General features: G+C 60.6%; 59 protein-coding genes and 1 pseudogene (2 of these 60 running past the window's edge). 22 read left to right on the forward strand and 38 right to left on the reverse strand.

The features are described from left to right. Window positions 1-92 carry the 3' end of an NmrA/HSCARG family protein gene (locus WGT02_RS02785; RefSeq protein ID WP_024317727.1) on the forward strand. 901 nt of this gene lie to the left of the window's left edge, so 92 of the gene's 993 nt are visible here — the last part of the coding sequence; the start codon falls outside the window, past its left edge; the stop codon is at window positions 90-92. A 152-nt stretch (window positions 93-244) separates the two neighbouring features. Here WGT02_RS02785 and WGT02_RS02790 read toward each other — a convergent pair whose 3' ends face one another. The 8 genes from WGT02_RS02790 to WGT02_RS02825 form a co-directional block, all read right to left on the reverse strand. Further along, the gene (locus WGT02_RS02790; protein ID WP_197901943.1) at window positions 245-415 is read right to left on the reverse strand and encodes a hypothetical protein; all 171 of its coding nucleotides are present in this window, start codon (window positions 413-415) and stop codon (window positions 245-247) included. A gap of 489 nt (window positions 416-904) precedes the next feature. Next, complete coding sequence (locus tag WGT02_RS02795; RefSeq protein ID WP_024317728.1) at window positions 905-1198, reverse strand: hypothetical protein; 294 nt, start codon at window positions 1196-1198, stop codon at window positions 905-907. Between the two features lie 647 nt (window positions 1199-1845). After that, the gene (locus WGT02_RS02800) at window positions 1846-2217 is read right to left on the reverse strand and encodes a hypothetical protein (RefSeq protein WP_208249199.1); all 372 of its coding nucleotides are present in this window, start codon (window positions 2215-2217) and stop codon (window positions 1846-1848) included. Next, complete coding sequence (locus WGT02_RS02805) at window positions 2207-3160, reverse strand: phosphotransferase family protein (protein ID WP_208249197.1); 954 nt, start codon at window positions 3158-3160, stop codon at window positions 2207-2209. The genes WGT02_RS02800 and WGT02_RS02805 overlap by 11 nt, the downstream gene beginning before the upstream one ends. Next, the gene (locus WGT02_RS02810) at window positions 3129-3395 is read right to left on the reverse strand and encodes a hypothetical protein (protein ID WP_157997326.1); all 267 of its coding nucleotides are present in this window, start codon (window positions 3393-3395) and stop codon (window positions 3129-3131) included. Before WGT02_RS02810 ends, WGT02_RS02805 begins: the two co-directional genes overlap by 32 nt. 748 nt (window positions 3396-4143) lie before the next feature. Further along, on the reverse strand, window positions 4144-5706 hold the full coding sequence (guaA, locus tag WGT02_RS02815; RefSeq protein WP_024317732.1) for a glutamine-hydrolyzing GMP synthase: 1563 nt from the start codon (window positions 5704-5706) through the stop codon (window positions 4144-4146). Window positions 5707-5799: 93 nt separating this feature from the next. Continuing rightward, complete coding sequence (locus tag WGT02_RS02820; protein ID WP_024317733.1) at window positions 5800-6438, reverse strand: 5'-methylthioadenosine/S-adenosylhomocysteine nucleosidase; 639 nt, start codon at window positions 6436-6438, stop codon at window positions 5800-5802. Next, complete coding sequence (locus WGT02_RS02825; protein ID WP_208249194.1) at window positions 6435-6884, reverse strand: PaaI family thioesterase; 450 nt, start codon at window positions 6882-6884, stop codon at window positions 6435-6437. The genes WGT02_RS02820 and WGT02_RS02825 overlap by 4 nt, the downstream gene beginning before the upstream one ends. Before the next feature lie 248 nt (window positions 6885-7132). On the opposite strand from WGT02_RS02825, the gene WGT02_RS02830 reads away from it, so the two are divergent. Together WGT02_RS02830 and WGT02_RS02835 are read left to right on the forward strand one after the other, a co-directional pair. Then, window positions 7133-8176, forward strand: coding sequence for a GH25 family lysozyme (locus WGT02_RS02830; protein ID WP_024317735.1), 1044 nt, complete (start codon window positions 7133-7135; stop codon window positions 8174-8176). A gap of 49 nt (window positions 8177-8225) precedes the next feature. Next, window positions 8226-8801, forward strand: a complete 576-nt coding sequence (locus tag WGT02_RS02835) for a dienelactone hydrolase family protein (RefSeq protein ID WP_208249192.1) — start codon at window positions 8226-8228, stop codon at window positions 8799-8801. Between the two features lie 34 nt (window positions 8802-8835). On the opposite strand, the gene WGT02_RS02840 is transcribed toward WGT02_RS02835, so the two are convergent. From WGT02_RS02840 to WGT02_RS02870, 7 genes are all read right to left on the reverse strand, one after another. Continuing rightward, complete coding sequence (locus WGT02_RS02840) at window positions 8836-9288, reverse strand: TspO/MBR family protein (protein ID WP_024317737.1); 453 nt, start codon at window positions 9286-9288, stop codon at window positions 8836-8838. Window positions 9289-9349: 61 nt separating this feature from the next. Continuing rightward, a complete protein-coding gene (locus tag WGT02_RS02845; protein ID WP_208249190.1) occupies window positions 9350-10438 on the reverse strand; it encodes a DUF1513 domain-containing protein in 1089 nt (362 codons plus the stop codon). A gap of 4 nt (window positions 10439-10442) precedes the next feature. Then, window positions 10443-11537 (reverse strand): imelysin family protein, encoded by a 1095-nt coding sequence (locus tag WGT02_RS02850; RefSeq protein ID WP_208249188.1) that lies wholly within the window; start codon window positions 11535-11537, stop codon window positions 10443-10445. Next, the gene (locus WGT02_RS02855) at window positions 11537-13075 is read right to left on the reverse strand and encodes a di-heme oxidoredictase family protein (protein WP_024317740.1); all 1539 of its coding nucleotides are present in this window, start codon (window positions 13073-13075) and stop codon (window positions 11537-11539) included. Before WGT02_RS02855 ends, WGT02_RS02850 begins: the two co-directional genes overlap by 1 nt. Window positions 13076-13123: 48 nt before the next feature. Next, window positions 13124-14404 (reverse strand): imelysin family protein, encoded by a 1281-nt coding sequence (locus WGT02_RS02860; protein WP_024317741.1) that lies wholly within the window; start codon window positions 14402-14404, stop codon window positions 13124-13126. A 138-nt stretch (window positions 14405-14542) separates the two neighbouring features. Further along, the gene (locus WGT02_RS02865; RefSeq protein WP_024317742.1) at window positions 14543-15832 is read right to left on the reverse strand and encodes an RsmB/NOP family class I SAM-dependent RNA methyltransferase; all 1290 of its coding nucleotides are present in this window, start codon (window positions 15830-15832) and stop codon (window positions 14543-14545) included. A 156-nt stretch (window positions 15833-15988) separates the two neighbouring features. Further along, a complete protein-coding gene (locus WGT02_RS02870; RefSeq protein WP_024317743.1) occupies window positions 15989-16351 on the reverse strand; it encodes a septal ring lytic transglycosylase RlpA family protein in 363 nt (120 codons plus the stop codon). Window positions 16352-16956: 605 nt separating this feature from the next. On the opposite strand from WGT02_RS02870, the gene WGT02_RS02875 reads away from it, so the two are divergent. Next, the gene (locus WGT02_RS02875) at window positions 16957-18171 is read left to right on the forward strand and encodes an MFS transporter (RefSeq protein WP_208249187.1); all 1215 of its coding nucleotides are present in this window, start codon (window positions 16957-16959) and stop codon (window positions 18169-18171) included. Between the two features lie 8 nt (window positions 18172-18179). On the opposite strand, the gene WGT02_RS02880 is transcribed toward WGT02_RS02875, so the two are convergent. Genes WGT02_RS02880 through WGT02_RS02890 form a run of 3 tightly spaced genes read right to left on the reverse strand, consistent with a single transcriptional unit; the run spans window position 18180 to window position 20905 of the window. Then, window positions 18180-19052 carry an SDR family oxidoreductase gene (locus WGT02_RS02880; RefSeq protein WP_208249185.1) on the reverse strand — a complete coding sequence of 291 codons (873 nt, stop codon included), beginning with the start codon at window positions 19050-19052 and terminating at the stop codon, window positions 18180-18182. Next, on the reverse strand, window positions 19052-20200 hold the full coding sequence (gene queG / locus WGT02_RS02885) for a tRNA epoxyqueuosine(34) reductase QueG (RefSeq protein WP_208249184.1): 1149 nt from the start codon (window positions 20198-20200) through the stop codon (window positions 19052-19054). The genes WGT02_RS02880 and queG overlap by 1 nt, the downstream gene beginning before the upstream one ends. 12 nt (window positions 20201-20212) lie before the next feature. Continuing rightward, window positions 20213-20905: a glutathione S-transferase family protein gene (locus tag WGT02_RS02890; RefSeq protein WP_024317747.1), complete on the reverse strand. Its 693-nt coding sequence runs from the start codon at window positions 20903-20905 to the stop codon at window positions 20213-20215. 248 nt (window positions 20906-21153) lie between these two features. On the opposite strand from WGT02_RS02890, the gene WGT02_RS02895 reads away from it, so the two are divergent. Then, the gene (locus WGT02_RS02895) at window positions 21154-21951 is read left to right on the forward strand and encodes an undecaprenyl-diphosphate phosphatase (protein WP_024317748.1); all 798 of its coding nucleotides are present in this window, start codon (window positions 21154-21156) and stop codon (window positions 21949-21951) included. 152 nt (window positions 21952-22103) lie between these two features. Here WGT02_RS02895 and WGT02_RS02900 read toward each other — a convergent pair whose 3' ends face one another. The 7 genes from WGT02_RS02900 to dnaN all read right to left on the reverse strand — a co-directional run bounded on the left by WGT02_RS02900 (window position 22104) and on the right by dnaN (window position 27059). Beyond that, window positions 22104-22256, reverse strand: a complete 153-nt coding sequence (locus WGT02_RS02900; protein WP_007799501.1) for a hypothetical protein — start codon at window positions 22254-22256, stop codon at window positions 22104-22106. A gap of 282 nt (window positions 22257-22538) precedes the next feature. Then, window positions 22539-23519, reverse strand: coding sequence for a complex I NDUFA9 subunit family protein (locus tag WGT02_RS02905; protein WP_024317749.1), 981 nt, complete (start codon window positions 23517-23519; stop codon window positions 22539-22541). Window positions 23520-23630: 111 nt separating this feature from the next. Further along, entirely contained in the window at window positions 23631-23900 is a 270-nt protein-coding gene (locus WGT02_RS02910) for a DUF1330 domain-containing protein (RefSeq protein WP_208250518.1), read from the reverse strand. Between the two features lie 41 nt (window positions 23901-23941). Beyond that, window positions 23942-24637 carry an orotidine-5'-phosphate decarboxylase gene (gene pyrF / locus WGT02_RS02915; protein WP_208249183.1) on the reverse strand — a complete coding sequence of 232 codons (696 nt, stop codon included), beginning with the start codon at window positions 24635-24637 and terminating at the stop codon, window positions 23942-23944. Window position 24638: 1 nt separating this feature from the next. Beyond that, window positions 24639-25226, reverse strand: a complete 588-nt coding sequence (locus WGT02_RS02920; RefSeq protein ID WP_208249182.1) for a histidine phosphatase family protein — start codon at window positions 25224-25226, stop codon at window positions 24639-24641. 5 nt (window positions 25227-25231) lie between these two features. Further along, entirely contained in the window at window positions 25232-25825 is a 594-nt protein-coding gene (pmtA, locus tag WGT02_RS02925) for a phospholipid N-methyltransferase PmtA (protein WP_024317753.1), read from the reverse strand. 115 nt (window positions 25826-25940) lie between these two features. Then, a complete protein-coding gene (gene dnaN, locus WGT02_RS02930; RefSeq protein WP_024317754.1) occupies window positions 25941-27059 on the reverse strand; it encodes a DNA polymerase III subunit beta in 1119 nt (372 codons plus the stop codon). 270 nt (window positions 27060-27329) lie between these two features. On the opposite strand from dnaN, the gene rsmI reads away from it, so the two are divergent. The 11 genes and pseudogenes from rsmI to WGT02_RS02985 all read left to right on the forward strand — a co-directional run bounded on the left by rsmI (window position 27330) and on the right by WGT02_RS02985 (window position 37079). Then, window positions 27330-28232 carry a 16S rRNA (cytidine(1402)-2'-O)-methyltransferase gene (gene rsmI / locus WGT02_RS02935; protein WP_029710339.1) on the forward strand — a complete coding sequence of 301 codons (903 nt, stop codon included), beginning with the start codon at window positions 27330-27332 and terminating at the stop codon, window positions 28230-28232. Next, window positions 28222-28590 carry a YraN family protein gene (locus WGT02_RS02940; protein ID WP_024317756.1) on the forward strand — a complete coding sequence of 123 codons (369 nt, stop codon included), beginning with the start codon at window positions 28222-28224 and terminating at the stop codon, window positions 28588-28590. Before rsmI ends, WGT02_RS02940 begins: the two co-directional genes overlap by 11 nt. Window positions 28591-28715: 125 nt before the next feature. Further along, a complete protein-coding gene (locus tag WGT02_RS02945) occupies window positions 28716-30014 on the forward strand; it encodes an extracellular solute-binding protein (protein WP_208249181.1) in 1299 nt (432 codons plus the stop codon). A 73-nt stretch (window positions 30015-30087) separates the two neighbouring features. Next, a complete protein-coding gene (locus tag WGT02_RS02950) occupies window positions 30088-30957 on the forward strand; it encodes an ABC transporter permease subunit (RefSeq protein ID WP_208249180.1) in 870 nt (289 codons plus the stop codon). 11 nt (window positions 30958-30968) lie between these two features. After that, window positions 30969-31811 carry a sn-glycerol-3-phosphate ABC transporter permease UgpE gene (gene ugpE, locus WGT02_RS02955; protein WP_024317759.1) on the forward strand — a complete coding sequence of 281 codons (843 nt, stop codon included), beginning with the start codon at window positions 30969-30971 and terminating at the stop codon, window positions 31809-31811. An 11-nt stretch (window positions 31812-31822) separates the two neighbouring features. Further along, window positions 31823-32920, forward strand: a complete 1098-nt coding sequence (locus WGT02_RS02960; protein ID WP_024317760.1) for an ABC transporter ATP-binding protein — start codon at window positions 31823-31825, stop codon at window positions 32918-32920. Between the two features lie 102 nt (window positions 32921-33022). Then, a complete protein-coding gene (locus WGT02_RS02965) occupies window positions 33023-33532 on the forward strand; it encodes a cupin domain-containing protein (RefSeq protein ID WP_208249177.1) in 510 nt (169 codons plus the stop codon). Between the two features lie 84 nt (window positions 33533-33616). Continuing rightward, complete coding sequence (gene gshB / locus WGT02_RS02970; RefSeq protein ID WP_024314453.1) at window positions 33617-34561, forward strand: glutathione synthase; 945 nt, start codon at window positions 33617-33619, stop codon at window positions 34559-34561. A gap of 259 nt (window positions 34562-34820) precedes the next feature. Continuing rightward, window positions 34821-34983, forward strand: a pseudogene (locus WGT02_RS02975) (ATP-binding protein); the annotation flags it as partial. A 253-nt stretch (window positions 34984-35236) separates the two neighbouring features. Continuing rightward, on the forward strand, window positions 35237-36901 hold the full coding sequence (locus WGT02_RS02980) for a recombinase family protein (RefSeq protein WP_225039788.1): 1665 nt from the start codon (window positions 35237-35239) through the stop codon (window positions 36899-36901). 7 nt (window positions 36902-36908) lie between these two features. Then, the gene (locus tag WGT02_RS02985) at window positions 36909-37079 is read left to right on the forward strand and encodes a helix-turn-helix domain-containing protein (protein WP_208249169.1); all 171 of its coding nucleotides are present in this window, start codon (window positions 36909-36911) and stop codon (window positions 37077-37079) included. A 169-nt stretch (window positions 37080-37248) separates the two neighbouring features. Here WGT02_RS02985 and cysK read toward each other — a convergent pair whose 3' ends face one another. Both cysK and WGT02_RS02995 read right to left on the reverse strand, forming a co-directional pair. Next, window positions 37249-38211 carry a cysteine synthase A gene (cysK, locus tag WGT02_RS02990; RefSeq protein WP_024314454.1) on the reverse strand — a complete coding sequence of 321 codons (963 nt, stop codon included), beginning with the start codon at window positions 38209-38211 and terminating at the stop codon, window positions 37249-37251. Window positions 38212-38343: 132 nt separating this feature from the next. After that, window positions 38344-38961 carry a LysE family translocator gene (locus WGT02_RS02995; protein WP_208249167.1) on the reverse strand — a complete coding sequence of 206 codons (618 nt, stop codon included), beginning with the start codon at window positions 38959-38961 and terminating at the stop codon, window positions 38344-38346. A 242-nt stretch (window positions 38962-39203) separates the two neighbouring features. Between WGT02_RS02995 and WGT02_RS03000 the strand changes: the two genes are divergently transcribed. Further along, window positions 39204-39722 carry a Dps family protein gene (locus tag WGT02_RS03000; protein ID WP_024314456.1) on the forward strand — a complete coding sequence of 173 codons (519 nt, stop codon included), beginning with the start codon at window positions 39204-39206 and terminating at the stop codon, window positions 39720-39722. Between the two features lie 21 nt (window positions 39723-39743). On the opposite strand, the gene WGT02_RS03005 is transcribed toward WGT02_RS03000, so the two are convergent. Beyond that, window positions 39744-40568: a DMT family transporter gene (locus tag WGT02_RS03005; protein WP_208249165.1), complete on the reverse strand. Its 825-nt coding sequence runs from the start codon at window positions 40566-40568 to the stop codon at window positions 39744-39746. Between the two features lie 103 nt (window positions 40569-40671). Here WGT02_RS03005 and WGT02_RS03010 point away from each other — a divergent pair, with 103 nt between their 5' ends. Further along, window positions 40672-41142, forward strand: a complete 471-nt coding sequence (locus WGT02_RS03010) for an Lrp/AsnC family transcriptional regulator (protein WP_208249163.1) — start codon at window positions 40672-40674, stop codon at window positions 41140-41142. Between the two features lies 1 nt (window position 41143). On the opposite strand, the gene WGT02_RS03015 is transcribed toward WGT02_RS03010, so the two are convergent. Both WGT02_RS03015 and dut read right to left on the reverse strand, forming a co-directional pair. After that, the gene (locus tag WGT02_RS03015; RefSeq protein ID WP_208249162.1) at window positions 41144-42043 is read right to left on the reverse strand and encodes a GNAT family N-acetyltransferase; all 900 of its coding nucleotides are present in this window, start codon (window positions 42041-42043) and stop codon (window positions 41144-41146) included. Next, a complete protein-coding gene (gene dut / locus WGT02_RS03020; protein WP_024314459.1) occupies window positions 42043-42513 on the reverse strand; it encodes a dUTP diphosphatase in 471 nt (156 codons plus the stop codon). Before dut ends, WGT02_RS03015 begins: the two co-directional genes overlap by 1 nt. A gap of 90 nt (window positions 42514-42603) precedes the next feature. On the opposite strand from dut, the gene WGT02_RS03025 reads away from it, so the two are divergent. Together WGT02_RS03025 and tsaA are read left to right on the forward strand one after the other, a co-directional pair. After that, window positions 42604-44187, forward strand: a complete 1584-nt coding sequence (locus tag WGT02_RS03025; protein WP_024314460.1) for a peptide chain release factor 3 — start codon at window positions 42604-42606, stop codon at window positions 44185-44187. 53 nt (window positions 44188-44240) lie between these two features. Then, window positions 44241-44765, forward strand: coding sequence for a tRNA (N6-threonylcarbamoyladenosine(37)-N6)-methyltransferase TrmO (tsaA, locus tag WGT02_RS03030; RefSeq protein ID WP_208249161.1), 525 nt, complete (start codon window positions 44241-44243; stop codon window positions 44763-44765). On the opposite strand, the gene WGT02_RS03035 is transcribed toward tsaA, so the two are convergent. Together WGT02_RS03035 and betC are read right to left on the reverse strand one after the other, a co-directional pair. Next, window positions 44766-45011, reverse strand: a complete 246-nt coding sequence (locus WGT02_RS03035; RefSeq protein WP_051166649.1) for a molybdopterin-binding protein — start codon at window positions 45009-45011, stop codon at window positions 44766-44768. 14 nt (window positions 45012-45025) lie between these two features. Continuing rightward, a complete protein-coding gene (gene betC, locus WGT02_RS03040; RefSeq protein ID WP_024314463.1) occupies window positions 45026-46540 on the reverse strand; it encodes a choline-sulfatase in 1515 nt (504 codons plus the stop codon). 195 nt (window positions 46541-46735) lie between these two features. Here betC and WGT02_RS03045 point away from each other — a divergent pair, with 195 nt between their 5' ends. Next, window positions 46736-47653, forward strand: a complete 918-nt coding sequence (locus WGT02_RS03045) for a choline sulfate utilization transcriptional regulator (protein ID WP_024314464.1) — start codon at window positions 46736-46738, stop codon at window positions 47651-47653. On the opposite strand, the gene otsA is transcribed toward WGT02_RS03045, so the two are convergent. The 6 genes from otsA to WGT02_RS03075 all read right to left on the reverse strand — a co-directional run bounded on the left by otsA (window position 47634) and on the right by WGT02_RS03075 (window position 54882). Next, window positions 47634-49010: an alpha,alpha-trehalose-phosphate synthase (UDP-forming) gene (otsA, locus tag WGT02_RS03050; protein WP_024314465.1), complete on the reverse strand. Its 1377-nt coding sequence runs from the start codon at window positions 49008-49010 to the stop codon at window positions 47634-47636. The two genes, WGT02_RS03045 and otsA, sit on opposite strands and share 20 nt — an antisense overlap. 41 nt (window positions 49011-49051) lie before the next feature. After that, the gene (otsB, locus tag WGT02_RS03055; protein ID WP_024314466.1) at window positions 49052-49846 is read right to left on the reverse strand and encodes a trehalose-phosphatase; all 795 of its coding nucleotides are present in this window, start codon (window positions 49844-49846) and stop codon (window positions 49052-49054) included. A 103-nt stretch (window positions 49847-49949) separates the two neighbouring features. Next, the gene (locus tag WGT02_RS03060; RefSeq protein WP_024314467.1) at window positions 49950-51473 is read right to left on the reverse strand and encodes a S10 family peptidase; all 1524 of its coding nucleotides are present in this window, start codon (window positions 51471-51473) and stop codon (window positions 49950-49952) included. Window positions 51474-51561: 88 nt separating this feature from the next. Next, on the reverse strand, window positions 51562-52854 hold the full coding sequence (locus WGT02_RS03065) for an MFS transporter (protein WP_024314468.1): 1293 nt from the start codon (window positions 52852-52854) through the stop codon (window positions 51562-51564). Next, window positions 52851-53528, reverse strand: a complete 678-nt coding sequence (locus WGT02_RS03070) for a FadR/GntR family transcriptional regulator (protein ID WP_208249160.1) — start codon at window positions 53526-53528, stop codon at window positions 52851-52853. The genes WGT02_RS03065 and WGT02_RS03070 overlap by 4 nt, the downstream gene beginning before the upstream one ends. A 442-nt stretch (window positions 53529-53970) precedes the next feature. Further along, window positions 53971-54882, reverse strand: coding sequence for a pirin family protein (locus tag WGT02_RS03075; protein WP_208249159.1), 912 nt, complete (start codon window positions 54880-54882; stop codon window positions 53971-53973). A 263-nt stretch (window positions 54883-55145) separates the two neighbouring features. On the opposite strand from WGT02_RS03075, the gene WGT02_RS03080 reads away from it, so the two are divergent. After that, window positions 55146-55635: the 5' portion of a class II glutamine amidotransferase gene (locus tag WGT02_RS03080; RefSeq protein WP_024314470.1), read on the forward strand. Its footprint extends 320 nt past the window's final position; the window shows 490 of its 810 coding nt (coding positions 1-490); its start codon is at window positions 55146-55148; its stop codon lies beyond the right edge, outside the window.

A 55635-nucleotide genomic window follows, 5' to 3' on the forward strand; every position in this document is an offset into this window, starting at 1 on the left:
TGACTTGGGAGCAGTTCCTGAAACGCAGCAATTGGCAAGGCGACCTGCTGTCCTATGGCGCCACCTCAGAGGCCGACCTTTTGTCGACGTAACAGAGGCGTCAGTCGGAACCGCCTTGCTCCGCTCACCGTCCAACTGGATCGACATGATGTTATTTCCTCGATTACGCCGCGCGGCGGCTCTGTTTCATGGCTTTTGAAATGGCCGCGTCGGTTTAGCCCAGGCAGCGGGATCGGGCCGGCGGTTAGGCCGGGAAACGGTTGCCGAACATAGGCAGACCGCTCTTGGATTCGGCTTGCGTTGCTTCGTCCTGCAGCACGTCCCAATGCTCGGCGAGTTGACCATCCTCGGACCTGACCACATCGGCCGCGACCCAGGCGGCCGGCCGGCCGTTGCCCGAGAAACGCCCGTGCACGATGACGAAATCGCTTTCGGCCAGGATCGGGCCGTGCTCGTAGCGGAGCGTGACGGGTGCACTGCGGATAAGGTTGATAATCCGTCACGACCCGGCTCGATATGGGCGCTGTGCTGGATGTAGTGATCGGACCAGAACGCTTCGGCCGCTTCGTAGTCGCGCTTGCTGAAGAGCGTATCGAATGCTTCCAGCACGAGCACCTTGTTCCGGTCGGGGGTTGTGTCAGTGATCGTATCCCTCCTTTCTTGGGGTAATGGCCGCTACCACATCGTGTCTTCCAGCCACGCGCTCATCAGCGCCGGGGCCCTGCGGACGAGGTCGGGTCGTGGTACCAGCCAAGCGCGGCCTTATGCGTCCAGGAACAGGATCGTGGGGTTACGAACGTCTCGGGGTACTGGAACAGCGATCCGTGGCTGGCGTCCGGGTACAGGATCAGCGTCGCGTTCGGCAGGTTCTGCTGCAAGATGAACGAGTTCACGGTGTAGATAATTACGTCGTACTGGCGTTCACGACCAGAGTCGGCTGCCTGATGTCCTTCAGATAAGCATAGGAGTCGGGCTTCGGCGCGCCGTAGATCGCCAGCGCCGCCACCTGCGCCGGAGCGACCTTCTCGCCGACAAGGGGATCGCGATCCTCGATGCGCCGATGCGTACGCTCAAGAAACGCGCGGCCAGCCGCTTGGCTTGCTTCACTCGGCGTGAAGTGTACCCGCAGCCAGAGTTGGTCGGCGCTGTCATATGTGGCGCCAAAGATCTCGTGCGCTTCGGGCGTCAGCGACGCCATGCCCTCGCCCCCCTGGGACCGGAGCCGACCAGAACGACCTCGGCGTTCCCCACGATAAGTCCCCGGCGCTCAGGGCGGTGACCGATGCCTACGGCGCGAAACTCGGCATCGATCTCACGCCCGACCATTATGTCGACAACCTGTCGATGGCGATGTCGCTGGTCGCGTCAACGGGCCGCTCGCCGGCGTGCCGCCGACGATCGACCTGTCGCTCGGATACAATGAAGCCAACACGTCCTCACTCCTCAAGGCCATCGTGTCGAGGATCGGCAATCTGAAATTCGCTAATTCGTGATCTTCCGCGCCGGTAGAATAGTATTTTGGAGTTGCGCGCGCCCTCAATTGACGGAGCGCTCACTCCGACGAACGAGGCTCTCAAACGTGAACGCCGCATCGAGAATGATGATGGTGCGGGCAGTTTGAATCGAACCGCCACTCCTTTTGGAACCGGATGTAAATGCCGTCACATCTGAGGCTGCGCAGGCATCTACTGGAGTCGGGAGCTGAAGCAATCGTACTCTCCGCGATCCCACCTATGCGGCACCTAGCTGACGCAGAGTGTTATTATCCGATTTGCACGCCAGAGCCCACTCGCCCCCTCGAGCAGTGTGACGCCCGGAGCGGCGGATCTACGGGTTGCTTAGCATCTATCGACTATACGTCGCGGCGGCTCCCAGCTCTCGGCAACGACGATTCAGTTCAACGAACTGAGAAGACGCGATGCCTCGCCTCAACCAGCCGTCGCCGATAACGACTTCCAATGCGTACTTGCCGTACTGCATGCGACGAGCGAGACCTAACCCTGCCGTGATCTCGCCAACCTGCGCTTTGATGAACACGAGTCGAGACGGTTCATTGCCAGATATCTCCAAATTGCTGGCAACTGTGCGTTCAATGATCTCACGCTCCACCACTTCAGGCATCGCTGCTTGCACGTGCTCGCCGGAGAGGATTTCGACCAATCTAGCGCGGTCGACCGACGTCGCGTCGGCAATGCTAATCGACCCGTCACCAAGCATGCACGATAGATCCGTCGCTTCCCACCGTACAATCGCGCCAAGTACGAACCCGATGTTGCGTACCATCTTTGATGCTCGCTTCAACTTCTGGGCTGAGAGCAATAAACGTATTGAGGAACAACAACGACCGCAGCTCAGAAAGATATACGTGGTACGGAAGGCATGAGAGATCCAAGTCTCTGGAATTCATCGAGCTCCGGTAGCCCTCGAGAAATGAATGCCACAACTCGGATTTGCGTTGCGGCGTCTGGTCAATTCCCGTCAACCACCACGCTACATTGGCAATGTCCCTGGTCGGATCCCCGACGGAAGTATGTTCGAAATCGAACAACGTCGCACTAGATGATTGGAACCGTGCATTTCCCGGCCATGCGTCACCATGCAGGATCGCTTTTGCCCCCGAATGTATGGGTGTTTCGTCTGTAATCCATGCGTGAACCGATGTCCGAGCCGTCGAAACTGACTCTGCCAATGGTCCGGTTGCCGCCGCGTCAGATAGCGCTCCGGCGCCCGAGCTTTCCTGAACTTCCAATGCCTCAAGAACAGGAATTGAATGGAGTTTTGCCAGGACCGAGCCGAACAACGACATCTGCTTATTCGAGTTGTCGAACGGACTCCCCATCGCGACCGTTGTTGCAATGCCGTGGTACGTTTCGCCGCTCCATTTGAATGCTGCTCCCGCATGGGAATCCTCGAAGAACGGCCGCGTCGCGACGATGGCGTCATGACCAGCAATAAACGCCAGCGTGCGTGCCTCGGATTTCACCGCGTCAGCCGTATGAAGCTCTGCCGGCGAGAGCCGCAGATAAAAGTCGCCACGCTTACATTGCCCTGTGAGGGTCTTGTTGACCCCGTCGACGACGACCTCGAGCCGCACATCAGTTAGCCCGGTAACGCCCGACAGGGTCCGCTCAGCGGCCTTCAGGTTCAGCGAGTGATCCATTCGCGCTCTCCCTGAGAAAGCCTTCGAGGTGTAGAATTGAGCAAATGTGATGGAGAAGCTCCAGCGACCTAGAGCCGTAGAAGGTTTCGACATCTGTGCGGAATCGTTCGGGCGAAACTATGTCTAGGTCGTAGGCGATCATCTCCTGCGTAAGAGACTTTATGCCGGCCTCGTCCCTCATTAAACCGACTATGTCGCCATCCGAGAAGTTCTCCTTCTCGTAATCGCTGAACATCGAGGCATCCGGCAGCGAATGCTCAATATGGGAAAGGAGCAGCGCCTTTTCGAAACGGAGGGCGAATGGCAAGGATCTGCAAAAACGTACGATCTCCGTGTTGCAGAGCGGGTAAACCGGCCAAAGTCCCTCTTGCAATACGAGTGGTGTGTGACGGGCCATCGCACCGAGTGCGGTTATCCTGCTCGGCGGCACGACCGATGAACTCCAAAGCGGCGCCTCAGCCAGTTCTCTGGCAGAGGGTGTCAGGCACTTCAGAAATTGAGGCGGTCATCCTGCACAGTTTCGTCGAGAAAGGTAGGAAACAATTCGTCTCCACCATGACCCACTGAGAATAGTGTTCGCACCGACCTTCACTGCCTCTCTCCAAAGCGCATGAAACGCCGAATAATAGGACTCGCTTTGATAGTAGAGGCTCTGGAATCGGTTGAGGCTGGTATAGGATGGCAGATGATCTGCCATCGACATGGATCGGCCGCGAGCTCCACACTCCGAAACAGCCGCCGCGTCGAAAAGTCTTTTTATTTCAACGCATTACCGAGAAAAAGTACCGTCACGAGTCTCATTCCTCGTGACGGTACTTTCAAAAATCGGGTCAGACAATATGGGGAAGGTCCGTCCGAGGTACCGCTAGGTCCAATCTCTACGCAGCGAAGGCTACCGATAGATGCTGAGATAATTTTTATTTGATATCAGCAGCTTATGTCGAATCCCGGCGCACTTTTGGATACGTTCGGATGGACCTGAATCATTCCCACTCGATCGTGCCGGGCGGCTTCGAGGTGACGTCGTAGACGACACGATTGATGCCGCGCACCTCGTTGATGATGCGGGTCGCGGCGCGGCCCAGGAATTCCATGTCGTAGTGATAGAAATCCGCGGTCATGCCGTCGACGGAGGTCACGGCACGCAGCGCGCAGACGAATTCGTAGGTGCGCCCGTCGCCCATGACGCCGACGGTCTGCACCGGCAGCAGCACGGCAAACGCCTGCCAGATCGCGTCATAGAGACCGGCCTTACGGATCTCATCGAGATAGATCGCGTCAGCCTCGCGCAGGATCTCCAGCTTCTCGCGGGTAATGCCGCCCGGGCAGCGGATCGCGAGGCCGGGACCCGGGAAGGGGTGGCGGCCAATGAAGCTGTCGGGCAGGCCGAGCTCCTTGCCGAGCACGCGCACCTCGTCCTTGAAGAGTTCGCGCAGCGGCTCGACGAGCTGCATGTTCATGCGCTCGGGAAGACCGCCGACATTGTGGTGCGACTTGATCGTCACCGATGGACCGCCCGTGAAGGAAACGCTTTCGATCACGTCGGGGTAGAGCGTGCCCTGGCCGAGGAATTCGGCGCCGCCGAGCTTCTTGGCCTCTTCCTCGAAGGTCTCGATGAACAGCCGGCCGATGATCTTGCGCTTGGTCTCGGGATCGCTGACGCCTTCAAGTTCGCCGATGAACTTGTCGACGGCATCGACGTGGATCAGGTGCAGATTGTAGTGTTCGCGGAACATGGCGACGACGTTGGCCGCCTCGTCCTTGCGCATCAAGCCGTGATCGACGAGCACGCAGGTGAGCTGCTCGCCGACGGCTTCGTGGATCAGGAGCGCCGCAACCGAGCTGTCGACGCCGCCCGAAAGGGCGCAGATGACGCGCTTGTCGCCCACCTCTTCGCGAATCTGCTCGACCGCCTTCTGGCGATAGGCCGACATCGACCAGTCGCCCTTGATGCCGGCGATGTTGTGAATGAAGTTGCCGATCAGCTTGGCGCCGTCGGGCGTGTGCACGACCTCCGGGTGGAACTGCACGCCGTAATACTTGCGCTTCTCGTCGGCAATGAAGGCGTAAGGCGCGTTCGGTGAGGTCGCCACGACCTCGAAGCCTTCAGGCAGCGCCGTGACGCGGTCGCCGTGGCTCATCCAGACCTGATGGCGCGAGCCCTTCGACCACAGGCCCTCGAACAACTGGCTGTCTTCATCGACTTCGAGAAAGGCGCGGCCGAATTCGCGGTGATGGCCGCTCTCGACCTTGCCGCCGAGCTGCATGCACATTGTCTGCTGTCCATAGCAGATGCCGAAGACGGGCAGGCCGCTGTCGAAGATGATCTGCGGTGCGCGGGGCGAGCCTTCGTCGACTGTCGAGGCCGGGCTGCCGGATAGGATCACGGCCTTCGGCTGCAGGCGCTTGAAGCCGTCTTCGGCGGACTGGAAGGGAACGATCTCGCAGTAGACACCCGTTTCGCGCACACGACGTGCGATCAGCTGGGTTACCTGGCTGCCGAAATCGACGATGAGAACGCTATCTGGATGTGCTGTCTGGGTCATGGCGAGCCTTTAATGAAAAGCACCCGGTCTTGCAATGCGCGAAATCCTTCGCTGGAGGATTTTATTGTCCTGATTGTCCCTGTTTTGCAGGGGCTAGAACCAGAATACGCCATCCTCCAGCGCCGTAAACAGGCTGTCGACGGCATAAGACAGCTTGCGGTCGACGACATGAAGGTATTCCGTCCAGCCGGAAATGTGCTGCAGATCCTCCACGCCGTCGGAAATCCCGCGCAGACCGATCAGCGGCAGCTTGTAGGCCTGGCAGGCACGCAATATCGCGAAGGTCTCCATATCGACCATGTCAGCGGCAATTCCGTTGTAGGCCTGCCCGGATACAACGTTGCCACCGGTCGACAGGCTCGCCTCCGGAATACCAGGGATCCTGAGCGGCAGATCGACGATGGCGGGCAAGTCGAGGAACGGCGTGCGCCCCTTCTCGAAGCCGAGCGGCGATGCGTCCATGTCGCGATACGACACGGAGGTGGCCTGATAGACCTCGGTCTGTTCGAGCTTTGCCGATCCGGCCGAGCCGAGCGAGACGACCAACTGCGGCAACTCGTCGGCCTGTTCCAATTGCGCCAGCGCCCGGGTGAGCACGATGGCTGCCTCAACCGGACCGACGCCCGTCATCAGCGGCTCGAAGCGAGAGCGCAGGAACGGGCCGTACTCGGCCTCCGCCGCCATCACGAAGAGAATGGACTTGCCGGCGACCGATTTCGGCTCAAACTTCATCCCGAAATGCCCTCTCTGCCACGGATGATCATCATGGTGCTTGTCATGGAAGCGATGAGCTTTGCCGGTCCGTCGCCGATCGCGTAGCCGCGCCCGTCCGCAACGATGATGTTCGATCCCGGCTTGGTGATCTCGCCCCGAAACAGGAAGCGATCGCCACGCCCCGGCGACAGCAGATTGACCTTGAATTCGATCGTCAGAATGGATGCCTCGGCGTCGATGACGCTGTAGGCAGCAAAACCGCAGGCGGAATCGAGAGCAGCGGAGATCACGCCGGCATGCAGGATCCCGTGCTGCTGGGTGAGCTTGACGTCGAACGGCAGTTCGATCTCTACCATTGCCCGCTCGATACGGGTCAATTCGGCCCCGAGGGTATGCAGTGCCGCCTGGCGGGCAAAATTCTGGTGGATTCGCTCGTGGAAATCGCCGCTATCGTTGTCAGTCATCGGTTCGCCTTTCTTACGAGCGCGAAAGTGGCATGGTGCGCCGCATCAGACAAGCGGTTCCCGGAAATCAGTTGGCGGAATGCTCCCGCGCGATTTGCCTCCGCCCATCGTTTCACAGCGCGTGCCAGCGCCGGGCGTAAAGATTGGATTCAGTCTTTTTTGGTAAATCTCTGTTAGCCATTGCTTTTCAATGGGTCTTTGGTGGCAGCGACCCTGCCGTCGACAGTTGTTTTGCGTGCGGGTTCTTAATGCGTCTATCGGCTGCGTCAGTTTTCTTCCTTGCCTGCCTTGCTTTGTCAGGCTGCACATCCAGTTTGGGACCGGACAGCCTCGCCGCAGGAGTGCCGTCGCGCGAGACGACAAGCTCGGTCACGCGCCCAAGCGCCCCCGTGCCAGAAACGGCTGTGCCGTCTGCCGATGTGGGTGAGGCCCTGCCGGTCGCGCCGAGACAGGAGGAATTGGCCTGGGCAGGTCCGGTTCCTCAGCCGCAAGCCTTCACGCCGCAGGCAAGCGTGGCCGCAGCCCCGTCACCATCGGAAAGGCCGGTTGCAGCACCAGCGCCGATGGCCCCGGAAATCGATCCGGCGCCGCGCACACGCTCCCAGATCTACGGTCATCGTTTCCGTGACGTCAAACCCATCAACTTCGGATCGTCTTCGCCGCGAAAGCTCGCCGTTCATGGCGTCGACGTTTCGCGCTGGCAGGGTGCCATCGACTGGCAGAAGCTGAGGACGCAGGGCGCGAACTTCGTCTACATCAAGGCAACCGATGGCGGCGATCATCTCGATCCGATGTTCCGAAAGAACTGGCGGGATGCCAAGCAGGCCGGAATAAAGCGCGGCGCCTATCACTTCTTCTATTGGTGCCGCACGGCCGGCGAACAGGCGGACTGGTTCATCCGCAACGTTCCCAGGGAAGCCGGCGCTCTGCCGCCGGTCATCGACGTCGAGTGGAACGGCGAGTCCAGCTGCAAGCGACGGATCTCTCCCGAGAGGGTTCGCGAGAAGATGCAGGTCTTCATGGACAAGCTGGAGAAGCACTACGGGCAGCGGCCGATTATTTACACCGCACCGGACTTCTACCGTGATAACCTCAAGGGCGCGTTCCTGAATTATCCCTTCTGGCTGCGTTCGGTTGCAGCACATCCCTCGAAAGTTTATCCCGGACGCCGGTGGGTATTCTGGCAGTATTCGGGCTCCGGCATCTCGCATGGCGTCGATGGCCGGATCGACCTGAATGTCTTCCACGGCAGCGAGGATGACTGGCACGACTGGGTCAGCAGCGCCGGCTGAGACGCTGCCGGTGCGGCTTGCTTGAAACAATCGGGAGGCTAGCTTAGCTATGGCGGAAGTCGTGCTTTTTCATCATGCACAGGGTTTGACGCAAGGTGTCGTTGCCCTTGCCGCAGACCTGCGAGCCTGCGGACACGTCGTTCATACGCCCGACCTTTTTGCCGGTCGGACGTTCGACACCTTGGAGCAGGGTGTGCAGCATGCTCAGGAGATCGGCTTCGGGGAAATTGTCCAACGCGGAGCGCGCGCAGTGGATGGGCTTATGACCGAGCTCGTCTATGTCGGTTTTTCCCTGGGGGTGCTGCCCGCGCAGTATCTGGCCCAAACGCGTTCCGGCGCGCGGGGCGCGATTTTTCTTCACGCCTGCTTGCCGCGTTCGGAATTCGGTTCGGCCTGGCCGGAGGGGCTGCCGGCGCAGATCCATGCGATGGATGCCGACCCATTCTTCGTCGCAGACGGTGATATCGAGTCAGCTCAGGCGCTCGTTGACGAATCGGCTGACGTCAGGCTTTTCCTCTACCCGGGCGACTCGCATATCTTTTCTGACCGGTCGCTCGCGGCCTACGATCCAGCCGCCGCCGCCGTTTTCGAACGACGGTTGCTCGACTTTCTCGCCGATCGATAGCGGTTCAACCGGGTCGCGCTGTCAGGCTATGCCCTCAGTTCAGATAGACGATCGAGGCGTTGAGCAGCGTCGCGAAACCGACCCAGACGGCATAGGGAACGAAGAGCAGCGCGGAAATGCGGTCCGAGTTCCAGCGGTTTACGGCAAAGGCAAGGATCAGCCCCAGCAACAGGACGATGACGACCAGAGACGCCGACAGCATCCGCAAGCCGAAGAAGAACGGCGACCACAGAAAATTGAGCACCATCTGCCAGGCCCAGATGAGCATGCCGATGGAAAGATGCCCGCGCAGCCACGTCCGCGCCCCGGCAATACCGATCAGGACGTAGAGAGCGAACCAGACGGGCCCGAAGATCCAGTCAGGTGGATTGAATGCCGGTTTTGCAAGAGATTGATACCATTCCCCAGGCAGATTATTGACGCCGATAGCCAGACCCCCGCCCAGCGCGATGGCGACGAAGACGACGTAGGTCAGGGCTTTGCTCATGCGGCGGAGATAGTGCAGCCATACCCTCCAACCAGATCGCTAGCGATCTTTTGCGCACAATTCAGACGGCCGCAACGCGCACGATATGCTGGTCCCAGGCAACATCGCTCTGCGTTGATAAAAATCCGCCTTCATAGGACGACACGGCGAAGCCGTCCTTGGCCGCTGCAATCCCTGCCGCATCAGGCACGACGTCCTCACGAAGCACCCGGCCGCTCTTCGCATCGATCGTCACGGAGGCTCCGCGCTTGGGTGAGGTGACGCCGACCAGCCCTTCTGCTCGATTGATTGCGATCGCACCGACATAGTTGGCAAGCCGGCGTGTCGTCTCTTCCGGCAGTTCGACGAAGCGCAGGTCTTCTCCTTTCGCAAAGGAGCCGACGAGCGGCGGCAGGTCGTTGCGGTGTCCTTCATATTGGCAGGCAAACCAGATGCGGCCGTTCGCATCGACATCGACGTGTCGGGTAGAGAGTTGCGCCCACTGCGATGGCAGGGAGTGTTTCTCGATCAGTATCCCCGTTGCTGCATCGATCAGCGTTAGAGACGGCTGCATGCTGGAGAGATTGAGCTTCGTGCGGCCGAAATCCGGATGCGTTTCGATCCCGCCATTGGCAACGATCAGCATTCGCCCGTCGTCGGATACCGTCATGTCATGCGGACCGACGCCGTAGGTCTCGAACTCGCCGATGCGCTCAAAACGGCTGGTCGCATCGTAAAGGCCGATCACGCCGCGGTTGGTGTCGAAGGCGTTCTCGCTGGCATAGAGCAGCCGGCCGTCAGGCGAGAAGGCGCCATGGCCATAGAAGTGACGACCTTCGGCGGCCGTGACGATGATCGGTTCCTTTTTGCCGCGAGGGTTGAAGATCATCGCATAGGTGCCGGGACGACGGGCAAACGCGACGGTCTTTCCCGTCACTTGGCTGCAGGCCATGCCATGGGCGCGCGCCGGAAGCGTGACTTGGTCAACAATTTCACCGCGCTCAGAGACCGTGGCAACGGCGTACGATCCGTTTGCCGTCCGCATGCCCGATGCATAGACCGCGTCCGCGCGGTCCAGTGCCATGAGCGCTCGCGGCTGGAGCGGGGCCAGGAATGTCAGTCCGGCAGCCTTGACGAAACTGCGCCGGTCGATCGCCGAACTGTTCCACATGGCTTCAATCGCCGTCCGAGAAGGAGAAGCCAGCCGACAGGCCGATCGCGGCGCCGTAGTCATCGCTGATCTTGGTGATCAGTTCGCGCGTGCTGACGAGAAGGGCATCGAGCTTTGCCCTTTCCGCGGTGCTTGTCGCAACCTCGATATCGGGGTTGAGTTTCGGCACGGTGTCGAGCAGCGACTTGAAGCTGGCATCGATCGCGTCGGCGATCGGCTTTTTGTCCGCAGGTAGCAACGCGGCCATGCCGGCCTTTTGCCAGAGCGTCCGCAGTCCCTCTAGGTTGGCCGTCATCGACTTCCAAGTGTTGTTGGAGCGCCAGTAGATCGCCATGCGTGGACGCGGCGTGGTGTCCTTGCCCTTATAGAACTGCTCGAGCCGCTGATCGCGGACGGTTTCCGCGCCGTGAACAAGAATACCAAGCAGGGCGGTCACGGCCTCCTTGTTATCCATGAAGTCTTCGCTTTGCGGGCCGGGATGCTTCCAGCTTGCCTGCACGCCGTCGGGCTTTTCCCAAGCCGCGATGACTTCGCCGGCCTCGCGCTGGATGTTGCCGGCAACCGCCGCGCCATAGAGGCATCGGAAGCTGTTCTTCTGCTTCGTCAGGTCTTCGGAGCCGGTGCCGTGGAGTACGTATTCAAGCGCAGTCAGCCCCTGTAGCGCCACGCTTTTGCCGGCGATCGCGTCGACCGTTGCGTCCTTCGGATCGGCTTTGGCGATCAGAGCCTGAACCTGCTTCAGGCCGACGCCCTTGCGATCAGGATAGAACAGGATGTGCTCGAAGAGATTGTCTCGGATAACTGGTCCGGTCTGAACGATCTCAATGACCGACCAATATCGGATCGTATCGTCGAAGGCCGACTTCGCCTTGTCCAGCGTCTGCTGCGTAGCGTCATCGCAGAGGTCCTTCATCGCCGTCGTCAGGCGCGCTGCCGATTGCTGGGCGTTGCGGTAGCCGGGGCGGATCACCTCATCGACTGCCCGCTGCATGACTGCGGATACCGCTTCCTCGTTCAGGCCGGCCTGCGGTGCAGAGGTCTGGGCGGCAGCGGAAGAAACAAGGGCAAGGGAGAGGAGAAGAGGTTGCCAAAGGCGCATCAAAGGGACTCCAGGAATGTAATCAATGCCTGCCGGTCATCCTTGGGCAGGGATGTAAACGCGTCACGCGCCTTTTGCGCCTCGCCGCCATGCCAGAGAATCGCTTCGGTGAGATTTCTGGCGCGGCCGTCATGGAGGAAAAAGCTGTGCCGGCTGACAGTCTGGGTGAGACCTATACCCCATAGCGGTGGCGTGCGCCATTCACGTCCGCTCGCGCTCCCGACTTGTTGTCCGTCCGCAAGACCCTCGCCCATGTCATGCAGCAGGAAGTCGGAATAGGGCCAGATCAGTTGGAATGATTGGGCCTTGTCGAGGCTGTCGCGGCGCGTGACGAACTTCGGCACGTGGCAGGAAATGCAGCCGCTTTCGTAAAAGATCTTCTTGCCCAGCAGGGTTACCGGAAAGCTCGCCTCACGCCGTGCGGGGACCGCAAGGTTTGCCGAATAGAAAGTGACAAGATCGAGGATCGGACCGGGAGCCTCCTCCCTGCCTAGGCGCTTCTGGACGCCCGTCGGCATCTCCTGGCACTTGGCTTCGGCTTTTGTGCAATCGCCGTGCGGGTCAGGCCGGTCGGGGTTCGAAATGCCAATATCGTTGGAAAAAGCATCGGCGCTCTGATCGCGCACGCTTGCATTCTGGGCCTTCCAGCCGAAGCGCCCGAGCGCAACCTTGCCCGTACGGTGGTCGCGCACGATCGCCGCTTTGCCATGGACGCCGTCGCCGTTCGCATCGTCCGGATCGGCATGCGCGAGGATATCCGCCTCGGGAATAGCCTCGATCAGGCCCAGCCCGATCATTGCCGGCGCAACGCGTGGCGAGAGCGTCGTGGCGGGGTCAAGCGGCCCGTAACCAAGGTCGGTCACCTCGTAGGTCGGCCGACGCAGCAAGACCGTCTCGCCGTCGCCAAGCGCAACAGGTTCCTCGGTGTAACGGATCGCCATCTTCCCTTCGGAGGGAAGGCCGGGCACCGCGAGATCCTGCAGCTGGTGGCCATAGATGAGATCGGGGAAGTTGACGATCTGGGCCTCGGTAATCCCGCGCTGCTCCTCGGGCGTTGCCGCCGGGCGCGATAGGCGCAGGACCATCGAGGTGGCGCTGACGCCGCCCTCCGGCGGCTTTCCGCGACCGTCGTTCAGGTGACAGCTCATGCAGGAGCGGGCATTGAAGAGCGGCCCTAGGCCATCCGAAGCCTGCGTCGAGGACGGCGCGGAGACCCAGAGCTTCTTGAAGAGCGCGTTCCCGAGCCGGAACGGCTGCTCTTCCTCGAAGGGGATCGTCGCAGAGATATGCGAGAAGGAATCCTGGGTGATCGGATCGATCGATGTGGCACCGCCTGCCTGCATCGCTTCGTATTGTTCGGCCTTGGAAAAATCGTTGGTCGGTGGCGTCACATCGGCGACGCGTTTCATATCTGCGTCGGAAAGGTCAGCTCGCTTTGGCGGGAAATCGAAACCAGACGCCAGGGCGACGGAAAATCCGGCGATCGCAGCGCAAAATGCTGCGCTACCGAGAAGACGACGAGCCGGTATGGGAGGCATTTTCGGAGTTCGGGCCGCTCCGCCAGACGAAGCGGCCCGCCTTTTCACTTATTGGAAGACCGCGCCAGGATTATCCAAGCTGTCGGAACCTTCAAGCTTCACCGTGCCGAGATCGAGTGCGGCAATAACGCGCTGTACCGACTTTGTCTGGTCGACGAGGCCATCGATAGCTGCCTGAACGACAGCGTTGCCCTTCTTGTTGCCTTCGCCAATCATCTGGTCGTACTTCTCGACGTTCTGACCACGCTTGGCCATGACCTGCATTGCGTCGAGCGTCTTCTTCAGCTTGGCCTGCATTTCCTTGTCGACCTTCTTGTCCTTGGCTGCGACAAGATCATGCAGCGACGGACCGGCCATCTTCGTGCCGTCAACGCGGGTGTAATCGCCCGTGTAAGCGGCGGCGATGCCGATCGCGTCGTTGAGGTGCGAGTTGTAGGTGTTGTCGGAGAAGCAATCGTGCTCTTCTTCCGGATCATGCAGCAGCAGGCCGAGCTTCATGCGCTCACCGGCCAGCTCGCCGTAGGAGAGCGAACCCATGCCGGTCAGGATCGCAACGAGGCCAGCCTTCGGATCGACTTCCACATGCTTGGTGGCTTCGCCGTCCGGAGCCCAATTGTTGGTCATTTCCTGAAGGTCGGAAACGAGCAGCGTCGAGGCGGACTTCAGATATTCGGCGCGGCGATCGCAATTGCCGTGCGTGCAATTCTTGAGGTCGTAGTCGGTGGCAGGGCGGTTGCCGGCACCGGGGCCGGTTCCGGTCAGATCCTGGCCCCAGAGAAGGAACTCGATGGCGTGGTAGCCCGTTGCGACGTTGGCTTCGACGCCGCCGGCTTCTGCCAGCGTGCCGGACAGGAACTCAGGCGTCAGCTTGGACGCGTCGACATCCTTGCCGTCGATTTTGATGGTCTTGTTGGCAATGACATTGGCGACGTAGAGCGAGTTTTCGTCGCTCTCGGTGCCGTAGGAGGCGTCGACATAATCGATCAGGCCTTCATCGAGTGGCCAGGCGTTAACCTTGCCTTCCCAGTCGTCAACGATCGGGTTGCCGAAACGATAGACTTCCGTCTGCTGATAGGGCACGCGGGCCTTGATCCAGGCGGCGCGAGCGGCCTTCAGCGTTTCGTCTGTCGGATTCTTGAGCATGGCGTCGATTGCAGCGTCGATGGCCTTGGCCGTCGCCAGCGAGTCTTCGTACTTCGCATGCGCAACTTCGGCGTAATGCTTGACGACTGCAGCAGCATCCGGTGCCGCATAGGCGGGAATGGCGAGCAGGGCGGTTGGGGCTACGGCCAGCGCCACGGCTGCGCAGAAATTCTTGTTGAGTTTCATGATCCTCTCCTGTGCGGACATTCCGTCTGAGGTCCGACGAAAAATCTCTTCGCCCAAAAGCAAACTGGTGTCAAACACTCTAGTTTGGAATGATTTTAAGTATATTTCGCCACCATCGCCGACCGGCTGAAGTGAGGGTCAGCCCTTACGCTGCATGCGGCAGAAAAAGAAACCGTCCGTATCCGTGGAGGCGGGCGTGAGGGTGATGGTCTTGTCGTCGGACGAGCGGGGACGCGGTCTGTCCTTTCCGAACAAGCCGTCCCACGCCGGCAGGGCGCTGACGATGTCGTAGTCGCCATTTTCGGCAGTGAACCGCCGAACCTGGTCCTCGTTCTCCTGCGGCAGCACCGAGCAGGTCACATAGATCAGCTCGCCGCCCGGGCGGACAAAGGCGCTGGCCTGTTTGAGAGCGTCTTGCTGTTGGGCAGTGCGCTCGTCGAGATTCTTGGCGGTCAGACGCCATTTGGTATCGGGTCGCCGCCGCCATGTGCCGGTTCCGGTGCAAGGCGCGTCGACAAGCACCTTGTCGCAGCGCTCGCTGAGGCCCTTCAGCGCCTTGGCGTCGTCATGCACTTGGACATTCCGCGTTCCCGCGCGCCTCAGCCGTTCGATGATCGGGGCAAGCCGCTTGCGATCCGCATCATAGGCGTGGACCTGGCCCTTGTTGTGCATGGCCGCCGACATGGCGAGTGTCTTGCCGCCGCCGCCCGCGCAATAGTCGAGAACCTGTTCGCCATCTTTGGGAAGCACGAGATCGGCAACGATCTGCGATCCCTCGTCCTGCACTTCGAACCAGCCTTTTTGGAACGAAAGCTCGGCCGTCACGTTTGGAAGCCGGGAGGCGCCTTCGCCGGCGGGAATCCGGATGCCGTACCGGGCGATCGTCGCCTCCTGTGCGCCGGCTCTTTCGAGCGCCTTGACCGTCTTGTCGCGGGTGGCTTTCAGGATGTTGGCGCGCAAGTCGAGCGTGGGACGCCCGGCAAGCGCCTGCGCCTCGGCAAGCCAGTGATCGCCGAAGGCGCTTTCAAAGGAGGACTGGACCCATTCGGGAATATCGCCCTGAACATGAGCGGGGGCATCGGCCAGCATGCGGTTGTTGAAGGCGGATAGCGCCGCTTCCGAAAGCGGGCTGGGTGCGAACTTGTCGTCCATAAGTTCCGCGGCAAGGGTTTCCGGCGTGAAGCTCCACTGCCGGAACATCACCGCATAGGCGATCGCGGATGCACGGTCATCGTCCATCAGCCAGGCGTGGGAGAGGCGCATACGAAGCGCATCATAGACAATATTGCCGATCGCCGCGCGATCCCCGGATCCGGCAAACCGATGGGCGAGGCCCCAGTCCTTCAATGCATCGGCGACAGGCCGTCTGCGGGCATCGATATCTGCAAGAACCGAAATCGCCCCTTCGAGCCGTCCGCCCAAACGCATTCACACAGCTCCTAGTGGCCTCGGGTCAAAACTCCAGGCTTGTGAACAATCTGCAGGAAGCGCGACAGACGCAGCAGATTGTACACAAGTCTTCAATCGCGTCGTACTCGCGATTGGCGGCAAGAGCAAGCGGACGGCGTCGGGCCGACCGATGTTTTAGCCTATGACCTCGTAGCAGACCTTCGCAGTGCCGCTGCTGACCATACCAATGTTCTGGGCGGCGGCACGGGAGAGATCGAGGACGCGGCCACGAATGAATGGGCCACGATCGTTGACGCGGACGACGACACTGCGTCCGTTTCTGCGGTTGGTAACTTTCAGCTTCGTGCCAAATGCCAGTGAACGATGTGCTGCAGTATTGATGGTCGGGTTCATACGTTCCCCGGAAGCGGTTTTGGAGCGAAGTGCGTACCATGATGCGCCACCGCAACCATTTGCAGCAAATCCTTCAACGGGAAGGATGGTAGAACAGGCTGCAATCGTTGCTGCTGCGATAACAGAACGGCAAATTTTCTTCAAAACGGATTGTCCCCTCAACTGTTGAACTCGCGCCTTGTGGGCGGTGGGAGGGTTGAATCCGGCCAAGTGTGGCGAAAAAGTGCCTCCATATATCACGGAATATTACAAAGTGTAATATTTGTGATGACTGAATGCGCGACATGGAGCCGCAGAAAATCAAGAACATGGGAAAAAAGATAATGAAATCAAGTAAAATTAGAACGATTCTTGCCAGACGAAATCCACGCAACCCATGATCACAAAATCAACGAAAATAATTTTGCGCGATTGCCATAATTAATGCCTCATTTGAGCAAATTCAGGGGCCGTTAACCATAAGCCGGTGCAGGATTATGTGCGCCGAGCAAGCGAGGTAGGAATTTTCTACCCTTCACAGATCCGTTTGTGGCCCCAGGTTAACAACCATAGGAAGTAAATTCTGCCGCCTGCTCTCCCTGGCAGGCAGGGTCGTGATGCGTAGACCGACGCTGACCGCTGCAGCATCATCTAAAATGCGATGGGCGTTGTCGAAAACACGGATAATCAAACGTCTTTACCTTGCAAGCGCGCAAAGCGGTAGCTGTGGGCGCGGCTCGTTCGATTTGGGAAGGGGAGGCTGCGAAGTCATGAGCATATCCTATCGTTGGATTATTGTTGCTGCGGGGGCATTGATGACCTGCGTTGCGCTTGGCGCGATGTTCTCACTGGCGATCTTCCAGGAGCCCATCGCAATCGAGACCGGATGGTCACACGCGGGCATCGCGACTGCGATGACGCTCAATTTCATTGTTATGGGGATTGGCGGCTTTCTCTGGGGCACCGCAAGCGATCGCTTTGGTCCGCGCGTTGTCGTTCTGATCGGCGCCGGAGGCCTCGGGCTGGCGCTTGTGTTGGCGAGCCGCGCCGAAACCCTTCTGCAATTTCAGCTGACCTACGGCATTCTGGTGGGGTTTGCCGCCAGCACGTTCTTTGCACCGATGATTGCGACCACGACAGGTTGGTTCGAGGAGAACCGCAGCCTTGCCGTCTCATTGGTTTCTGCCGGCATGGGTGTCGCGCCGATGACGATCTCGCCCTTCGCGCGCTGGCTCATTTCCGCCTACGATTGGCGAACCGCGATGCTGCTGATCGGTATCGCTGCCTGGGTCCTGTTGATACCGGCAGCCCTGCTCGTTCGGCGTCCGCCGGCGGAAGCCGGCGACGGCGCAGCCACCGCTACCGCCAGCGGCGAGCAACCTTCACTCTCGCGGGTGTTCCGGTCGCCGCAATTCATGGTCCTCGGCCTGACGTTCTTCGCCTGCTGTGCGGCGCATTCCGGCCCGATCTTCCACATGGTCAGCTATGCCACGATCTGCGGCATAGCGCCGATGGCCGCCGTCAGTATCTACAGCGTCGAGGGGCTTGCGGGGCTCGGCGGCCGACTTCTCTATGGTGGGCTTGCCGACAGGATCGGGGTGAAGCCCGTCCTCGTCGCCGGCCTGTTCGTCCAGGCGATCGCGCTGGCAACCTATCTCTTCGTCAGCCGGCTCGGCGAATTCTACGTTCTCGCGATTATCTTCGGCAGTGCCTATGGCGGCGTGATGCCGCTTTATGCCGTGCTTGCTCGGGAATATTTCGGGTCGCGCATCATCGGTACTGTGTTTGGCGCAGCGACGATGCTCTCCAGCCTCGGCATGGCCTTTGGCCCTCTGATCGGTGGCTGGATCTTCGACACGTTCGCCAACTACTCTTGGCTTTTCATCGGATCCGCGCTGGTCGGGCTGGGGGCAGCGGCGATAGCACTGGCATTCCCGCCGCTCGCCCAGGCAAAGGCCGAGCCGGCCCTTGGCATATCCGCATGAAGCGTCAGCTAGCCGCGCCAGCTGTTGCTCTGCATCAGCTGCGCGAGCGAGGCGGGATAGATCGGGAAGGAGAACGTAAAGCCCGCTGCCTTCAGCTTTGCGTTCGAGACCCGTTTGTTCTCGCCGTAGAAGGACCGCGCCATCGACGTCAGTTCAGCCGTCTCGAAGGGCTGCTCCGCCGGCGGCGCGACGCCCATCAGGCGTGCGGCCTCGACAATGACGTCCTGAGGCGGGCCGGGCAGGTCGTCCGTCACATTATATATGCCGCCGAGCCCGCGCTCGGCGAGGAACCGCGTGGCCGCCCCGATATCCTCCACCCGGATCCGGTTGAAGACCTGATCCTTCTTGATCAGCCGTCGGGCCGTGCCGCGTTTCAGATTGCAAAAGGCATTGCGGCCCGGGCCATAGATGCCGGATAGGCGCAGAACTGCCGCCGGGACATGGGCCTCAGCGCCGATCGCCATCCAGCTGTCTTCCGCTTCCAGTCGCTCCTTCGACCGTCCGGAAACTGGCGTGCACGACGTTTCTTCGGTTACCCAACCGCCCTTGTGATCTCCGTAGACGCCCACCGTCGAGAGGTAGCCGATCCACTGAAGCTTAGGCATCATCTCCCGCAAGCGATCGCTCGCCAGCCTGATCAGCGGATCGCCATTCTCCCGCGGCGCAATGGATTGGACGAGGTGGGTCGCGTCCTGCATTGCCTCGCTCAATTCCTTGTCGAGCACCTCGCCGTCGAAAACGAAAGCGTCGATCCCCTGCCCACGCAGGGCAGCTGCCTTGTCGTTCGAGCGTGTCGTACCGGAGACGCGCACGCCGTCAGCCATGAAAGCCTTTGCGATTGCCGTGCCCGAATAGCCGCAGCCGAAAATCATCACATGCATCAAACTGCTCCCGCCAAGCGCCACTCGTCCAGGACATCGCTGTCCGACTCATCCGGCTTTTGTGCCGCAAAGGCAGAAAATTCTCCAGCCTCGAGAAGGCGCGAGAGCGCCCAAACCGCCATGCCACGCACGACGGGCGAGGCATCCCGCGACAATGCCCGACATCGGTCGACAAATCGGCGATCGCCCGAATTGCCGGCGGCGATGAGCACATTCCGGATGAACCGATCGCGGCCAATGCGCTTGACCGGCGAGCCGCTGAAGAAGGCGCGGAAGCTGGCGTCGTCGAGGCTCAGCAGGTCCTCGATTGATGGTTCCTTCAAGTCCTCTCGGGCCTGCAGCTTCATTTCGGAAGCCTCATGGGCAAATTTGTTCCATGGGCACGCGGCAAGGCAATCGTCGCAACCATAGATTCGATTGCCAATCAGTGGCCGCAACGCCGGATCGATCGGTCCCTTGTGTTCTATAGTGAGGTAGGAGATGCAGCGCCGCGCGTCGATCTGGTAGGGACCGGGAAAGGCATTGGTCGGACAGATATCGAGACAGGCGCGGCAGGAGCCGCAGTGATCTATCTCTGGCGCGTCCGTGTTCAGGTCCGCGGTCGTGAACATAGAACCGAGGAAAAGCCAGGAGCCGTGCTCGCGGCTGACGAGGTTCGTGTGCTTGCCCTGCCAGCCGAGGCCGGCCGCGGCCGCTAAGGGCTTCTCCATCACCGGGGCTGTGTCGACAAAGACCTTCACGTCTGCGCCGGCGCGCGCTGCAAAGCGCGTCGCAATCTCCTTCAATCGCCCCTTGATGACATCGTGATAGTCGCGATTGCGCGCGTAGACCGAGATCGCAGCCTTGTCGGACTTTGCCAGAATCTCGCGGGGATCGTCCTCTGGCCCATAATTGAGGCCGAAGACGACGATCGAGCGGACATCGTTCCAGAGAGTGCGCGGATCGCCTCGCCTGTCGCGGGTCTGCGCCATCCACTCCATCGTTCCATGCCGCCCGGCGTCGATGAACTCGCCAAGCCGCTCCTTGGCCTCCGGGATAGCGTCCGGTCGCGTGACGCGACAGAGGTCGAAACCCAACGCCTTTGCCTCCGCCCGAACGAAGGCAGTGAGGGTATCGCGGCGTCTCTGTTCCTTGTTTTCTGTGGCCATCGAAGGCCCTCGTCAGAAATCCAGATCGGCGTAGTGCGAAACCGGTGTCAGACCCCGCACGCGCTCGGTAAGCAGCGGTCGGAAGGATGGACGCGACTTCAGGCGCTGATACCAATCCTTGACAACAGGAGCTTCCGACCAGTCGATTTCGCCGAGATAATCGAGAATGGAAACTGCTGAGGCAGCAGCCAGGTCGGCATAGCTCATTCGGTCACCCGCCAGCCACTGGCGTGAGCCTGCGAGCCATGTCAGGTATTTCATGTGCTGGCGGATATTCGCCCGTGCCGTGCGAAGGATCTTAGAATCCGGCGCACCACCACCCTGATCCGCCGTCATCTGCAGTTTATAAACGCGCTCGCGGGCAAGCGGCTTGGTCACGTCGGTTTCCATCTTCTGCATGAACCACTCTGTCAGCCGACGAATTTCGGCGCGCTGGAATGGATCTTCGGCCAGCAGCCGGCGATCGCGCTTCAGGACGCCGTGCGTCTCGTCGAGATACTCGGAGATCACAGCGGCGCCACACAGTGCCCGCATGCTGTCATCGACGTAGACCGGCAATGTTCCGGCTGGGTTCAGCGCGAGGAAATCCCGGCGCTTCTCCCATGTCTGCTCCTCGATCAGGTCCGTCTGATAGCCGTACTCCGTCAGGATCAACCGAACGAAGCGTGATGCGGATGACATGGGGTGATGGTAGAGCGTGGGCATCGATTCTCGGATTTTTTGATGGGTGTGGTGCGTTGCGGAAGCGCGATAATCATAGCGCCCTAGTCATGACTCATTCGTTGAAGCTATAGGAGCTTGGACCTTCCAATACAAGCGAGTCGGATTGCGGACCGCCTGACAAAGGACGTGGACGTGCCCGAAAAACTGATTTTTGCTTCTCGCCCTGTCTTCGTCACTTCCAGACGCCATAACCCCAACGAAAGCCCGACCAAACTCCACGGAGAGAATTCATGGATCATGTAAACTCTATAATTCTAGGCATAATAGAGGGAATTACCGAGTTTCTGCCGATTTCGAGCACCGGCCACCTCATCATTGCGGAGCAATGGCTCGGCCACCGGTCGGATATGTTCAATATCGTTATTCAGGCAGGCGCCATCCTCGCCGTCACGATCATTTACTGGCGTCGGCTATTGGACCTGGTGCTCGGATGGCGGGATCCGCGGAACCGCACCTACGCCGCCAAGCTGATCGTCGCGTTTCTCATCACGGCGATCCTCGGACTTGTCGTCAAGAAGCTCGGCTTTCAGCTGCCTGAGACTGCGACGCCGATCGCCTGGGCGCTGATCATCGGCGGTGTCTGGATGATGTTTGCCGAATGGGCAGCTGCCCGCCGGCCGCCCCACAAGGAGATAACCTGGCTCGTTGCCATCTTGGTCGGCATTGCCCAGGTGGTTGCCGGCGTCTTCCCGGGAACCTCACGCTCCGGCGCCACGATTTTCGTCGCCATGCTGGCAGGCACGGGCAATCGGGCCGCGGCGACAGAATTCGCTTTTCTCGTCGGTATCCCGACCATGTATGCCGCGAGTGCCTTTGAATTGCTGAAGACGTTCAAGGATGGTGGAGCAGCAAACGAGGATTGGACCGGCCTCGGGATCGCCTTCGTCGTTTCCACGGTGGTCGCGTTCATCGCCGTGAAATGGCTGCTATCCTATATCCGGAGCAACCGGTTTACAGTGTTTGCGATCTACCGCATCATTCTCGGAGTTATTCTGCTCGGCATGGCAGCGTCCGGCATGATTGCCTGATACGATTGCCGCATTCGCGCAATCCATGGCGCGAATGCGGATTTAATCCGCCATCGTTTCCCGCAAGCCGGAAACAGCGAACTCACAGCTTAAAGCGCTATGCTTCAGGCGTTCTGTTCGGGTAATGCCGGCGCCGAGGCGCCGGTCTTTCGTCACCGACTGATGGAGCCGGTCTCGCAGGGATCAACGCCGTAGGCTGGCGAGCACTCGCCCTTCACCGCTGCAACCGAACCGGGTGCGATGAAGGAGCCTGCCAGAATTACCAGCGCCGCACACGCAAACAGGAGCGCGATTGACCTACCCATCGAAGAAAGCCTTTCAAAAGTCGTTGGCGCGCCGTCAAAGGCGCTGAGTCCATTGGGAGACGCGCGGGGTGTGTAGTCAGTGGAGTGACAAATAGCAATAAATGTTCCTGCTAAATTTGGTGTTAATTCCGCTAATTTTTACGTGCGGCTTTTATGCAACTTATGCCCGTTCGGCGCCGGGAAAAAGCGTGCACAACTTGCGCGATTCTGAAAAAACTTTCCACGAAAAACGCCGCCCGCGAAGATCGCGTGCGGCGTGGTATGTTGGGGAGTAGGATGCCCTCAGGCGGCCTTGCCTGATCCGGTATACTGACCGTGCGGACGATACTGCACGAGGTACGAACCAATGACCGAACTCACCAGGGTTGGTGTGACGCCGATGCCCTTCAAGGTACGGTCTTCGGCTTCCGCGTCCTTCGAAACAATATTGTCCTTCTTCAGCAGGCGCACCTGGTCGGCCGTGATCGGCGGTGTGATGAACGGAACGAGCGAGGCGATGCTGCCGATGAGCGACGCGATGCCGAAGGGGATCGAAACCAAACGATTCTTGCGCCAGGTTGCCTTGAGCATGATCTCGAGACATTCACGGAACGTCAGCACTTCAGGTCCGCCAAGCTCATAGACTTCGCCCACGGCGACCTTGCCCTCCACAGCCTTGGCAACGGCTTCGGCAACGTCCACGACGTAGACCGGCTGGAATTTCGTTTTGCCGCCGCCGATCAGTGGCAGAACGGGTGCGATGCGCGCCATGTCGGCAAACTTGTTGAAGAAGCTGTCCTCGGGACCGAAGACGACTGATGGACGGTAGATGATGGCATCCGGCTTGATCGCGTGGATCGCTGCTTCGGCGCGACCCTTGGTGCGGGCGTATCCGGAGTCGGAATGCGCGTGCGCGCCGATCGCCGAGATGTGGATCAGCTTGGCGCCGACGGCGCGGGCCGCTTCAGCGACGGCACGCGCGCCGAATTCCTGAACCGCCTCGAACGAGTTGCGGCCCGCTTCGTGCAGGATGCCGACGCAGTTGACGACGTAGTCGGCGCCTTCGACGGCGCGATCGACGGAGTTGCGGTAGCGCAGGTTCGCCTGGACGAAGGATATCTGCCCGACATTGCCGAGCGGCTGCAGGAAGCCGGCGAGATCCGGGCGGCGAACGGCAACGCGGATGCGGTAGCCGCGCTTTGCGAGCGTGCGCACGATATGCCTGCCGATGAAGCCGGACCCTCCGAACACGGTGACGAGTGGCGGCAGGTTGGCAAGGGTCATGACAGGCTCCTCGAAAGGCTCAGTTGTGTGATCGATCTGGTTTCGTCTTAGACCAATCGCGGCGCGACGAAAAGGGCCATCGCGCCGCAGTTCTCAGGGCCGAAATTTGCCTCAGATGCCTTCGACGACGACCATCTCGGCATCGGCGATTTCCTGGCGGATTTTGGCGGCGATCTGGTATTCGGGCGAATTGTAGCAATCGACGGCGTGCTGCATGGAGGGGAACTCGATTACGACGTTGCGCGCCCGCGCCTTGCCCTCGAGCTCGGTGATCGCGCCGCCGCGGGCGAGAAAGTTGGCGCCATACTTCTCGAAGGCCGGCTTGGCGGCCGCAACATAGTCCTTGTAGCGCTCGGTCTCGCGAACGTCGACGCGTGCGATCCAGTATCCTTTGCCATCTCAACGCTCCCTGGCTTGGTTGATTATTGAAGGGCCGTCGACATTTCGGCGAGGATTGCCCGAGCCGCTTCCTTGGGATCAGCAGCCTTGACGATCGGGCGGGCGACGACGAGATGGGTGGAGCCGGCCTTCACTGCCGCGGCCGGCGTCATCACGCGTTTCTGGTCGCCCTTGTCGCTGCCGGCCGGGCGAATGCCCGGTGTGACGAGCGCCATATCGGGGCCGATGATCTTGCGGACGGCGGACGCTTCCTCGGCGGAGCAGACGATGCCGCCCATGCCGGCAAGGTGCGCTTGTTCGGCGCGGCGCAGTACGAGGGTATGGGGATCATACTCGTAACCAGCCGCGATCAGGTCCTGCTCATCCATCGACGTCAGCACGGTCACGCCGAGCAAGCAGAGGTCGGATCCCTTCGCGGCCTCGACCGCAGCTTTCATCGCCTTCGGATAGGCGTGCAGCGTCAGCATCGACATCCCCATCTTGACGATGTTCTCGACGCCTGAGGCGACTGTGTTGTCGATGTCGAGCAGCTTCATGTCGAGGAAGATCTTCTTGCCGCTCTTGGCAAGGTCGCGCGCAAATTCCAGGCCGCCGGCAAAGGCAAGCTGATAGCCGATCTTGTAGAAAACGACGTCGTCGCCAAGCATAGTGACGATCTTCTCAGCCTCGCCAAGCGTTGGAACATCCAGCCCGACGATCAGCCGCTCGCGTGCATCCATGTCACATCCATCCCTGCCACTCTTCGATAGGCGTCCAGTCGCACGATGGGCGCCGATCCGCAAGGCTGAAACAGTAGAGATTGCCGCCGCCTCCCGGCTGGTCGCCGTCGCGCCGGATCGGGCGGCCCTGCAAATGGCACTTCAGCAAGGTTCCCACGCCTCCGTGGCCCACGAATGCAATGGGCAAGGCGGGATCATGCGAAGCGAGGACATCGGTGACGGCCGAAACGATCCGCCGTTGCGCATCGATCGCCCGTTCCCAACCTCTGAAGCTCTCTTCGGGATGCGCAAAGAGCCAGTCGGCCGCCTTCTCGAATTCCGGCGGCGGCAGGAAACCGGTGGCCGAGCGGTCGTTCTCGTGCATGCCGTGGACGATCTCGACGGGCACCCCTGCAGCGGCGGCAAGGATCTCCGCGGTCTCGATCGCTTTCGTCTCGGCGCTGGAAACGATGCGCCGCAGCTGCCGCACCCAACTGCTTTCGGCTGCCTTGCGGGTGCGCGCGGCACCCGTCTCCGACAATCCCCATTTGGGCACGGGAACGGCTGGATCGATCTTCACTTGCGGATGGGTGATGTAGAGGCCAAACACCGGGTTCAGCTGCGCCGGTAGATCCAGAGCTGCGCCGGCGGGATGTTGCGAACGATGAAGTCGAAGTGCTGGATGTGATAGCGATCCGGCCGGGCAATGATTGGCGACACCGGGCCGTAGGAAATCTGCACGACGGGCCGGCCTGCCGGCAGGCGGTCGAGCAGGCTTTCCAAAAGCGCGATGCGCGCCTGCATCGGGAAGTTCAGGAGCGGAACGGCGGAAACGACGGAATCGAAAGTCTGACCCTTCAGGTCACCGAGCGTCTTGTCGAGGTTGAACGCATCGCCATTGATGAAGTTCACGCCCGGATAGAGCCGGACCAGGTGCTCGTAGAAATCCGTCGAATACTCGACGGCGACCAGATTTTCCGGCTTTACCCCGCGCCCGAGGATTGCCTTGGTGATCGCCCCGGTGCCCGGTCCAAGCTCGAGAACCGGCAAGCCCGAGTGCAGGTTGACGACGCTCGCCATCTTGCGCGCGGTGATGGAGGACGTGGGAACGATCGAACCGACGGTCTTCGGCCCCTGCATCATTCCCTTGAAGAAGCGGATCTCCTCATCGAACTTCTTGCCCAGCCGTTCCTTCAGGCGCAACGCCATGCCGTCCTCCTAGATATGCAACCAGCAGCCCGGTCCCTAATTGCGGCCAGTCGGCACGAAAAACAAGACCCGACGTCGCAATTGACAAAATTTGCGTAGTAAATGCGACGCGCGCCTAGACGCGCATCGGCATCAGCACATAGAGAGCGTCGTCACCGGCCGTGTCGCGAATGAGCGTTGGCGAGCCGGCATCGGCGAGCAGGAAGATCGCTTCGTCGCCCGAAAGCTGCGCCGTGATGTCGAGCAGGTACTTCGCGTTGAAGCCGATTTCCATGGCATCTGTATCGTAGCCGACCGCGACTTCTTCGGTTGCACTGCCGGAATCCGGGTTGTTGACGGTGAGTAGTAGCTGGCCGTCGGAGAGGGCGAGCTTGACCGCGCGGCCACGCTCGGAGGAGATCGTCGAGACGCGGTCGACGGCCTGCGCGAAGGTCGTGCAGTCGACCCGCATTTCCTTGTCATTGTTGGTCGGGATGACGCGTTGGTAGTCCGGGAACGTGCCGTCGATCAGCTTCGAGGTGATGACGATCGAGCCGATGCTGAGACGGATTTTGGCGTCGGAAACTTCGACGGTCACAATCGCGTCGGGTACATCGACAAGCTTCTGCAACTCGCCCACGGTCTTGCGCGGGATGATGATGCCGGGCATGCCTTCCGAGCCTGAGGGCGCATCCACGTCGGCCCGGGCGAGGCGGTGGCCGTCGGTTGCAACGGCGCGCAACTTCAGGTCGCCCTTGCTTTCGATGGTGTGGAAGAAAATGCCGTTCAGATAGTAGCGGGTTTCCTCGGTCGAGATCGCGAACTGCGTGCGATCGATCAGCATCTTGAGGTCGGTCGCCTTCAGCTTGAAGGTATGGCTGAAGGTGCCGGCGGTGAGATCGGGGAAGTCGGATTCCGGCAGGCACTGCAGCGAGAACTTGGAGCGGCCTGACTGAACCGACATCGAGCCGCCATCGGTGCTGGTCGCAAGCAGCACTTCAGAACCGTCCGGCAGCTTGCGCACGATGTCGTAAAGAAGATGCGCGGGAACGGTCGTTGCGCCCGCCTGTTCGACGTTGGCAGGCGTCGCCTCGGTCACCTCGAGGTCTAGGTCGGTTGCCTTCATGTCCAGGTTCTGGCCGTCGGCACGCAGCAGGATGTTTGACAGGATCGGGATTGTGTTCCGGCGTTCGACCACGCGATGCACGTGGTTCAGCGACTTCAAAAGGTTGGACCGCTCAATTGTAATACGCATGGGATGCTACCGCTTTCGACCGTTACTGCTTGGGCGCGCATGTCGCGCGCCGCAAGGAATGCTTTTGCCCAAAAGGGACCGGAGAGTGGACAGGCAAAATGGCAGAATTTTGCGACGGATTGCAAGAGGCGCAAACGGAAGCGTCGATGCAATTGCCGTTTTCCCGCGCAATGCTCACAGAAATTGCAGCGGCCTTGCCGAACTGCAAGGTCTCGCCCATAAAGGCGCGAAGCCAAAGAAAGCAGAAGTACCTTGAGCAACGACGATGTGATGGCCGAAGGCGGCAGGCAACGCAGCTTCCGCCTGCACAATATGTCCATTCCGGCACGGCCATTGGAGTCGGCGCTGTATCTCGTCGCAACGCCGATCGGCAATCTCGGCGACATCACCCTGCGCGCACTGGAAACGCTCGCCGGTGCCGATGTGCTGGCCTGCGAGGACACGCGCGTCACCCGCGTGCTGCTGGACCGCTACGGCATTCAGAACCGCCCCTACGCCTATCACGAGCACAATGCCGAGGAGGCTGGCCCGCGACTGATGCAGGCGCTGGAGGCCGGCAAATCCGTCGCTCTTGTATCTGATGCCGGGACGCCCCTGGTCTCAGACCCCGGCTATCGTCTCGCACAGAGCGCCATCGAGGCAGGTTATCGCGTCGTGCCCATTCCCGGTGCGTCCGCCCCGCTTGCCGCTCTGGTTGGCTCCGGCCTGCCCAACGCTGCCTTTCTCTTCGCCGGTTTTCTGCCGACCAAGGACAAGGCGCGTCGCGATCGTCTGGCTGAGTTCGTAGCCGTTTCCGCAACACTGATGTTCTTTGAATCGCCGCATCGCATAGCGGCAACGCTGGCCGCTGCCGCCGATGTGCTCGGCGGTGATCGCGTGGCCTCCGTCTGTCGCGAATTGACCAAGACGTACGAGGAGTTTCGCCGCGGTACGCTGGCGGAGCTTGCTGCACATTATGCCGATGTCGACAGCGTCAAAGGCGAGATCGTGCTTGTCATTGGTCCGCCGCCGGAGCGCCCGGTCGAAGCCGCGGATGTCGATGCGATCCTGACCGACCTAGCCAGGATCCTTCCGACCTCCAAGGCCGCCGCGGAAGCGTCGCGGCTGACGGGTCTTTCCAAGAAGGGACTCTACCAACGGCTTCTCGACATGAAGGGCGGCGATGGGCGATAGGGCTGCCGCGACCGACCGCCGTAAGGCGCTTGGCGGGTGCCATGTCTCCGAGTATTTGGCTGCTCTCCATCTCATGCTGAAGGGTTGTCGCATCGTCGCCCTGCGCTATCGCACCAAGCTTGGTGAGATCGACATTGTTGCACGCAAGCGCAATCTGGCGATATTCGTGGAAGTGAAGGCGGGTCGCGAGGAGATGAGCGCCATCGACGCCGTGCCGCCCACGGCACAAAATCGGATCAGAGCGGCCAGCGATCTGTGGTTGGCGCGCCAACGCGATTATGCTGTGCTTTCGAAGCGTTACGATATCGTGGCCATCCTGCCGGGCCGCTTGCCTCGCCATCTTCCGAACGCCTTCTGATGTCGATTGCAATCGTGTGCAAAAAGCTATCGATGTAACACTCCTGTCATCAAACCATTAAGGAGGCGTCATGGAAGGCCTCTATTGCACTCCTCACCCCAATAACTGGTGGAGAGGGATTAGCCATGTTCAAGAAAATTTCGATGGCGGCCATGGCCGTAAGCTTTTCGGCATCGTCGTCCTTTGCTGCGACCAACATCACGTGGTGGCACGGCATGGGCGGCCGCAACGGCGAAGTCATCAATGAGGTTGCACAGAAGTTCAACGCTTCGCAGTCTGCCTGCGCCATGACCCCGGTCAGCAAGGGCACCTACGAAGAAGCTCTTGCAGCTGGCATCGCCGCATTCCGCTCGGGCGAGCAGCCGAACATTCTGCAGGTCTTCGACGCAGGTGCTGCCACCATCATCAACGCCAAGGGCGCGGTCGTTCCGGCCGAAGATCTGATCAAGAACGCCGGCTACAAGTTCGACCGCAATGCCTTCATTCCGGGTGTTCGCTATTTCTACGCTGCTGCTGACGGCAAATTCGTCGGCATGCCCTTCAACTCTTCCGCTCCGATCATGTACACCAACCCGGAAGCGCTGAAAAAGGCAGGCGTCGAAGCCCCGAAGACCTGGGAAGAGTTCGAGGCGATCGCGCCGAAGCTCAAGGCCGCCGGCTACATCCCGCTCGTCCAGTCGCAGCTGACCTGGGAGTTCACCGAGAACTTCTTCTCGCGCAACAACATCCAGTTCGCCACCAACAACAACGGCTACGACAGCGTCGTCGACACCAAGCTCAAGGTCACCGACCCGAACCTCATCATGATGTTCGACAAGCTGAAGGCCTGGTCTGACGAAGGCTACTTCAAGTACTACGGCGCCGGCTGGAGCGACAACCAGAAGCCCTTCGAAGAAGGCAAGGTCGCTCTCTGGGTCGGTTCCTCGGGTTCCTTCGGCGGCCTGAAGAAGACGGCAACGATGCCCTTCTCGGCAACCTTCCTGCCGTACTGGGGTTCGATCAAGGGCGCTGGCACCCATAGCTTCATCGGCGGCGCTGCACTCTTTGCCATGTCGGGCAAGTCGGCTGAAGAGAACAAGTGCGTTGCGGACTTCTTCCAGTTCCTGACCTCGCCCGAGATCCAGAAGTTCTACCACCAGGCAACCGGCTACGTCGCAATCACCGAGGCAGCTTACGAGCTCGCCAAGAAGGAAGGCTACTACGACAAGGAGCCGGTGGCTGAAGTCGGCATCAAGCAGCTGAAGATGGAAGACGGCGAATGGTCGAAGGGCTATCGCCTCGGTTTCTACCCGCAGATCCGCGAAATCATGGAACGCGAATATGGCCGTATTTTCTCGGGCGAAACCTCCGTCAAGGACGCTTTCGACACGATCGAGAATGAAGGCAACCAGCTGCTCGAGCGTTTCGCCAAGACCGCCGGCTGATCTCGTTCATCGCTGACAACAACGGTTCCGGAGGCGCTCGCCGTCTCCGGAACCGCTTTGCAAAGGTCCCGCCATGAAGCGCGTGCAGTTTTCGTCGCCAACGCTGCCTTATCTCTTCCTGCTGCCGCAGATGGCGGTCATTTTCGTTTTCTTCTACTGGCCGTCCATTCAGGCGGTGAAGTCGTCGTTCTTCCTCGAAGACCCGTTTGGTTTCGGCTCCAGCTTCGTCGGCCTGGAGAATTATAGAGGTATTCTCGAAAGCGCCGAATACCGCTCGATCGCCGGCTTCACGGCGCTCGTCACTTTCTTCTCGCTGTCGTTCGGCCTGCTCTTGGCGGTCAAGGCGGATGCCGTCATTCGCGGCAATTCAACCTACAAGACATTGCTGATCTCGGTTTATGCGATCGCCCCGCCGGTGGCCGGCCTGATCGGCATGATGTTCTTCGACCAGCATATCGGTCCCTTCGTCCGCTTTGCCGCCCTGTTCGGTTGGGACATGAAGGTCGGTCTCAATTATTTCGATACGGCTTTTGCGATGGTGGTCGTCTCCGTCTGGAAGCAGATCCCCTATAATTTCATCTTCTTTCTGTCGGGCCTCCAGGGGATTTCGGTCTCCGTTCGCGAAGCCGCGGCGCTCGACTGCCGCTCGGGCTTTCGCCGGTTCTGGACGGTCATCTTGCCGCTTCTGGCGCCGACGGCCTTCTTCCTCTTCGTGATCAACGTCACCTATTCGCTCTTCGACACCTTCGGCATTGTCGATGTGATGGTGAAGGACAAGGCGGCTAACAACCCGATCACGCTGGTCTACAAGGTCTATATGGATGGCTTCCGCGGCAACGACCTCGGCGGCTCATCGGCCCAGTCGGTGATATTGATGATCGTCGTTTTCGTGCTGACCGTCTTCCAGTTCCGCTTCATTGAGCGGCGCGTTCACTATAATTGAGGAGCGCGGGAATGTACCGTCTCAAGATAGTCGATCACATCATCCTGCTCCTCGGCGTCTTCGTCATGATGGCGCCCGTCGTCGTTGCCTTCTTCACCTCAACCCACGACGCCGCCGAAATCCACCGGCAAGGTCTGACGCTGACCTGGGGCAATCATTTCGCTGAAACCTACAACACAGTCCTGAACCGCGAGGGAGGCTTTACAGGCCAGGTCACCGGCACGCGCATGCTGATGAACTCGCTGATCCTCGGGATCGGCTTTGCCGTCGGCAAGATCGTTTTGTCGATGCTGGCTGCCTATGCCATCGTCTACTTCCGCTTCCGTCTGGGAACGCTGTTTTTCTGGATGATCTTCACGACGCTGCTGCTGCCGCTCGAAGTCCGCATCCTTCCCTCCTATGAGGTGATGCACCAGTTGCACCTCATCAACACTTATACCGGCATGATCGTGCCGCTGCTGGCGTCGGCGACGGGCACCTTCTATTTTCGGCAGTTCTTCAAATCGATCCCGGACGAGTTGCTGGAAGCCGCGCGCATCGATGGCGCCGGCCCGATCAAGTTCTTCTTCGACGTGATCGTGCCGCTCTCGAAGACGATGGTTGCAGCGATCTTCATCATCATGTTCGTCTACGGCTGGAACCAATATCTCTGGCCGATGCTGATGACCAATGACGAGAGCTTCTACACGCTGGTGCGCGGCATCAAGCAGATCCTGCTGGTCTGGGTCGGCGCGCAGATCCCTGATTACAACGAAGCATTCGCCATCGCGATCCTCGCGATGCTGCCGCCTGTCATCATCGTCGTGGTGTTCCAGCGCTGGTTCATCAAGGGCCTCACGGAAAGCGACAAGTAAAGGAAACGCCGATGGCCGCCATCGAAATCAATCAGGTCTCCAAGATCTATACCGGGGACGTGCATGCGGTGAAGTCCGTGAACATCGACATCAAGGACGGCGAGTTTATCGTTCTTGTCGGCCCGTCCGGCTGCGGGAAGTCGACACTTCTGCGCATGGTCGCCGGCCTAGAGGAAATCTCCAAGGGCGATGTGAAAATCGGCAACCGTGTCGTCAACCGGGTTGATCCCGCCGAGCGCGACATCGCCATGGTCTTCCAGAACTACGCGCTTTACCCGCATATGACGGTCTATGAAAATCTTGCTTACGGCCTGCGCAATCGCAAGACGCCAAAGGCCGAGATCGATGCCCGCGTTGCGGAGGCGGCTCGTATGCTGCAGCTGGAGGCCTATCTCGAGCGTAAGCCGCGCGCCCTTTCGGGCGGCCAGCGTCAGCGCGTCGCAATGGGCCGTGCCATCGTCCGCAAGCCGGCCGCCTTCCTGTTCGATGAGCCCCTGTCGAATCTCGATGCCAAGCTGCGCGTGTCGATGCGCGGCGAAATCAAGCGTTTGCAGCGCCGGCTTGGCACGACGTCGATCTACGTCACTCACGACCAGCTCGAAGCCATGACCTTGGCCGATCGGCTGGTCGTTCTGAATGGCGGCGAAATCGAGCAGATCGGCGCCCCGCTCGACGTCTATCACACGCCAGCCTCGACCTTTGTTGCGAGCTTCATCGGGTCCCCGGCGATGAATCTGCTCCAGGGCGAGCTGCATGGCGACAAGCTTGCACTGGCCACGAACCTGATCGACCTTGGCGGTCATGCACCCACATCCGGGCCCGTCACCGTCGGCATTCGCGCCGAGGACCTGCGCCTCGCCAGGCCCGGCGAACATGCCATGACTGTTGTGGTGGATTATGTGGAAGAGCTCGGCTCGCAGCGTCTCGTGCATGGAAGTCTTGGCGATCAGCCGCTGACGGCAGTCCTGTCTCCGGAGACGGAACTAACGTCCGAACTGCGGCTGGCCGTGGGTGCCGAAAGACTGCATTTCTTCAGTCACGACACCGCAAAGCGTATCGGCGGAACGGCTTTTTCACAGGCCGTGGCGACGAAAACGGAAATTGCCTAGCACCTTGGACGTGGTGATCGTTCAAATTGTAGGCACTGCTTGTACGGTACCTTTACAACTCTCTGCTATCCCGGCAAGGATTTGATAACAACGGGGTTGTTCATGGGTATGCAGATGATGCTGGCGAGCATGGTCGCAATGGCCGCGCGGGTCGTCCCTTTTCCGAGTCTGCCGGAAGCGACGCCTAAGAGGTTCGTGGCGAAATCAGGTGATAATTTTGTCATGCGTTCGACCCCGATCAATCCCGACTGGATCATCAGCGGCAACCCGCAGGCGCGCACAGCAGAGCATTCGCGCAGCGATGACGATGCAGCCGTGAGCGCAATCTGGGACTGCACGGCGGGCGAATTCCGTTGGTTCTTCTACTGGGAAGAGACGGTGATGATCCTCGAAGGCGAAGTTCATATCCTCGCCGGGGACGGCACGGAGCGCACGCTCGGTGCCGGCGATGTCGCCTTCTTTGCCGCCGGCACCTGGGCGAGCTGGCGCGTGGACAATTACGTGCGCAAAGTTGCGTTCCTGAGGAAGCCGTTCCCGAAGCCGGTTGCGCTTGCCTATCGGCTCCGCAGCCTGCTGCGCGGCGACGCTCCCAAGAGCGGCATCGCGGCCTGAAGATTTCGTCTCGCGACGCGAGCACGGCGTTGCTTTCGGGGCATCTGCAGCCTACATCTGTCCGGCATCAGCTAAGGGACGGAAATGGCCAAGATCAAGAATGTAGCGGTCCAGATGGACCATGTTGCCGGCATCAATATTGCGGGCGATTCCACCTTCGCGATGAGCCTCGAAGCGCAGGCTCGCGGCTACAAGCTCTTCCACTACACGCCCGACCGCCTGAGCTTTCGGGACGGAAAGCTCTTCGCTACCGTGGAGCCGATGGTGCTGCGCGACGTCAAGGGCGACCATTTCGAGCTCGGAACGTCGGAACGTGTCGATCTGTCGACGATGGATGTGATCCTGCTGCGCCAGGACCCGCCCTTCGACATGGCCTATATCACCTCAACACACTTGCTGGAGCGGATCCACCCGAAGACGCTCGTCGTCAATGATCCGGCCTGGGTTCGGAACTCCCCCGAGAAGATCTTCGTCACTGAATTTGCCGATCTGATGCCGAAGACGCTGATCACCAAGGACGCGGGCGAAATCCGCCGTTTCCGCGACGAGATGGGCGACATCATCTTGAAGCCGCTCTACGGCAATGGCGGCGCGGGCGTTTTCCACTCGACCAAGGACGACCGCAACCTGTCGTCGCTGCTCGAAATGTTCGGCCAGCTGTTCCGCGAACCCTTCATCGCACAGCAATACCTGCCTGACGTGCGCAAGGGCGACAAGCGCATCCTGCTTGTCGATGGCGAGCCGGCCGGCGCCATAAATCGCGTCCCTGCTGAGCACGACAGTCGTTCCAATATGCATGTCGGCGGACGTGCCGAGGCAACCGAACTGACGGCACGTGAAATCGAAATCTGCAGGCGGATCGGCCCTGCGCTCAAGGAACGCGGTTTCCTCTTCGTCGGCATCGACGTCATCGGCGACTATATGACGGAGATCAATGTGACGTCGCCGACAGGCATTCGTGAGGTGCGCAAGTTCGGCGGCGCCGATATTGCTGCCCTGCTTTGGGACGCGATCGAGCGGAAGCGTTGAACGTCTTGACCGCGTGCGACGAGGCGCGCGGACGCTTGTTCCCGGATGGCAATTTGCCCTCAAGACCACTCCGCCACTGCCCGGTCCGGACAATCCGCTTGCTTTGTTCTCCGCTTACAACCTCATACAACCTGGCGACAGCGCAGGCTTGAATCTGTTCCTTTATTGTTCTTCTTCACTCCGCTTTCTATGCAAGATTGCAATTTGCGACAATGATACGTCGTTAAACTGCGGTGCTATGGTTGCGGCACCGTGGGGCATACTCGCACGCGTCAGCACGGTTGCATTTCAGGGCACCGAGGCTGTTCCGGTCGAGGTTCAGGTCATGGTACGCGCCCGGGCGGGTCGTGACGCAGATCGTCGGACTTCCTGACAAGGCGGTGGCGGAAAGCGGCGAGCGCTGCTGGCGGCAGGCTGCTCTAGCTCCCGCCCTACAGTCCCGACTTCAACACCATCGAAGACGCATATTCAGGGAACCTCTGAAGGAGAGTTTCCGTTGATACCCTATCTTGGCCATAGAGTGTTGATATTGCTGGCCCGATGGATGATTCGTGATGCACCAGAAGCGGACACATATCCGATGGATGGATCTGCCACCAGATCGGCGCCGGAGGCTGGTGGCGCTGATTGCCAGTCTGGTACAGCGACATGTGTCGACGGACCGGGAGGCCAGTCATGAATGCGGAACCGAGTTGTCTCGACTTCGCGTTGACAGAGAAGATCCAGTCCCGCCACCATGATCGCCAGGCTATCGTTTACGTCAGGCAGTCGACGGTACGACAAGTCGAGCACAATCGGGAGTCAACGCGGCTCCAATATGCGTTGACAGATCGTGCCTGCCGACTTGGGTGGCGACGTGAGCAGATTACGGTGATTGACGACGATCTGGGCCGATCAGGTGCGACAACGCTCAATCGACCCGGCTTTCAGCGCCTGGTTGCCGAGGTCGGGCTTGGCCATGTGGGAATGGTCATCGGCATTGAAGTATCCCGTCTCGCGCGCTCGTGCCGCGATTGGCATCAGCTTTTGGAAATGTGCGCGTTGTTCGACACGTTGATTGGCGATGCCGATGGCGTCTACGATCCCAGCACATATAACGACCGTCTGTTGCTCGGCCTGAAGGGCACGATGAGCGAAGCTGAGCTGCATATTCTCAAGAGCCGCATGCACGAAGGCCGCAAGGCCAAGGCGCGCCGTGGCGAACTTATTCTGGGTCTTCCGCGTGGCTATGTTTTGAAGCCGTCCGAGGAGGTTGCCCTGGATCCGGACGAGGAGGTGCAAAGGATTATCCGCCTTGTCTTTGCTGTCTTCGAAAAGCGTCGTTCGATTAGCGGTGTTTTACGTTACCTTGTCGATCATGACATCGCGCTTCCCGACCGTATCCGCAGCGGTCCTGAGAAGGGTGATGTCTGTTGGAGCAGGCCTAACAATACGGCGATCGGCGACATGCTGCGTCACCCCAGTTATGCCGGGGCCTATGTCTACGGGCGCAGTCGCAGCGACGGCCGCCTACGGTTGCCCGGAAAGCCTCACAGTGGCCGGCGCATTATTGGCGATCGGCAAAAGTGGATGGTACTGCACCAAAATGCTCTTCCAGCCTACATTGACTGGAAAACCTACGAGCGAAATCAGGACCAGATGGCGAAAAACCGTGCCCGATATCCAGGCGTCCCAAGAGGTGGTGCGGCGCTGCTCAGCGGACTTGTCTCTTGCGGTGTGTGTGGTCGTAAAATGGTTACGGGCTACAATGACGATGGCCGGGAAGCACGTTACAGCTGCAGCTGGGAGGCGACCACTTATGGAGGTCGTCATTGCCAATCGATCAGTGCTCGTCCCGTGGATGCCCGCGTTAGCGCGCTGGTGCTCGAAGCTATATCGCCATCCGCGATCGAAGTCAGCCTTCAGGTTGCCGAGGATATTGAACTCGAACGACAACAGATACACGATGGATGGAAGCAACGCCTGGAGCGGGCGGACTATGAGATCGCACTCGCCCGCCGGCGATATGAGGCCGTCGACCCTGATAACCGGCTGGTAGCGCGGACCCTGGAAAAGGACTGGGAGGCTGCCCTGGCGAGGGGGCAAACTCTCGCCGATGACCACCAGCGGACATTGTCGCAACAACCCGAGCGGTTAACGGAGGAGGACAAGAAGATTATCCGTTGTCTGGCAGAAGATGTGCCCTCTCTCTGGAAAGCGACGTCCACCACTGCACGAGACCGACAGACTATCGTCCGCATAATGCTAGATCGCGTCGTCATCCAGGTGTTCGGTGAACGTGCGAAATGGCCTTGGGAAAAAGCGGCCGATCTGGTCGGGTCACATCCCGCGTCGCAATGAGGATGAAGTGACGTTGCAAGAACTTTCCGAAAAGCTCGGCATTCATCGACAGACGGCTTACGGTTGGCTCAGGCGCGGAAAGCTCAAAGGGCGTATCGTTGAAGTAGGAACTCAACGTATCTGGCTTGTCAGCCTATCGCATGCCTCAACAGGAACCCGCACTGGAGAGTCATCATGACAAAGCGATTGAAATGGCCTTTTCCAAACTTAAAGCGCTTCTGGGCGCAAGAGCGGAGCGCTCCGGTGACGCCGTGTGGGATACGAGCCGCTGGCGAGCGGCTGACCACCGCCGCTGAAACGAAAAGGGGCGCCGAAGCGCCCCAGGTTCCTTTAGCAGATGAGGCCTTTCAGTTCCCGAGGCCGTCGAACAGTGCGGTCGAGAGATAGCGTTCGGCAAAGGACGGAATGATCACGACGAGATTCTTTCCCGCATTCTCCTCGCGGCTGCCGACCTCGATAGCCGCGGCCAGTGCTGCACCGGAGGAAATGCCCACCGGCACGCCTTCGAGCTTGGCAACCTCGCGGGCAAGTTCCAGCGCCTCCTGGCTGCTCACCGTGATGATTTCGTCGTAGATGTGCGTATCGAGGATTGCCGGCGCAAAGCCGGCGCCGATGCCCTGAATCTTGTGCGGTCCCGGCTGGCCGCCCGAAAGAACCGGGGATTCCGCCGGCTCGACGGCGACCACCTTGATGCCAGGCTTCTTCGACTTCAGCACCTGGCCCGCACCGGTGATGGTGCCGCCGGTGCCGATGCCGGCAACCAGGATGTCGACCGTACCGTCGGTATCGTTCCAGATCTCTTCGGCCGTGGTGCGGCGATGGATTTCCGGGTTGGCCGGGTTTTCGAACTGCTGCGGGATGATGGCATCCGGGAGCGTCGCAGCCAGTTCCTCGGCCTTCGCGATCGCGCCCTTCATGCCCTTCGGGCCTTCGGTCAGGACAAGTTCGGCGCCGAGCAGCGCCAGCATCTTGCGGCGCTCGATGGACATCGTTTCCGGCATCGTCAGGATCAGCTTGTATCCCTTCGCCGCAGCGGCGAAGGCGAGCGCAATACCGGTATTGCCCGATGTCGGCTCGATCAGGGTCGTTTTGCCAGGCGAGATCTTACCCTGCGACTCCAGCGACTCGATCATTGCAACGCCGATACGGTCCTTCACGGAAGCAATCGGATTGAAGAATTCCAGCTTGGCCAGGAGGTTTGCCTTGACGCCCTTCGCCTTGGCGAGCTTGTCGAGCCGCACGATCGGCGTGTCGCCGATGGTTTCGGTGATCGAGGAATAGATGCGGCCACGGCCCGGTTTCTTCGACATTACGCTCTCCCTGGATGAAATGTGCGGAGACAATAGGGTCAAAGGCGGACGGAGACCAGTGTGGCTTCACCCACCCGAAGGGACTAGGATAGAAAAAATCCTTTAAGAACCGAGCTTTGCCGAATGAATTTTTCAGGCCGCGCGGGTGGCGATGAAGGCTGCTGTGCCCGCCAGAATGCCGGCCGCCGTCTTGTTCAGCGCCTGCAGCGCACGCGGTTGCTTGAGCATCACTCGCGCACGTGCGGCAAGCAGCATGTAGGGCACCAGAACAACGAGCAGGACAACGAAGGTGGTTGCGAGCAGAATGCCGTATTCGCGAAGCCCGATGGTGTTGAGGTCGATCAGCGTCGGCACCAGCGCGACGTAGAAAAGCATGGTTTTGGGGTTGCCAAGCGTCACCAGCAGGCCGGACAGGAAGCTCATCCCGACATTGCTCGCCTTCTTCGCGGCGACATCCTGCGGCAGCAGCCCGGCCGTCCAGAGTTTATAGGCGATGTAGCCGAGATAAAGCGCCCCGGCGATCTTGATGACAATGAACACTTCGGTGAAGGTTTGCGCCACGAAGGCCAGCCCGAGGATGACCGCCGTCAGAGAGGTCATGTCGCCCAGCACGAGGCCGAGGCCCATGAAAAACGTCTCGCGAAAGTTCGAGCCGAGCGCGCGGGCAACGATAGCCGTGATGCCCGGTCCGGGGATTACCGCCGCGATGAAGAGTGCCACTGCGTAAGCGAAAAGGGCGGTGAATGACATGCCGTGAGCTCCTGCTGCAATCGCCTTCTACGCCTGCGGCCCGTTGCTTTCAAGGATCTGACGTCTTGTCATCATGCTGCGGTAGGTTGCCGCTATTGACGCTGGCGATCGTGGTTCTAGTTCCAAGGCGGTGATTGATGGCTGGTCGACGCCGGCGTCGCCCCAACCGTCAAATCCGGGAACGACAAGCCACTCCCGCACCTGCCATTGCCTGACCCGCCGCTCGCCAGAGGAGACACCCGATGAGCCCCACCGCAGCCGAAAAGCGCAAACTCGCCCCCCTCGCTACCCCCACGGACCTGAAAAGCAATGCCATTCAGGATATCTCGGCCGCCCTGGCTGCGCTGCTGGCGGATGTCTTTGCGCTCTACATCAAGACCAAGAATTTCCATTGGCATATGTCCGGACCACATTTTCGCGACTATCACCTGATGCTCGACGAGCAGGCCGAGCAGATCTTCGCCACGACCGATGCGATTGCCGAGCGCGCCCGCAAGATCGGCGGCACGACGCTGCGCTCCATCGGCCATATCAGCCGCCTGCAACGCATCAACGACAACGATGCCGAGTACGTCACGCCCGAAGACATGCTGGCGGAACTGCGCGACGACAACAGACAGCTCGTCTCGCTGTTGCGCGAGACCCATGATGTCTGCTCCGAGCATAATGACGTCGCTACGACGAGCCTGCTGGAAGTGTGGATCGACGAGGCCGAGCGCCGCACTTGGTTCCTGTTCGAAACGACCCGGCAGCAGAAGTAGTCTCGTTCGCTTCTCGGATCATCAGCCCGCCCGCGCGCGCAAAAACTGCGCGGGCGTCCAGCCAAGGTTCATGCCGGCCGCGGCGACAAGGATGACGGCTGCGCCAATGAGTTGCAACGGCTGCAATGCGTGTCCGAAGGCCAGTCGATCCACGAGGATCGCGGCGATCGGATAGATGAATGACAACGCCCCGGTCAGATGGATCGGCAGCTTCTGGATCGCGCCGTAGAGCAGCACATACATCAGCCCCGTATGTACGACGCCCATGGTAATCAGGATTGACCACGACTGGCCATCCGTGGGTAGGTCCGAGAAATTCATGGTCGGCAGCAGCATCAGCACGCCGGTCGCGACCTGGATCAGGGCGATAAGATGCGGCGGCGTTCCCTTCAGCGACTTCGCTGCGAGCGCCGCGAGGGCGTAGAAGAACGCGGCTCCGAGTGCCAGCAGGATGCCGAGGCCGTACCCGTCGTGTCCGCCGGCCGTGGCCGGCTTGGCCTCGACGATGGCCGCCATGCCGGCAAAGGCAAGCGTCAGCCAGAACAGCTTTGCGGCGGTTATCTTTTCGCCGAGAAACAGCGCGCCGAGCGCAAGCAGGAGCCAGTTGAGAACAATGGCCACGCCGCCGAAGACAGCGATACCGGTCGACTTCAAGCTGATGATGCCGGGTCGCAGCAATCCCAAGCCGGCGCAGACGGCAAGCAGGCTGATCGCGCCAAAAAAGCAGCGCCAGAACACCACGCCGCTCACCGGCTGGCCTGACATGACCACGAACCAGCCAATTGTTCCCGATATCAGCATTGCTGCGGTCATTTGGGCGGTGCCGGTGCGGATTTCGCTATGCATCTCGTCTCTCCATATCGATGGGTGAAGATTATTGCGGTCCCGCCTTTCGTTATATAGTTTGCATTAGGCTGATTGTGCTACTCTCCTATCATTGTGAGGAATAATGTCTGTTTCGGCTAATGATAATGGGATCGATGATGTCGATCAGAAAATACTGGAGGCGCTGGCGGAAAATGCCCGCATCTCGTTGAAGGAGCTGGCACAGGCTGCCGGGCTTTCTTCGCCCAGCGCCGCCGAACGCCTTCGTCGCCTGGAAGAGCGGGGGATCATCGCCGCTTTCACCATCGACATCGACCCTGCGGCACTCGGATATCCGCTGCAGGCGATCGTGCGCGTTCGGCCGCTGCCCGGGCAGTTGCATGTCGTTCAGCGGATCATCCAGGGCACACCTCAGTTCGTGGAATGCGACAAGGTGACGGGAGACGACTGTTTCATTGCCCGGCTTGTCGTTCGCTCGATGGCGGAGCTCGACACGATCCTGGACAAGGTGGCGGAGAAGGCCGAAACGAGTACCTCGATGGTCAAGGCATCGCCGGTAAAGCGTCGCCTGCCACCGCTCTCGCGGCAGCGATAGATCAGAAGTCGGCCATCGGGGACAGCATGGCCGGTCGATCAAATGCGATCGTGCCAGGCGCACGGACCATGAATTGCGTGTGGCTGTCGAGGGACTTTGCCTGTCCGCTCCACCCGAGCTTGTCGGGGCAAAACAGCACGTCGACAGCTTCAACGTCGATGTCGAGTGCTCCAATGATCGAGGCGAGCGAAGGGATATCGGCGCAAACGACATCGAGCAGCTTGAAATGGCCTGGCACTTCCATCTTCCACGCGACTGCGGTCCGTTCCCGTTCCAGCCAGCTGATCGTGACGCCAGGATCGAGTTGGGTGTTGATGAGAAACATCGCGGCGCTCTCACGAACGGCGAGACCGGCCGAGACCGGCGCACGTGCCTTCAATGCGGTGCTTAAGAGCTTGAGGTCAGCGGGTTCCAAAGGATTCAGGCGCCGGGCCGGCGTTCGCACCTTTAGCGCGGCCGGCGCGTTGCCGGAATAGGTATGCAGCGGCAGGGCGCGAAAGCCGTAAGGCTCATAGAGCGCCGGCTTGTCCGTGTAGAGCACGATCGCTTCGAAGCCCTTCTCCTCGCACCAGGCGAGCGCCTTTTGGGTCAGGTCGCGATACAATCCACGCCCACGCCATGCCGGACGAACGGCACCCGACTGAAACGCGGCGGCATTCACAGTGCGACCGTTGATCATGAGTGGCATTGCGAAAGCCGAAAGATTGGCGGCAAGCCGGCCATTACAGGCAAACCAGCCGAAGGGCATGCTGCTCGCATCAGGCCCGCCCATTTGCTGCAATGGACCGATATCGACATCGAATGTGTCCTTCAGGAGGTCGACCAACGCGCCCCATGCCTTGCGGTCGCCGAAATAGTCTCGGCGAAAGGTGAGGCCGGAATGATCGATACTCTTGGACATCATGCTCCGGTCGATCCGAAACCGCCGGCGCCACGTGCGGTCGCGCTCGCCTCGGAAATCTCGCAGATATGGGCCTGGATCGCCGGCGCAATCACCATCTGGGCGATGCGCATGCCCCTGGTGATCTCAAACGGCTCTTCGCCGAGGTTGATCAGCAGGACCTTAACCTCGCCGCGATAGTCGCTGTCGATTGTTCCGGGCGTGTTCAGGCAGGTAAGGCCGTGCTTGAAGGCGAGGCCGGAGCGTGGGCGCACCTGGCCTTCGAAACCGTCCGGAATCTCGAAGATGAAGCCGGTCGGCACCAGGGCGCGCTTTCCGGGCTCGAGCGTCATCGGTGCGGCGCCATCGACGGCGGCGCGCAGGTCCATGCCTGCCGCCCCCTTGCTTTCGTAGGAGGGCAGATCGAGATCCTGGCCGTTGGCGAGGCGGATGATATTGAGCGTCGGGCGCGTATCTGTATGGATTGTCATGGGTCATTAGTTTGCGCCCGATGCGCCAAGGTCAATTGCAATGCCGGTCTTTAATCGCTAGATACGCCGCAATTCCACAGGATTCACATCATGGCCGAAAGTCTCGCCGAGGCGGTCTCCCGCCGCCGCACATTCGCTATTATCGCGCACCCGGACGCTGGTAAGACCACGCTCACCGAAAAACTGCTGTTGTTCGGCGGCGCCATCCAGCTTGCCGGTGAAGTCAAGGCAAAGAAGGACCGCATGCAGACGCGCTCCGACTGGATGAAGATCGAGCGCGAGCGCGGCATCTCCGTCGTTACCTCTGTGATGACGTTTGAATATAAAGACAACGTCTTCAACATCCTCGATACGCCCGGCCACGAAGACTTTGCGGATGACACCTATCGCACACTGACAGCCGTCGATGCTGCGGTCATGGTTATCGACGCCGCCAAGGGTATCGAGCCGCGGACGCTGAAGCTGTTCGAAGTCTGCCGCATGCGTGACATTCCGATCATGACCTTCATCAACAAGATGGACCGCGAAAGCCGCGACCCGTTCGAAATCCTTGATGAAGTTGAGGAGAAGCTGGCGCTGGATTGTGCGCCGGTGACGTGGCCGATTGGCCGCTCGAAGACCTTCTGCGGCACCTACCATCTGGCGAACAACGAGGTGCGCGCCTCCGATACCCAGGAAATCATGACCAAGGTCACCGATCCTGAAATGGTCGCCCATCGCTTGCCAGAGAACGAGCGTGGCGCTTTTGTCGAGGAGACGACGCTGGCGATAGAGGCTTGCAAACCCTTCGACAAGAAAGCTTTCCTAGAGGGGCATCTGACGCCGGTCTTCTTTGGCTCGGCGCTTCGCAATTTCGGGGTGCGCGATCTTATCGATGCGCTCGGCGAGTTTGCGCCGCCGCCGCGCGATCAGGTCGCCGATATCCGTACCGTGCATGCGACCGACAACAAGATGACGGCCTTCGTGTTCAAGATCCAGGCGAACATGGACCCGAACCATCGCGACCGCATTGCGTTTGCCCGTATCTGCTCTGGCAAGCTCGAGCGCGGCATGAAGGCGCGGCTGTCGCGTACCGGGAAGCAGCTTGGCCTCACTGCGCCGCAGTTCTTCTTCGCCTCGCAGCGGCAGCTTGCCGATACGGCCTATGCCGGCGATGTTGTCGGTATCCCCAACCACGGAACGCTTCGCATCGGCGACACGCTGACGGAGGGCGAGTCCCTCGTGTTCCAAGGCGTGCCGAATTTCTCGCCGGAGATCCTGCGCCGGGTGCGCCTGGAAGACGCCATGAAGGCGAAGAAGCTCAAGGAAGCGCTGCAGCAGATGGCGGAAGAGGGCGTCGTCCAGCTGTTTTCCCCGGAAGATGGTTCGCCGGCTATCGTCGGTGTCGTCGGTGCGCTGCAGCTCGACGTTCTCAAGGAGCGTCTGATGGCCGAATACGGCCTGCCGGTCTCCTTTGAAATGTCGCGCTTCTCCGTCTGCCGTTGGATCTCGGCCGATCAGCCGGGTGAGCTCGAGAAATTCGTCACTGCCCGTCGCGGCGATATCGCGCGAGACCTGGACCATGATCCGGTGTTCCTGGCGCAGGACAGCTTCTCGCTGCGCTATGAATCAGAGCGCTATCCTGCGATCAAGATGGCTGCTCTCAAGGAATATCACGCTGTCAAAGCGGCGTGAAATTGGATCGGATATAACGATCTGCCATGATGCCCGGTGAAGAGGAGCGTGCCATGGTTGGAGAGAATGGAATCAGAGAAAATGAAGTCGCCGTCGAATTGCCGCCGGCGACGGACGCCGGGCTGGTGTTCATCGGGCGCATCGTCACGCCCTGGAGCACGCGCATGGAGACACCGCGCCAGGGACGGCACGACGGTCCGCTCTGCAGGATCGAGATATACGAGCCGTGGCGACAGGCCCTCCAAGGTGTGGAGGCTTTCGAGCGGCTGGAAGTGCTCTATTGGTTGGATCGGTCACGACGCGATCTCGTCCTCCAGAGTCCGGCCAATAGCGGAAAGCTGCATGGCACGTTTTCTCTTCGCTCGCCCGTACGCCCGAACCCGATCGCGACGTCCATCGTCAAGCTGGAGGGGGTTGAAGGTGCCACCTTGATGGTTCGGGGAATGGATTGCCTTGACGGCACACCGCTTCTCGATCTGAAGCCCGATCGCGCGCTGTTCAAGCCGAGCGCGCCGCCGCAACCTAGAGATTTCCAGACCGGCGACGACGTGGCGCATTCTTGCAAGAAGGCCTGGTGATCAGTCGACGGCGATCATGACGTCAGAGGCCTTGACGACCGCATAGGCGTCGCCACCAACGGCGAGCCCCGGTTCGTCGACCGCTTCGTTGGTGATGGAGGCCGTGACGATTGACCCGCCGCCGATATCGATTCGGACATGCGCCGTGGTCGCACCCTTCTTCGGCTCAACGATCTTTCTGTTCAGTCGATTCCGTGCGCTCGCCTCATAGGCTGCCTCCTGGTTCCTGACTGTATCGGCGCAGATCTGCCGCCGCAATCTTACTCGCCGCGCGGATACCGCTGGCTTTCTTCCAGCACGTTCAGGTCCATGTGATTGCGCATGTAGCGTTCGGAAGCTTTCTGCAGCGGCTGATAGTCCCAGGGATAGTACGCCCCGTTCCGAAGCGCCTCGTAGACGACCCACCGACGCGCCTGGCTTTCGCGCACTGCGGCATCGAAGCTCTGCAGGTTCCAGCGTTTGTCGGCCTCAGCCTTCAGTCTCGCCAGGACCTCGGCATGTCCTGCATCGCCCGCAAGGTTGGTCAGTTCCCTGGGATCGGCCTGAAGATCAAACAGCATCGGCGGGTCCTTGTCGCAAAGGGTCAGCTTGAAGCGACCGTCACGCAAGCAGACGAGGGGGGCTTCGGAGCCTTCGGCGGCGTACTCCATCGCCACTGGACCACGCGCCCCGGTCCCTGTCGCGAGTGGCGCAAGGTCTTCGCCATCCGTCCATGGTGCGAGCTTGGTCATGTCGATACCCGCCAGCGCTGCCAGCGTCGGGGTCACATCGAGCGTCGAGACAGGCTGCTGGATGCAGGCGGCATTCCAGCCCGGAGCCGCGATCGTCAACGGCACACGCGAGGAGCCGTCAAAGAAGCACATCTTGAACCAGAGGCCGCGTTCGCCGAGCATGTCGCCGTGATCGGAAACGAATAGAACGATCGTGTTGTCTGCCATCCGCCCGCGCTCGAGGACGTCGAGGAGCTCGCCGATCTTGTCGTCGATATAGGAGATGCTGGCGAAGTAGCCCTGGCGTGCTCGCCTGATTTGTTCTCGCGTGATCTCGAACGCATCGTAATCGCAGGCCTTCAAGAGGCGCTGTGAATGCGGATCCTGCTGGTCGAACGGAAGCGCATCAACATCAGGATCAAGGGCAGGGCAATTCTCGTACAGATCCCAATACTTGCGCCGTGCGACATAGGGATCGTGCGGATGGGTGAAGCTCACGGTCAGGCACCACGGGCGGTCGTCGTGACGGCGCGAGAGATCGTAGAGCTTGCGGGTCGCGTTGTAGGCGACCTCGTCGTCGTATTCCATCTGGTTGGTGATCTCGGCGACGCCTGCACCGGTGACCGAGCCCAGGTTGTGGTACCACCAGTCGATGCGCTCGCCCGGCTTGGTGTAGTCAGGCGTCCAGCCGAAATCGGCAGGATAGATATCGGTCGTCAGGCGCTCCTCGAAACCGTGCAATTGGTCGGGGCCGACGAAATGCATCTTTCCGGAGAGGGCGGTATGGTAGCCTGCCGCACGCAGATGGTGCGCGAACGTCGGGATATCAGACGCGAACTCGGCGGCATTGTCATAGACGCGGGTTCTGCTCGGCAGCTGCCCCGACATGAAGGAAGCCCGCGCTGGCGCACAAAGGGGACTTGCAGTGTATGTGTTGGCGAAGCGCACCGAACGCTTTGCCAGGGCCTTCAGGTGAGGCGCGTGTAGAAATTCGGCCGGCCCGTCGGGAAACAGCGTCCCATTGAGCTGATCGACCATCAGGATGAGGATATTCGGGCGCGCCATGCGTAGTGTGTCCTTCGGTTCTCAGGGAGCGGAAACTTAGCCGCGTCTGCAGAGGTCTTCCAGTCCGCATCGACTGCAATGCACCGCAGAGATTTCGGCATCATCTCTCGTTTGCCATTTGATGGCTTTATAGATTATCAATATCGCATGAGCTGTGAAGCGGGCATTTTCTGATGTCATCTCTAAGGATTTTTTATGAAAAGCCGCCGCGTCGATCTTGGATGGATGCGCATCTTTGCTGAAATCGGCAAGGCGGGAAGTCTGTCGGCGGCGGCGAGCGCCCTTGGCCTGACGCAGCCGGCAGTGAGCTATCAAATTCGCCGTCTGGAGGAGCAGCTCGGCGTCAGCCTGTTGAAGCGGCAGCATCGGGGCGTGGAATTGACGCCGGAAGGCCAGCGTCTCTTCGACGTCGTGGCAAAGAGCGTCAGCGAGATCGACCAGCTGGCGCGACGCTTCCGCAATGAAGCCGATCGGCCAACCATAAGGCTGCGCACGGACTATGCTTTTTCTGCTCTCTGGCTGATCCCGCGCATGCATGTGTTCCGCATGCTTTACCCGAACGTCGATATTCAGATTGTTGCGACGCAGCGAACGCAGGGGAACCGTTCGGACGACGGGGATGTTGCCGTTGTCTTTGGTAGGCAAACGGAGTTCGAGCGCCAAGCAGTTCTGCTCTTGCCGGAGAGGGTTGCACCCGTCTGCACCCAAGGCTTCCTCGATCGCTACGGTGCCATCTCCGCGCCAACGGACCTTGCACGCGCTCGCCTGATCCACCTCGATGCCGCAGAGCCTTCGCCCTGGTTCGACTGGCGGCGCTACCTCGCGGAACTGGGTGTCAGCCGCGATAGTCACGCCGGGCAGGGCGATGTGAGCTTTAATACATACTCGCTGGTCGTGCAGGCCGCGATCGGCGAGCAGGGCGTTGCCATCGGATGGATGGGCCTCGTCGAACCGCTACTCGCGTCGGGGATGCTGAAAACTGCGGGCCCAACGCTGGAGGCGCCGGACCGGGGCTATTGGCTGTTGCCACCGCGAACACGCGACGCCCAAAGCGATCTGCTGGCGGCTTGGCTCACGGCGGAAGCCGGTATCGTCAGTCGACCAGATCCTTGAGAAAATCGTCGCACCAACGCGACACATCGTACTCCAGCAGATAGTCCATCATCCGCTGCCAACGCTCGCGGCGTTCTTCCAGGGGCATATTCAAGGCACGTGCCAGCGCGTTGGCGGTTCCTTCGATGTCATAGGGATTGACCAGCAACGCCCCCCTCTTCAATTCGCGTGCTGCGCCGGCAAAGCGCGAGAGCACCAGCACACCGGGATCCTCGGGATCCTGCGCGGCGACATATTCCTTTGCCACGAGGTTCATGCCGTCGCGAAGCGGCGTGACGAGCCCGACCTTGGCCAGCCGGTAGAGACCGGCAAGGACCGGACGGCTGACGGAGCGGTTGATATAGCGGATCGGCACCCAGTCCACCGTCCCCAACGCGCCGTTGACCCGGCCTGCCTGCTCCGCGACGGTACGCTGCATCTGTTCGTATTCCGGGACTTCCGAGCGTGATTTCGGCGTGATCTGCAGATAGGTGACGTTTCGCTGGTGGGCCGGATTGTTGACGACGAAGCGCTCGAAAGCGTCCAGCCGCTGGGTGATGCCCTTGGAGTAATCCAGCCGGTCGACGCCGATGATAAGGTCGCGGCCCTTAATGCTCTGTCGCGCTCTCTGCACCAGATGGTGGCTGCCGGCCTTCTTGGCGAATTCGGCGAAGGCGGCGGTCTCGATGCTGATGCCGTAGGCTCCGCCCTTGAAAACCTTGTCATTCGCCGTGAAGCGGCCGTCACCGATCGCGTCGCCCATATCCTCGCGGCGAAGGCAGCCGGCAAAGTTTTCGAGATCATGGTCTGTCTGAAAGCCGACGAGATCATAGGCCGCAAGTCCGTGCATGATCTCTTCGTGAACCGGCATGGTATAGAGCACATCGGCCGGCGGCCAGGGAATGTGCAGAAAAAAGCCGATGCGGTTCTTGAAGCCCATTTGCCGCAATTCCGCGGCGAGCGGGATCAGATGGTAGTCATGGACCCAGACGACGTCGTCGGGCCGCAGCAGCGGTGCAAGCCGGTGCGCGAAGAAGCGATTGACGCGGAAATACCCCGCCATTTCCTTGCGGCCGTACTCCGCGAGGTCCAGGCGGTAGTGACAGATCGGCCAGAGCACACGATTGGCGAAGCCGTAATAGTACTCTTCGACATCCTTGCCGGTGAGGTCCGTCAAGGCAAAGGTGATCTTGCCTTCTTCCGTCAGCGCGAGTGCCCCGGGCTCGTCGTTCTCGCTCGACTTGCCGGACCAGCCCATCCAGATGCCACCGCGCTCTTCCAGCGCCGCTTTGAGCGCCACCGCCAACCCGCCGGCGGAGGCCGCGCCCTCCTTCGCGGGAGCTGGCACGCGATTGGAGACGATGACAAGACGGGTCACGGAGGTTCCTTTCATCGGGAGGGCAGCACATCGTGCGTGGATCAAACGGCAAACTGCCCAATCAGTTCCCGTACCGCCGATGCGGAAGGCAGTGCCAGAGCGGCGGCAGTGTCCGAAGACGGTCCGACACGAACGGAATGGCCGCCAAAGCGATTGGCAACACGGAACATCGCCTCGTCCGTGACGTCGTCACCGATGGCAATCGGACGCCTGCCGGCAAAGGGCGGCATCGACAGAAACGCCTCTACGGCGTGACCTTTGTCGGCGCCGGCGGGTCGGATTTCGAGCACCATCTTGCCTCGCTGCAAGGTCCAGTTCGGTCCAGCCTTGGACCGCAGCCTCTCCATGATCGGCTCCACGTCCGCCTGCCTTTGCGGCGCAAGGCGATAGTGCGCGGCAACTGCAGCCCCCTTGTCCTCCACGAGGACGCCTTGCAGATTTTCGGTTGCGGCGCGGAGCTCCGCCTTCAATGCCTCGAATGCGGCGGTGGTCTCGGCTGTCACGATGCTGCCGTCCGGTCGGCGCAGTTCGGCGCCGTGCAGACCGGCGATCGGAAATCGGAAAGGCGTGAACAGCTCGTCGGCATAGGCGAGCGCTCGTCCTGTTACCAAGGCGAGCGCCCCGCCGAGCCTTTGCGACACGGCATCGAGCGCTGTCGGCAGCCACGGTGGCATGACGATCGCATCCGGCTGCTCGGCTAGATCAAGCAATGTGCCATCGATATCGAGAAAAAGAGCGCAATCTTGAGGGGAGGATAGAAGGGCGCTTAGCAATTCCGTCTGCCCTGAGGCCGATTGCGGCATCGTGGCAGGAAATGGCTCACTGGGGTATGACATGGTGACTTACCTATGTCGGCATCCGCCGAAGGCAACCCGTCTTGGCTCAATAATGCGAGGAAATCTCAGATTTTGCCGTGGAATCCGTGCGTTGATCAATCGTTCATTCAGCCGGCATTGCGCCGGAATGCTCGGTGAAGAAGGCTCTGGCATCGGCAGTAAAGGCTGCGCGCTGGTCGGCCCGCGTGTAGAACATGTGGCCGCCTCTATAGACCTTCAGCGCCACCCGCTCGCCTGCGAGCGAAGACGGCAGGTGGTCAACGACATAGCGGCTGACGCCGTAGGGTGTGACGAGATCACTGTAGCCGTGGGCGATCAGCAGGCGGAATTTCGGGTTGGAGGCAAGCAACTGGCGGATGTCGTCGGTAACGCTCGCCTGCAGCCTGGATCCACCGCCGCGCCCGCCCCATTCCCACCTGCGGCTTACATCGCTGTCGAGCAGCGAATAGGTCATCTCGGTCTTGAAGCCGAGCTCATTGCGGGCATAGTCGGCGAAAGCCCCGCCATAGGCGCGTGTGAAGCCGTCGAGAATGGCGTCGGCGCCACGGTCCGAGTCCGACTCCGGGTAAGGATCGGGCGTCGAAAACGCCGCATCATAGGGGCTGACCACTTGGCCGCCTTGCCCGCCTGACCGCTTGACATAGGCATTTCCGAGGAAACCGCGATTCCTCGCCACGACATCTTCGGGAATGCCGGTCATGCCGGCCACCTTCCCATAGAAGGCCTCGGCCGCCTCGCCGGTCGGCGCCGGGCCGGCAAGTGTCGTGAGATAGTCGCCAAGCGCAAATTTCTCCGCATCGCTTTGCTGCGCCTCATCGAAGGCGTTGCGTCTGTCCATGTTCGCTGCCGCAAGCGACGGAAATTCGAGTGCCGCGCCCAGGGCAAACTGATCGGCATTGAACATCAGTTGTCCTTCGAGCAACGGCGAAAGCATGATCGCGCCCGAGACGATGATGCCTTGGCTATCCTTCAGCGCGCCGGCCACCTTGGCGGCGCGGAAGCCGCCGTAGCTCTCGCCGAGAAGGTATTTGGGCGAACCGGACCGACTGTTGTGGGCCACATAGAGAGCGATCGCCTTGGCAATGCTCTCCGCGTCGGAGTTGACGTTGTAGTATTTGGAGGCGTCGTCGGCCTTGGCGGTTCGGCTCCAGCCGGTTCCGATCGGGTCGATGAGAACAAGGTCGGTAAAGTCGAGCCAGGTCTGCAGGTTGTCGGTCAATCTTGCGTCGGCCCCATCGTCGCCCTTCGGGCCGAAGTCCAGGATACGCGGCCCCACGAGGCCGAGATGCAGGAACGCCGATGCGGCGCCGGGGCCGCCGTTGAAGGCAAAGGTCAGGGGCCGGTCGGGCCTCCCGTTCTTGGCGACATAGGCCGTATAGAACACGGCGCCGGCCTTGGTGCCGTCTTGTGCAAAGAGATCCAACGTGCCGGCCGTGGCTACGTAGTCGAGGGTCCGATCGCCGATCGTCATTGAATGCCGGGTGACCGAGTCGCCCGGCAACAGCTTCAACACGCCGTCTCCCGAGGAACCCTGTGTGGCAGCTTCGCCTCGCGTTTCCTGGGAAAAAGCGGGCGTCAGCGGGGCAAGCAAGGCTGTTGTGAGCAGGATGGCGGATAGGAAACGCAAGACTTCTCCTCCGAGGGAAGCGGCATTGGGAGGCGTCAGCCTAGCATCGCCTCGTGGTGGGAGAAATCAACAGATGGTGAGGCGGACATCAGTCCGCCGTCACGATCGTCCGCGCATTCACATATTGCGCCCGACCGGCGTTCCAGCCGTTGACCGCAGCGCCGGCGCCAAGCACGACGAAAAGCACTGCCGACCATGCAAAGCTGCCGGTCCAGCCGCGAATGAGCCCGACCACGAGCGGGCCGATCGCGGCAAGAAGGTAGCCCACGCATTGTGCCATGCCGGAAAGGTGCGCCGCCACGTGCGGATCGCGCGACCGCAGCACGATCGTCGTCATAGCCACAGCGATCAGGCCACCCTGGCCGATGCCCTGCAACACGGCCCAGACCCAGACGGTGGAGAGTGGCGCAAACAGCAGACCGAATAACGGTACGACCGCGACGACGCAGAGCGACACATTGACCAGTCGCTGGTCTTTGCCCCTTACGGCGATCTGCGGAGCTACAAGGCATGCCGCAGCCTGAACCATCACCGATACCGAAACGATCGCTCCGGCGGTGACGCCGTCAAGGCCGCGCTCGCGCAGGATGGGAACAAGCCAACCGAACACGCAGTAAGCCAGAGCCGATTGTAGGCCCATGAAGAGCGTAACCTGCCATGCCAAGCGGTCCCGCCAGAGGCCTTGGACGGAAAAGCCACGGCGCCTGACTTGGTTCGTGGTGGATAGCACTTGCGGCAACCAGATGACGGCGACAATCACCGCAGGTAGCCCCCAGGCGGCCAGTGCGCCGGAGAGCGAGCCACCGAGGATGCGCTCGAGCGGCAGCGTGAAGCCCGCGGCGCTTGCTGCGCCGGCGCATAGCGCCATCGTGTAAAAACCGGTCATCAGCGCGGCTCGATCGGCAAAGTCACGCTTGACCAAGCCAGGCAGCAGCACGTTCCCGACCGCGATGCAGGCGCCCGCAAGCGCAGTGCCGACGAAGAGCAGTGGAACGGATGAAAGGCCGCGCAGGCCCGTCCCGAGCGCCAAAAGGACGAGGACCGCCAGAAGCGTCCGCTCCGCTCCGATCCGCTGGGCAAGCCGCGGCGCCAACGGCGAAAAGGCGCCGAGGCAGACGACGGGCAGGGTGGTCAGCAGGCTGGCGCCGAGGGACGAAATGCCGAGTTCGGTCTTGATTTCGGGCAGCAGTGCCGAGGCGCTGGAGAAGACAGGACGCAAATTGAAGGCGATCAGGACGAGGCTGACCCCGAGGAGAAAGCGTACCGCGGCGCGGCTGCCCGCCGGTGGCTGCGGCTGCGGTACACTGTCCGCTTCGGCATCGATGAGCTGTTCGTCCGCGAGGTCGTAGACGTGTGCGGAATCCTGAAGGGGCGTGGTCATGAAAGGAGCATCCGGTCGAGGGCGCTGATGATCGGGGCCATGAAGCGGCGGACTGCCGCATCGGCCTGTTGCGGATCGCCGGTCGCGATCGCGTCGATGATGTCGGCATGCGCCCGCATGTCCGGCTCGGGAATCTCGTCGTCCAATGTCGCCGCGATCGTCTCTGCAATGGAGGCGGAAAAGAACTGATAGATTTCGATCATCGCGCGGTTGGCGGAAGCGGCAATGATCGCCTTGTGGAAGGCAAGATCGCGTTCGACGAAGATGCTTCTGTCGCCGCCTTCAAAATTGCCCCGCTTGGCGAGAAGCGCCCGCAACTCCGCAATGATCTCAGGGGTTTGCCGTAGCGAGGCAAGCCGCGCCGCTTCGACATCGAGCGCGCACCGAGCTTCGAAGAGATCGCGCAGACCGGCGCGACGCGCCATGGTGAGCGGCAGCCGTGTGTCGGTGGTCGAGAGCACGTAGGTTCCCGAGCCCTGCCGAGTTTCGAGGAGGCCTTGCGACACCAACACCCGGACGGCTTCCCGTATGGTGCCTCGGCTGACGCAGAGCATTGATGACAGCGTTGTCTCGTTTGGCAATTTCTCGCCAACGGCCCATCGCTTTCCCAGTATCTCGGTGCGGATCGCCTCAATGGCCGTGTCCGCAAGTTTCGTTTTTGCAAGTGGTTGCATCGCCAATATTCATAAAGTCATCAGATGACTTTATTCCGAGATCGTCGCCGTCGTCAATCCTGTGATGAAAAATGAAAAGGGCCGCTTGAGGCGACCCTTTCCATGAGTTTTGGCCTGCAATTGGCCGGACCGTCAAAGCGATCCTAGGAAGGTGGGCTTAGAGCGAGGGCTGCCTCGCTTTCATCACCACTTCCATGCCTTTTACGAGGTCCGAAATCTCATTAGACATTGGATCACCTTCCTTTCGTTCTGTTGAAGATGGGTAAAAGGTAGAATGATTCGCCGGAGATGCAAGAAAAAACGAGAGCCCAGGTGCTGCGTATCTTCCTTGGAAGCGGTGTTTAACTTCACGGCCACCGGCAATACGCCAATGTTTACAACGATGCCCTATGCACTGCCGCAGTGCGCAAACATTGCGGCAGGGAGCTGTGGATTAAGCGGCTCAGTGTGCGGCCTTGATGAAGGTGCCGTTCTGCAGCTCTCGCATCGCCTGCATGATCTCCTCTCGGGAGTTCATGACGATCGGCCCATGCCAGGCGACAGGCTCCTCGATCGGCTTGCCCGAAACGAGCAGGAAGCGGATGCCTTCGTCGCCGGCCTGTACGCTGACTTCATCACCGCTGTCGAAGACGACGAGCGTCCGGTTACCGGACATGTCGCGAATGTTGACCTCCTCGCCATTCACTTCCTTCTCGACACGGACGCCGAACGGCTTGGAGGCGTCGCGGAACGTGCCGGAGCCTGCGAAGATATAGGCAAAGGCGTTGCGATAGGTGTTAACGGGCAGGCGCTTCTTCTTCCCGGGCGGCACCGAAACATCGAGATAGATCGGTTCGGCCGCCACGCCGTCGACCGGGCCCGCTTTGCCCCAGAAATCGCCGCAGATCACGCGAACGGCCGTACCGTCGTCATCGACCACGACGGGAATGTCGGCGGATTTGACGTCCTGATAGCGTGGCGCCGTCATCTTCAGCGACGAGGGCAGGTTGGCCCAGAGCTGGAAGCCGTGCATGCGTCCGGCAAAATCGCCCTTCGGCATTTCCTGGTGCATGATGCCACTGCCGGCCGTCATCCACTGGATGTCGCCGGCGCCGAGCAGACCTTGATTGCCGAGGCTGTCGCCGTGCTCGACCGTGCCGGCGAGGACGTAGGTGATCGTCTCGATGCCGCGGTGCGGATGCCAGGGAAAGCCGCGGACATACTCGGCCGGATTGTCGTTGCGGAAATCGTCCATCATCAGGAACGGATCGGTCATAGACGGATCCCCGAAACCGAAGACACGATGCAGCTTGACGCCGGCGCCTTCCATGGTCGGAGTTGCGGTGCTCATATGCTTTACGGGACGGATCGACATGGCATCCTCTCGAGGGGTTCGACTTGCCCGGGACTATAACCGGCGAGCCCGCATCCGCGAAATCAGCCGCCGCGGGAACGCACTGTTCACAAAAGAAGATGTCGCATTGCGCAATTTGATCGCCGTGACCGTCAGAAATTTGTCATCTTCCGCTTGCAAGCCAGAAAACCGTTCAGGTCTTATTAACCATCGGATTCGACAATCAACGTCGCGTTTCAGCATTCTCCCGCCTCCAACAACGCGGGTTCCGGAGTGGAAAGAGCATGTGTCGCTGGGCAGCCTATCGCGGAGACCCCCTCTATCTGGAGGAGCTGGTGTCCTCGCCCGCACACTCACTGATCGAGCAGTCACATTGTGCCACCCGCGCCAAGACGCCGACCAACGGTGACGGCTTCGGCATCGCCTGGTATGGCGACCGTCCGGAGCCGGGGCGCTATCGCGACACCTTGCCGGCTTGGTCGGACTGCAATCTCAAGAGTTTGGCGCGGCAGATCCGCTCGCCGTTGTTTCTCGCGCATGTGCGGGCGGCCACGGGCGGCGGCACCCGGCGCGACAACTGTCATCCCTTCACCTTCGGCAACTGGTCCTTCATGCACAACGGTCAGATCTCAGGCTTCGAACGCCTGCGCCGCCCCATGGAAGCCATGCTTGATGACGAACTCTTCAACGCCCGCGGAGGGACGACCGATTCCGAACTGATGTTCCTGCTTGCCCTGCGGTTCGGCCTGCAGCAGACGCCAATGGCTGCGATGG

The organism is Rhizobium sp. T1470 (genome assembly GCF_042140505.1).
GTDB lineage: Bacteria > Pseudomonadota > Alphaproteobacteria > Rhizobiales > Rhizobiaceae > Rhizobium > Rhizobium favelukesii.

Coding starts and splice junctions, on each gene's coding strand:
- WGT02_RS03005 (WP_208249165.1), bottom strand. CDS start 40,568: ATGCATAGCGAAATCCGCACCGGCACCGCCCAAATGACCGCAGCAATG.
- WGT02_RS02850 (WP_208249188.1), bottom strand. CDS start 11,537: ATGCGCCTTTGGCAACCTCTTCTCCTCTCCCTTGCCCTTGTTTCTTCC.
- WGT02_RS02965 (WP_208249177.1), top strand. CDS start 33,023: ATGGGTATGCAGATGATGCTGGCGAGCATGGTCGCAATGGCCGCGCGG.
- pyrF (WP_208249183.1), bottom strand. CDS start 24,637: ATGGATGCACGCGAGCGGCTGATCGTCGGGCTGGATGTTCCAACGCTT.
- tsaA (WP_208249161.1), top strand. CDS start 44,241: ATGGTTGGAGAGAATGGAATCAGAGAAAATGAAGTCGCCGTCGAATTG.
- WGT02_RS03045 (WP_024314464.1), top strand. CDS start 46,736: ATGAAAAGCCGCCGCGTCGATCTTGGATGGATGCGCATCTTTGCTGAA.
- WGT02_RS02825 (WP_208249194.1), bottom strand. CDS start 6,884: ATGACTGACAACGATAGCGGCGATTTCCACGAGCGAATCCACCAGAAT.
- WGT02_RS02980 (WP_225039788.1), top strand. CDS start 35,237: ATGAATGCGGAACCGAGTTGTCTCGACTTCGCGTTGACAGAGAAGATC.
- WGT02_RS02895 (WP_024317748.1), top strand. CDS start 21,154: ATGGATCATGTAAACTCTATAATTCTAGGCATAATAGAGGGAATTACC.
- WGT02_RS02820 (WP_024317733.1), bottom strand. CDS start 6,438: ATGAAGTTTGAGCCGAAATCGGTCGCCGGCAAGTCCATTCTCTTCGTG.
- WGT02_RS02830 (WP_024317735.1), top strand. CDS start 7,133: ATGCGTCTATCGGCTGCGTCAGTTTTCTTCCTTGCCTGCCTTGCTTTG.
- WGT02_RS02860 (WP_024317741.1), bottom strand. CDS start 14,404: ATGAAACTCAACAAGAATTTCTGCGCAGCCGTGGCGCTGGCCGTAGCC.
- WGT02_RS03015 (WP_208249162.1), bottom strand. CDS start 42,043: ATGTCCAAGAGTATCGATCATTCCGGCCTCACCTTTCGCCGAGACTAT.
- otsB (WP_024314466.1), bottom strand. CDS start 49,846: ATGTCATACCCCAGTGAGCCATTTCCTGCCACGATGCCGCAATCGGCC.
- guaA (WP_024317732.1), bottom strand. CDS start 5,706: ATGACCCAGACAGCACATCCAGATAGCGTTCTCATCGTCGATTTCGGC.
- WGT02_RS02905 (WP_024317749.1), bottom strand. CDS start 23,519: ATGACCCTTGCCAACCTGCCGCCACTCGTCACCGTGTTCGGAGGGTCC.
- betC (WP_024314463.1), bottom strand. CDS start 46,540: ATGGCGCGCCCGAATATCCTCATCCTGATGGTCGATCAGCTCAATGGG.
- dnaN (WP_024317754.1), bottom strand. CDS start 27,059: ATGCGTATTACAATTGAGCGGTCCAACCTTTTGAAGTCGCTGAACCAC.
- WGT02_RS02875 (WP_208249187.1), top strand. CDS start 16,957: ATGAGCATATCCTATCGTTGGATTATTGTTGCTGCGGGGGCATTGATG.
- WGT02_RS02805 (WP_208249197.1), bottom strand. CDS start 3,160: ATGGATCACTCGCTGAACCTGAAGGCCGCTGAGCGGACCCTGTCGGGC.
- WGT02_RS02890 (WP_024317747.1), bottom strand. CDS start 20,905: ATGCCCACGCTCTACCATCACCCCATGTCATCCGCATCACGCTTCGTT.
- queG (WP_208249184.1), bottom strand. CDS start 20,200: ATGGCCACAGAAAACAAGGAACAGAGACGCCGCGATACCCTCACTGCC.
- WGT02_RS02950 (WP_208249180.1), top strand. CDS start 30,088: ATGAAGCGCGTGCAGTTTTCGTCGCCAACGCTGCCTTATCTCTTCCTG.
- WGT02_RS02880 (WP_208249185.1), bottom strand. CDS start 19,052: ATGCATGTGATGATTTTCGGCTGCGGCTATTCGGGCACGGCAATCGCA.
- WGT02_RS02800 (WP_208249199.1), bottom strand. CDS start 2,217: ATGCTTGGTGACGGGTCGATTAGCATTGCCGACGCGACGTCGGTCGAC.
- dut (WP_024314459.1), bottom strand. CDS start 42,513: ATGACAATCCATACAGATACGCGCCCGACGCTCAATATCATCCGCCTC.
- WGT02_RS03065 (WP_024314468.1), bottom strand. CDS start 52,854: ATGACCACGCCCCTTCAGGATTCCGCACACGTCTACGACCTCGCGGAC.
- WGT02_RS02835 (WP_208249192.1), top strand. CDS start 8,226: ATGGCGGAAGTCGTGCTTTTTCATCATGCACAGGGTTTGACGCAAGGT.
- pmtA (WP_024317753.1), bottom strand. CDS start 25,825: ATGGCGTTGCGCCTGAAGGAACGGCTGGGCAAGAAGTTCGATGAGGAG.
- ugpE (WP_024317759.1), top strand. CDS start 30,969: ATGTACCGTCTCAAGATAGTCGATCACATCATCCTGCTCCTCGGCGTC.
- WGT02_RS02960 (WP_024317760.1), top strand. CDS start 31,823: ATGGCCGCCATCGAAATCAATCAGGTCTCCAAGATCTATACCGGGGAC.
- WGT02_RS02840 (WP_024317737.1), bottom strand. CDS start 9,288: ATGAGCAAAGCCCTGACCTACGTCGTCTTCGTCGCCATCGCGCTGGGC.
- WGT02_RS02855 (WP_024317740.1), bottom strand. CDS start 13,075: ATGCCTCCCATACCGGCTCGTCGTCTTCTCGGTAGCGCAGCATTTTGC.
- WGT02_RS02945 (WP_208249181.1), top strand. CDS start 28,716: ATGTTCAAGAAAATTTCGATGGCGGCCATGGCCGTAAGCTTTTCGGCA.
- cysK (WP_024314454.1), bottom strand. CDS start 38,211: ATGTCGAAGAAACCGGGCCGTGGCCGCATCTATTCCTCGATCACCGAA.
- gshB (WP_024314453.1), top strand. CDS start 33,617: ATGGCCAAGATCAAGAATGTAGCGGTCCAGATGGACCATGTTGCCGGC.
- WGT02_RS02995 (WP_208249167.1), bottom strand. CDS start 38,961: ATGTCATTCACCGCCCTTTTCGCTTACGCAGTGGCACTCTTCATCGCG.
- WGT02_RS03010 (WP_208249163.1), top strand. CDS start 40,672: ATGTCTGTTTCGGCTAATGATAATGGGATCGATGATGTCGATCAGAAA.
- WGT02_RS03025 (WP_024314460.1), top strand. CDS start 42,604: ATGGCCGAAAGTCTCGCCGAGGCGGTCTCCCGCCGCCGCACATTCGCT.
- rsmI (WP_029710339.1), top strand. CDS start 27,330: ATGGCCGAAGGCGGCAGGCAACGCAGCTTCCGCCTGCACAATATGTCC.
- WGT02_RS02940 (WP_024317756.1), top strand. CDS start 28,222: ATGGGCGATAGGGCTGCCGCGACCGACCGCCGTAAGGCGCTTGGCGGG.
- WGT02_RS02900 (WP_007799501.1), bottom strand. CDS start 22,256: ATGGGTAGGTCAATCGCGCTCCTGTTTGCGTGTGCGGCGCTGGTAATT.
- WGT02_RS02845 (WP_208249190.1), bottom strand. CDS start 10,438: ATGTGGAACAGTTCGGCGATCGACCGGCGCAGTTTCGTCAAGGCTGCC.
- WGT02_RS02810 (WP_157997326.1), bottom strand. CDS start 3,395: ATGTTCAGCGATTACGAGAAGGAGAACTTCTCGGATGGCGACATAGTC.
- WGT02_RS03070 (WP_208249160.1), bottom strand. CDS start 53,528: ATGCAACCACTTGCAAAAACGAAACTTGCGGACACGGCCATTGAGGCG.
- WGT02_RS02795 (WP_024317728.1), bottom strand. CDS start 1,198: ATGGCGTCGCTGACGCCCGAAGCGCACGAGATCTTTGGCGCCACATAT.
- WGT02_RS02865 (WP_024317742.1), bottom strand. CDS start 15,832: ATGCGTTTGGGCGGACGGCTCGAAGGGGCGATTTCGGTTCTTGCAGAT.
- WGT02_RS03075 (WP_208249159.1), bottom strand. CDS start 54,882: ATGTCGATCCGTCCCGTAAAGCATATGAGCACCGCAACTCCGACCATG.
- WGT02_RS03000 (WP_024314456.1), top strand. CDS start 39,204: ATGAGCCCCACCGCAGCCGAAAAGCGCAAACTCGCCCCCCTCGCTACC.